The 57,671-nt window shown below is 59.3% G+C and carries 48 protein-coding genes (1 of these 48 only partly in view); 32 read left to right on the top strand and 16 right to left on the bottom strand.

The window, feature by feature from the left end; all coding sequences use genetic code 11:
- The first annotated feature begins 87 nt into the window (after positions 1–87).
- The 11 genes from bamA (at position 88) to AC1RL4_RS02565 (ending at position 14,601) form a co-directional block, all read left to right on the top strand.
- Positions 88–2,454, top strand: coding sequence for an outer membrane protein assembly factor BamA (gene bamA / locus AC1RL4_RS02615; protein ID WP_230172294.1), 2,367 nt, complete (start codon positions 88–90; stop codon positions 2,452–2,454).
- A 220-nt stretch (positions 2,455–2,674) separates the two neighbouring features.
- Positions 2,675–3,667, top strand: coding sequence for a SphA family protein (locus AC1RL4_RS02610; protein WP_204125399.1), 993 nt, complete (start codon positions 2,675–2,677; stop codon positions 3,665–3,667).
- 54 nt (positions 3,668–3,721) lie between these two features.
- Positions 3,722–4,903: an MFS transporter gene (locus AC1RL4_RS02605; protein WP_230172292.1), complete on the top strand. Its 1,182-nt coding sequence runs from the start codon at positions 3,722–3,724 to the stop codon at positions 4,901–4,903.
- 62 nt (positions 4,904–4,965) lie between these two features.
- A complete protein-coding gene (locus tag AC1RL4_RS02600; protein WP_230172375.1) occupies positions 4,966–6,417 on the top strand; it encodes a carotenoid oxygenase family protein in 1,452 nt (483 codons plus the stop codon).
- A 316-nt stretch (positions 6,418–6,733) separates the two neighbouring features.
- Positions 6,734–7,585, top strand: a complete 852-nt coding sequence (locus tag AC1RL4_RS02595; protein WP_086945614.1) for a fumarylacetoacetate hydrolase family protein — start codon at positions 6,734–6,736, stop codon at positions 7,583–7,585.
- 3 nt (positions 7,586–7,588) lie between these two features.
- Positions 7,589–8,410, top strand: a complete 822-nt coding sequence (locus AC1RL4_RS02590) for an IclR family transcriptional regulator (protein ID WP_018928948.1) — start codon at positions 7,589–7,591, stop codon at positions 8,408–8,410.
- A 24-nt stretch (positions 8,411–8,434) separates the two neighbouring features.
- On the top strand, positions 8,435–10,081 hold the full coding sequence (locus tag AC1RL4_RS02585; protein WP_230172291.1) for a bifunctional 3-(3-hydroxy-phenyl)propionate/3-hydroxycinnamic acid hydroxylase: 1,647 nt from the start codon (positions 8,435–8,437) through the stop codon (positions 10,079–10,081).
- A 24-nt stretch (positions 10,082–10,105) separates the two neighbouring features.
- Complete coding sequence (locus AC1RL4_RS02580) at positions 10,106–10,954, top strand: VOC family protein (protein WP_230172288.1); 849 nt, start codon at positions 10,106–10,108, stop codon at positions 10,952–10,954.
- 75 nt (positions 10,955–11,029) lie between these two features.
- Positions 11,030–12,508, top strand: coding sequence for an aldehyde dehydrogenase family protein (locus AC1RL4_RS02575; protein ID WP_230172284.1), 1,479 nt, complete (start codon positions 11,030–11,032; stop codon positions 12,506–12,508).
- Between the two features lie 88 nt (positions 12,509–12,596).
- Positions 12,597–13,574 (top strand): helix-turn-helix domain-containing protein, encoded by a 978-nt coding sequence (locus AC1RL4_RS02570; RefSeq protein ID WP_028940732.1) that lies wholly within the window; start codon positions 12,597–12,599, stop codon positions 13,572–13,574.
- Positions 13,575–13,836: 262 nt separating this feature from the next.
- The gene (locus tag AC1RL4_RS02565) at positions 13,837–14,601 is read left to right on the top strand and encodes a substrate-binding periplasmic protein (protein ID WP_172901187.1); all 765 of its coding nucleotides are present in this window, start codon (positions 13,837–13,839) and stop codon (positions 14,599–14,601) included.
- 29 nt (positions 14,602–14,630) lie between these two features.
- Here the strand turns inward: AC1RL4_RS02565 and AC1RL4_RS02560 are convergent, their stop codons facing one another.
- From AC1RL4_RS02560 to AC1RL4_RS02545, 4 genes are read right to left on the bottom strand one after another with little or no spacing between them, the layout of a single operon-like run.
- Positions 14,631–16,166, bottom strand: a complete 1,536-nt coding sequence (locus AC1RL4_RS02560; RefSeq protein ID WP_230172282.1) for an amino acid ABC transporter permease/ATP-binding protein — start codon at positions 16,164–16,166, stop codon at positions 14,631–14,633.
- 49 nt (positions 16,167–16,215) lie between these two features.
- Positions 16,216–17,013 (bottom strand): transporter substrate-binding domain-containing protein, encoded by a 798-nt coding sequence (locus AC1RL4_RS02555; protein WP_096480308.1) that lies wholly within the window; start codon positions 17,011–17,013, stop codon positions 16,216–16,218.
- A 26-nt stretch (positions 17,014–17,039) separates the two neighbouring features.
- Positions 17,040–18,089, bottom strand: coding sequence for an isopenicillin N synthase family dioxygenase (locus tag AC1RL4_RS02550; RefSeq protein ID WP_019578699.1), 1,050 nt, complete (start codon positions 18,087–18,089; stop codon positions 17,040–17,042).
- Positions 18,082–18,939, bottom strand: a complete 858-nt coding sequence (locus AC1RL4_RS02545) for a sugar phosphate isomerase/epimerase family protein (protein WP_019578698.1) — start codon at positions 18,937–18,939, stop codon at positions 18,082–18,084. The genes AC1RL4_RS02550 and AC1RL4_RS02545 overlap by 8 nt, the downstream gene beginning before the upstream one ends.
- A 479-nt stretch (positions 18,940–19,418) precedes the next feature.
- Here AC1RL4_RS02545 and AC1RL4_RS02540 point away from each other — a divergent pair, with 479 nt between their 5' ends.
- From AC1RL4_RS02540 to AC1RL4_RS02530, 3 genes are all read left to right on the top strand, one after another.
- Positions 19,419–20,717 carry a methyl-accepting chemotaxis protein gene (locus AC1RL4_RS02540; protein ID WP_429571016.1) on the top strand — a complete coding sequence of 433 codons (1,299 nt, stop codon included), beginning with the start codon at positions 19,419–19,421 and terminating at the stop codon, positions 20,715–20,717.
- Between the two features lie 86 nt (positions 20,718–20,803).
- Positions 20,804–21,361, top strand: coding sequence for a hypothetical protein (locus AC1RL4_RS02535; protein ID WP_019578696.1), 558 nt, complete (start codon positions 20,804–20,806; stop codon positions 21,359–21,361).
- A 111-nt stretch (positions 21,362–21,472) separates the two neighbouring features.
- Positions 21,473–22,291 (top strand): DeoR/GlpR family DNA-binding transcription regulator, encoded by an 819-nt coding sequence (locus AC1RL4_RS02530; RefSeq protein WP_019578695.1) that lies wholly within the window; start codon positions 21,473–21,475, stop codon positions 22,289–22,291.
- Positions 22,292–22,295: 4 nt separating this feature from the next.
- Here AC1RL4_RS02530 and otnI read toward each other — a convergent pair whose 3' ends face one another.
- The 10 genes from otnI to AC1RL4_RS02480 all read right to left on the bottom strand — a co-directional run bounded on the left by otnI (position 22,296) and on the right by AC1RL4_RS02480 (position 33,448).
- Positions 22,296–23,078: a 2-oxo-tetronate isomerase gene (gene otnI / locus AC1RL4_RS02525; protein ID WP_019578694.1), complete on the bottom strand. Its 783-nt coding sequence runs from the start codon at positions 23,076–23,078 to the stop codon at positions 22,296–22,298.
- 21 nt (positions 23,079–23,099) lie between these two features.
- On the bottom strand, positions 23,100–24,560 hold the full coding sequence (locus AC1RL4_RS02520) for a GntP family transporter (protein WP_018928934.1): 1,461 nt from the start codon (positions 24,558–24,560) through the stop codon (positions 23,100–23,102).
- 194 nt (positions 24,561–24,754) lie between these two features.
- Entirely contained in the window at positions 24,755–25,393 is a 639-nt protein-coding gene (otnC, locus tag AC1RL4_RS02515; RefSeq protein ID WP_230172276.1) for a 3-oxo-tetronate 4-phosphate decarboxylase, read from the bottom strand.
- On the bottom strand, positions 25,390–26,688 hold the full coding sequence (gene otnK / locus AC1RL4_RS02510; RefSeq protein ID WP_230172274.1) for a 3-oxo-tetronate kinase: 1,299 nt from the start codon (positions 26,686–26,688) through the stop codon (positions 25,390–25,392). Before otnK ends, otnC begins: the two co-directional genes overlap by 4 nt.
- Positions 26,689–26,698: 10 nt before the next feature.
- Entirely contained in the window at positions 26,699–27,604 is a 906-nt protein-coding gene (gene ltnD / locus AC1RL4_RS02505) for an L-threonate dehydrogenase (protein ID WP_230172272.1), read from the bottom strand.
- Between the two features lie 454 nt (positions 27,605–28,058).
- Positions 28,059–29,123, bottom strand: a complete 1,065-nt coding sequence (locus AC1RL4_RS02500) for a 2,3-butanediol dehydrogenase (RefSeq protein WP_230172374.1) — start codon at positions 29,121–29,123, stop codon at positions 28,059–28,061.
- 94 nt (positions 29,124–29,217) lie between these two features.
- Positions 29,218–30,330 (bottom strand): acetoin dehydrogenase dihydrolipoyllysine-residue acetyltransferase subunit, encoded by a 1,113-nt coding sequence (locus AC1RL4_RS02495; protein ID WP_096480313.1) that lies wholly within the window; start codon positions 30,328–30,330, stop codon positions 29,218–29,220.
- On the bottom strand, positions 30,327–31,346 hold the full coding sequence (locus AC1RL4_RS02490) for an alpha-ketoacid dehydrogenase subunit beta (protein WP_018928915.1): 1,020 nt from the start codon (positions 31,344–31,346) through the stop codon (positions 30,327–30,329). Before AC1RL4_RS02490 ends, AC1RL4_RS02495 begins: the two co-directional genes overlap by 4 nt.
- Positions 31,347–31,378: 32 nt before the next feature.
- Positions 31,379–32,356 (bottom strand): thiamine pyrophosphate-dependent dehydrogenase E1 component subunit alpha, encoded by a 978-nt coding sequence (locus tag AC1RL4_RS02485; protein ID WP_018928914.1) that lies wholly within the window; start codon positions 32,354–32,356, stop codon positions 31,379–31,381.
- Positions 32,357–32,389: 33 nt separating this feature from the next.
- Positions 32,390–33,448: an ATP-NAD kinase family protein gene (locus tag AC1RL4_RS02480; RefSeq protein ID WP_230172271.1), complete on the bottom strand. Its 1,059-nt coding sequence runs from the start codon at positions 33,446–33,448 to the stop codon at positions 32,390–32,392.
- Between the two features lie 346 nt (positions 33,449–33,794).
- Between AC1RL4_RS02480 and AC1RL4_RS02475 the strand changes: the two genes are divergently transcribed.
- Positions 33,795–35,681, top strand: a complete 1,887-nt coding sequence (locus AC1RL4_RS02475) for a sigma-54-dependent Fis family transcriptional regulator (protein WP_028940757.1) — start codon at positions 33,795–33,797, stop codon at positions 35,679–35,681.
- Positions 35,682–35,801: 120 nt separating this feature from the next.
- Here the strand turns inward: AC1RL4_RS02475 and AC1RL4_RS02470 are convergent, their stop codons facing one another.
- The gene (locus AC1RL4_RS02470; protein ID WP_028940758.1) at positions 35,802–37,367 is read right to left on the bottom strand and encodes a carbohydrate porin; all 1,566 of its coding nucleotides are present in this window, start codon (positions 37,365–37,367) and stop codon (positions 35,802–35,804) included.
- Positions 37,368–37,534: 167 nt separating this feature from the next.
- On the opposite strand from AC1RL4_RS02470, the gene AC1RL4_RS02465 reads away from it, so the two are divergent.
- The 6 genes from AC1RL4_RS02465 to AC1RL4_RS02440 all read left to right on the top strand — a co-directional run bounded on the left by AC1RL4_RS02465 (position 37,535) and on the right by AC1RL4_RS02440 (position 44,360).
- Entirely contained in the window at positions 37,535–38,809 is a 1,275-nt protein-coding gene (locus AC1RL4_RS02465; RefSeq protein WP_028940759.1) for an ABC transporter substrate-binding protein, read from the top strand.
- A 21-nt stretch (positions 38,810–38,830) separates the two neighbouring features.
- Entirely contained in the window at positions 38,831–39,793 is a 963-nt protein-coding gene (locus AC1RL4_RS02460) for a carbohydrate ABC transporter permease (protein WP_019578674.1), read from the top strand.
- Positions 39,790–40,632, top strand: a complete 843-nt coding sequence (locus tag AC1RL4_RS02455; RefSeq protein WP_018928908.1) for a carbohydrate ABC transporter permease — start codon at positions 39,790–39,792, stop codon at positions 40,630–40,632. Before AC1RL4_RS02460 ends, AC1RL4_RS02455 begins: the two co-directional genes overlap by 4 nt.
- A 27-nt stretch (positions 40,633–40,659) precedes the next feature.
- On the top strand, positions 40,660–41,793 hold the full coding sequence (locus AC1RL4_RS02450; protein WP_230172268.1) for an ABC transporter ATP-binding protein: 1,134 nt from the start codon (positions 40,660–40,662) through the stop codon (positions 41,791–41,793).
- Entirely contained in the window at positions 41,790–43,292 is a 1,503-nt protein-coding gene (locus AC1RL4_RS02445; protein WP_028940762.1) for a glycoside hydrolase family 32 protein, read from the top strand. The genes AC1RL4_RS02450 and AC1RL4_RS02445 overlap by 4 nt, the downstream gene beginning before the upstream one ends.
- A 75-nt stretch (positions 43,293–43,367) precedes the next feature.
- The gene (locus AC1RL4_RS02440; RefSeq protein WP_493119027.1) at positions 43,368–44,360 is read left to right on the top strand and encodes a LacI family DNA-binding transcriptional regulator; all 993 of its coding nucleotides are present in this window, start codon (positions 43,368–43,370) and stop codon (positions 44,358–44,360) included.
- A 37-nt stretch (positions 44,361–44,397) separates the two neighbouring features.
- On the opposite strand, the gene AC1RL4_RS02435 is transcribed toward AC1RL4_RS02440, so the two are convergent.
- Positions 44,398–45,033 carry an FMN-binding negative transcriptional regulator gene (locus tag AC1RL4_RS02435; protein WP_204125426.1) on the bottom strand — a complete coding sequence of 212 codons (636 nt, stop codon included), beginning with the start codon at positions 45,031–45,033 and terminating at the stop codon, positions 44,398–44,400.
- 109 nt (positions 45,034–45,142) lie between these two features.
- Between AC1RL4_RS02435 and pdxR the strand changes: the two genes are divergently transcribed.
- The 11 genes from pdxR to AC1RL4_RS02380 form a co-directional block, all read left to right on the top strand.
- Positions 45,143–46,663 (top strand): MocR-like pyridoxine biosynthesis transcription factor PdxR, encoded by a 1,521-nt coding sequence (gene pdxR / locus AC1RL4_RS02430; RefSeq protein ID WP_230172263.1) that lies wholly within the window; start codon positions 45,143–45,145, stop codon positions 46,661–46,663.
- A 499-nt stretch (positions 46,664–47,162) separates the two neighbouring features.
- The gene (rfaH, locus tag AC1RL4_RS02425) at positions 47,163–47,684 is read left to right on the top strand and encodes a transcription/translation regulatory transformer protein RfaH (protein ID WP_028940766.1); all 522 of its coding nucleotides are present in this window, start codon (positions 47,163–47,165) and stop codon (positions 47,682–47,684) included.
- Positions 47,685–47,917: 233 nt separating this feature from the next.
- Positions 47,918–49,078 (top strand): outer membrane beta-barrel protein, encoded by a 1,161-nt coding sequence (locus AC1RL4_RS02420; protein ID WP_230172260.1) that lies wholly within the window; start codon positions 47,918–47,920, stop codon positions 49,076–49,078.
- A gap of 11 nt (positions 49,079–49,089) precedes the next feature.
- Positions 49,090–49,623 (top strand): polysaccharide biosynthesis/export family protein, encoded by a 534-nt coding sequence (locus tag AC1RL4_RS02415; RefSeq protein WP_028940768.1) that lies wholly within the window; start codon positions 49,090–49,092, stop codon positions 49,621–49,623.
- A gap of 3 nt (positions 49,624–49,626) precedes the next feature.
- Positions 49,627–51,873, top strand: a complete 2,247-nt coding sequence (locus tag AC1RL4_RS02410) for a GumC family protein (protein WP_230172258.1) — start codon at positions 49,627–49,629, stop codon at positions 51,871–51,873.
- Between the two features lie 144 nt (positions 51,874–52,017).
- The gene (locus AC1RL4_RS02405) at positions 52,018–53,409 is read left to right on the top strand and encodes an undecaprenyl-phosphate glucose phosphotransferase (RefSeq protein WP_230172256.1); all 1,392 of its coding nucleotides are present in this window, start codon (positions 52,018–52,020) and stop codon (positions 53,407–53,409) included.
- Positions 53,410–53,419: 10 nt separating this feature from the next.
- Entirely contained in the window at positions 53,420–54,127 is a 708-nt protein-coding gene (locus AC1RL4_RS02400) for a WecB/TagA/CpsF family glycosyltransferase (RefSeq protein ID WP_028940771.1), read from the top strand.
- Between the two features lie 9 nt (positions 54,128–54,136).
- Positions 54,137–55,216 (top strand): glycosyltransferase, encoded by a 1,080-nt coding sequence (locus tag AC1RL4_RS02395; protein ID WP_028940772.1) that lies wholly within the window; start codon positions 54,137–54,139, stop codon positions 55,214–55,216.
- Positions 55,213–56,325 (top strand): glycosyltransferase, encoded by a 1,113-nt coding sequence (locus AC1RL4_RS02390; RefSeq protein ID WP_230172251.1) that lies wholly within the window; start codon positions 55,213–55,215, stop codon positions 56,323–56,325. The genes AC1RL4_RS02395 and AC1RL4_RS02390 overlap by 4 nt, the downstream gene beginning before the upstream one ends.
- Entirely contained in the window at positions 56,322–57,635 is a 1,314-nt protein-coding gene (locus tag AC1RL4_RS02385) for an O-antigen ligase family protein (RefSeq protein WP_230172250.1), read from the top strand. The genes AC1RL4_RS02390 and AC1RL4_RS02385 overlap by 4 nt, the downstream gene beginning before the upstream one ends.
- A 17-nt stretch (positions 57,636–57,652) precedes the next feature.
- Positions 57,653–57,671, top strand: partial view of a glycosyltransferase family 2 protein gene (locus AC1RL4_RS02380; RefSeq protein WP_230172245.1) — the 5' end (the start) only. It continues 935 nt past the right edge of the window; the window shows 19 of its 954 coding nt (coding positions 1–19); its start codon is at positions 57,653–57,655; the stop codon falls past the right edge of the window.

The following is a 57,671-nucleotide window of genomic DNA, read 5'->3' as shown; positions in this document are numbered from 1 at the left end:
GCCTGCTCGCTTCGCGGTAACTCGTCTTGCTGTGAGATATCCGCGCCCGCCTACGCTGCTTGTCGATGTGTTCTGGATAAGATCTTGATGAATTTTTCGCGCCTGCTCTGCTCGGCTGCACTATTGCTCAACGCCACATTTGCGCACGCCCAAGGCTTCAAAATTTCCGATATTCGCATTAATGGCCTGCAACGGGTTTCCGCCGGCAGCGTGTTCGGTGCATTGCCGTTGAACGTCGGTGATGAAGCGGATGATCGTCGTTTGGTGGAGTCCACCCGTGCGTTGTTCAAGACCGGTTTCTTTCAGGATATCCAGCTGGGGCACGACGGTGACGTGCTGATCATCACGGTGGTCGAGCGCCCCTCGGTCGCCAGTATCGAGATCGAAGGCAACAAGGCGATCTCCACTGAAGACCTGATGAAGGGCCTCAAGCAATCCGGTCTGGCCGAAGGCGAGATCTTCCAGCGCGCCACCCTCGAAGGCGTGCGCAACGAGCTGCAGCGCCAATACGTCGCTCAGGGCCGCTACTCGGCGTCGGTCGATGCCGAAGTGATCCCACAACCGCGTAACCGCGTGGGCCTGAAAATCAAGATCGACGAAGGCTCTGTCGCGGCGATCCAACACATCAACGTGGTGGGCAACACGGTCTTTGCTGATGAAGACCTGATCAACCTGTTCGAGCTCAAGACCAGTAACTGGCTGTCGTTCTTCAAGAACGATGACAAGTACGCCCGCGAAAAACTCTCCGGTGACCTGGAGCGCCTACGCTCCTATTACCTGGATCGCGGCTATATCAACATGAACATCACCTCGACCCAGGTGTCGATCACCCCGGACAAGAAACACGTCTATATCACCGTCAACATCAACGAAGGCGCGAAGTACACCGTTCGTGACGTCAAGCTCAGCGGTGACCTGAAAGTGCCTGAAGACCAGATCCGCTCCCTGTTGCTGGTTCAGCAAGGCCAGGTGTTTTCCCGCAAGCTGATGACCACCAGCTCGGACTTGATCACCCGTCGCCTGGGCAACGAGGGTTACACCTTTACCAACGTCAACGCGGTCCCCAACCCGAATAATGACGACCATACCGTCGATATCACCTTCGTGGTCGACCCGGGCAAGCGGGCCTACATCAACCGCATCAACTTCCGTGGCAACACCAAGACCGACGACAAAGTGCTGCGTCGCGAAATGCGTCAGATGGAAGGTGGCTGGGCATCGACCTACCTGATCGACCAATCCAAGACCCGCCTGGAACGACTGGGCTTCTTCAAGGAAGTCAACGTCGAGACGCCGGCTGTAGCGGGCGTCGACGACCAGGTTGACGTGAACTACAGCGTCGAAGAGCAGGCCTCCGGTTCGATTAGCGCCAGCGTCGGTTTCTCTCAGAGTTCCGGCCTGATCCTCGGAGGTTCGATCACTCAGAACAACTTCCTGGGCACGGGCAACTACGCCAGCCTGGGCCTGACCCGCTCGGACTACCAAAGCAAGTACAACTTCGGTTTTACCAACCCCTACTTCACGCCGGACGGGGTGAGCCTGGGCTACAACCTGTTCTACAACGCCACCGACTACAGCGATTATTACAGTGACGGCGTTTCGTACTACTCCATCAACAGTTATGGCGCCGGCACTTCACTTGGCTACCCGATCAATGAAACCTCACGGCTGAGTTTCGGCCTGACCGTGCAACACGACAACATCGAGCCAGGCACCTACAGTGCTGATGAGATCTACGATTTCATTGCACGCGAGGGCAAGGAGTTCAACAACTTCAAGGCCAACCTCGGCTGGTCGGAATCGACCCTGAACAAGGGCGTGCTGGCCACCCGTGGACATTCGCAGAACCTCAACCTGACGGTGACAGTGCCCGGCAGTGATCTGAGTTTCTACAAGATCGATTACACCGGGCAGACCTTCCTGCCACTGAGCAACGCCACTTCGCTGCGTTTCCACACCAAGCTCGGTTATGGCAACAGCTACGGCTCGACCGACGGCCTGCCCTTCTATGAAAACTACACGGCCGGTGGCGAAGGTTCGGTGCGCGGCTTTGAAAGCGGCACCCTCGGCCCGCGCAACACCCCGGCCACCGGCACCTATGCCAGTGCCGGCCAGGCGTATTATTCGGATCGGGACACCGACGCATTGGGCGGCAATATCCTCATTACCGGCGGGGTCGAATACCTGTTCCCGATGCCCTTCATCAAAGACAACAAGTCCCTGCGCACTTCGGTTTTCTGGGACGTCGGCAGCGTCTACTCCAACAAGTGCTACCTGAGCACCACCCAGGGTTGCGACGGTGTCGACCTCGGTCAACTGGCCAGTTCCGTGGGAGTCGGCGTCACGTGGTACAGCCCGATGGGACCGTTGAGTTTCAACCTGGCCTTCCCGGTCAAAAAGCCTGAGAACGCTGATACGCAAGTGTTCCAGTTCTCCATGGGGCAGACTTTTTGAACCGGTGAGTCCGCAAGCATTCCACTTCGTTGGCGCACTGACACGATGTGCAGAATGTGGGACAAGCCCGCCCCCACAGGTTTCGCGCTGCCCCCCTTGCATCATGGCGCTCTCAGTCAACTCTGGCCGCTGTGCTCAAGCATCACGAACGTCCGGGAATTAAAGTCGAAGTGCCAGGGGAGCTACCCCGGCTCACAATTCCAAGAATAGAGCCACTTCGATGAGCCTGAAAAAATCCCTGCCAGTATGCCTGGCACTCAGCTTCGCATCGCTTGCCGTACCAGCAGCAGAGGGCCCTCCACCACCGTCGGTGAGTGAACCCAGCGGTATCAATCTGGGCGGCACCAGTTTCTACGACGGTTTCGCGGGGCCGCCCGGTCTGTCCCACCTGACCTATCTGAAATTCAGCACCGCACGCAGCATCAGGGACAATGCAGGCAAGGATAATGGCGCCTTCGATAATCCGAAGATCAACGTCATCTCGCTGATCAACCAACTGAGCTATTACTCACCCGAGACCATCGGCGGCGGTGCACACCTGGGCTGGAGCTTATTGGTGCCCATCATCTCCCTGGACGGTGACTTTGGCGACAACGGTGCCAAGCTCCAGGATAACGGCACAGGGCTTGGTGATGTCACGGTAGGGCCGCAGATCCAGTTCGACCCGATCGTCGACGCCCACGGCAGGCCCGTGTTTGTGCAGCGTCTGGCTTTCGACACCATCCTTCCAACCGGCAAATACGATAAACATAAAGACCTGAACCCAGGCTCCAACTACTTCTCTCTGAACCCTTACTGGGCCGCGACCTGGATGCCGGCGCCTCGTTGGGAAGTGAGCTGGAGGCTGCACTACCTGTACAACTTCAAGAACAACGATCCGGCGAGCAGTTCGACGCAACTTTTCGAGGGCCAGCCTGTGCGCGACACCCGGGCAGGACAATCGGCGTGGGCCAACTTCACGGCCTCGTATGAAGTGGTCCCCAACGTATCCGTCGGGATCAACGGGTACTACTTCAGGCAAATATCAGATGACGAGGTTAACGGAGGTCGGCTGAGCAACTCTCGGGAAAAGGTGCTGGGCATTGGCCCGGGCCTGTTCTGGAAAATCAGCGATGGCCAGGGCTTCTGGCTGAATACCTATAAAGAGACCGGCGTCGAGAACCGCGCGCAAACGGATTACGCCGTCCAGATCCGATACGCCCACACATTCTGACCGATGTGCGCCCACTCGTGCATGAGCGGGCCCTTTTACCCGAGGTGATGTTTCATGAACGCGCTCGACTCCATTGACAGTAAAAAATCATTGGCCGCTATCTGCCTGATGATGGTCATTTCCTTAGGGACGTTGCAAATCCAGCCTATTCTGGGCGGAGCCTTTATCGACCAACTCGGTTTGCCACTGAATGCCATCGGCGCCATTTTTGCGGCAGAACTGATTGCAATGGCCGTCGCCTGCGGCGTTTGCGCCATGTTGATGGCCAGCGTCGACCGGCGCCGCTTTGCCCTGATTGCCTTGCTGATGCTAGTACTCGGCAATCTGGCCAGTGCTCAACTGCATAGCCAGGGGTTGTTACTGATCTGCCGAATGATATGCGGCGCAAGCGGTGGCGCGGTCATGGCCGTTGTCTATGCCACCGCAGCCCTGCGCACATCCAAGGATTCGACGTTCGCGGTGATAAACATCGGCAACCTGCTCTGGGGGATGCTGCTCGTGAGTTCCATGCCGGTGATTCTGAAATCATTCGGCGTGGCCGGGGCGTTTTATCTCTTGGCCATCGCCAGTGCCCTGGCGATGGTTGGTAGCTGGAGAGTGCCGAGGAGCTATCCCGAGGCACATCGGGCAGCGAGCGGCTCGATCCCGCCTTTCGGGCTCACATCGATCTTACTGCTGATGCTTTTTACGCTGCTGTTTTTTGGCCATTCCGCACTGTGGGTTTATCAAGAGCGCATTGGTAAAGGCATTGGCCTGGAGCCGCAACAGATCGGTGGAATACTGGGGGGCAGCATCCTTGCCGGTGCCCTTGGAGCGGCACTGGCCGGACTTATCGGCAGACGCCTTGGGTTGCTGTTTCCGCAGCTACTGAGCTTCGGCACGGCGCTGATTGCGACTCTGGTCATGGTCTATGGCAATACCCCTGTCGCGTTTGCAGTCACTGCCTGCCTGATCCATGCAGTATGGTTTTTCAGTCTGCCTTACTTACTGTCTATGGCGGCCGAGCTGGACCCTTCCGGCCGACTGGCCGGGCTGGGTAACGCCGCGATTTTCGTTGGTCAGGGGCTCGGCCCGTTTGGCGCGGCACTCGTGGTAGGCGAAGGACAGTTCCGCGCCGTCGGATGGCTGGCGGCCTCGGCCTACCTGACAGCCCTGGTTATCTCGTGTCTGCTCGTTGCACGTTTTCGTCGTGACGCGAAGCCTTGCGCAACAGCACTGTCGCCTCAGTCGACCTGACCTGATATCAAACAGGAACCCCGTCAATGAACAATCGATACCCATCTTCAGAGGTTATGCCGATGACCACCCCGTTTCCCCAAACCCCTGAATTTTCCGGCGCGCTCTATGCACCCAGTCGGATAGAAGCCGAGGTGTTCGACCTGGAGATTGAAGGCACCCTTCCCGCTTCGATCCGTGGCGCTTTTTATCAGGTTGCGCCAGACCCGCAATACCCGCCGATGCTGGGCTCGGATATTTTCTTCAATGGCGACGGAATGGTCAGCGCGTTCTACTTTGCCGATGGCAAGGTGTCGATGCGACGTCGCTACGTAATAACCGACCGGTTGATGGCTCAGCGCCGCGAAGGTCGCTCGCTCAATGGAATCTATCGCAACGTCTACACCAATGATCCACTGGCGGCGAAGAACAACACCACCGCCAATACCAGCGTTGTCGCTCATAACGGTGTGCTGCTTGCACTCAAAGAAGATGCCATGCCCTGGGCAATGGATCTTGAAACACTGGAAACCCTCGGCGAGTGGCATTTTGACGGGCAGATCGAATCAGCGACGTTCACCGCCCACCCCAAGCTCGACCCGGTAACAGGAAACCTCTTGGCCTTCAGCTACGAAGCCAAAGGTGACGGCACACCTGACCTGGCCTATTTCGAACTGTCGCCCGACGGAAAGCTGTTGCACCAAATCTGGTTCCAGGCGCCGTACGCGGCCATGGTTCATGATTTCGCGGTGACTGAACACTACGTGGTGTTCCCGCTGATTCCGTTGACGACCGACCTCGAGCGTATGAAGAAAGGTGGCCAGCATTTCCAATGGCAACCCGATCTGCCTCAGCTCTTCGCCGTCGTACCACGCAATGGGCGCGCGGAGGACGTTCGATGGTTCAAGGGCCCCAAGGACGGTTTCCAGGGCCATACGCTCAACGCGTTCGATGAGGGCGACAAGGTTTACGTAGACATGCCGGTCACCGGCGGGAATATCTTTTACTTCTTTCCCCAGGCCGACGGTCATGTCCCGCCACCCGAAACACTGGCTGCCAGCCTGATGCGCTGGACCTTCGACCTGACCAGCACGCAGGAGGACATTCAACCGCAGCCATTGACGGATTACCCCTGCGAATTCCCAAGGTGCGATGACCGCTACATCGGTCGAAAATATGAGCACGGCTTTGTGCTCGCGTTCGATCCAGAGCGCCCGTACAACCCCGCGAATGGGCCGATTCCGTTTCAATTCTTCAATCTGCTGGCCCATGTGAACCTGAAAACAGGCACCACCGATGCCTGGTTTCCCGGTGACAGCGGATGCTTCCAGGAGCCCATTTTCATTCCGCGCTCCCCTGATGCGCAGGAGGCGGATGGCTACGTCGTTTCCGTTCTCAATCACATCGCGGACGGTCGCAGCGAGCTTGTAGTTCTGGATTCTCGTGACATGGAGAATGGCCCCATTGCACGAATCAAAGTGCCGTTCCGGATGCGCATGTCGCTACATGGTTGCTGGGTGCCAAGCAAACAATGAACCCATGGGCGACCCACTGAAATGACAGGAAGCCTGTGATTCACCAGGCCGGGATACGGCGCCTGCCCTGACCTTCCAAACACGTCACTGTCTCGTATTGCCTGTTCCGGAGGGTCGGCAAAATGCTGCCAAAAATACATAAAAAAGCATAATTCCTGCATTTTGGGATTTTTAATAAATCCCGCTTTACAGGATTAATCTCCACAACTAGATTGAACCTCAACCGCCGCGGCTTACCTGCCGCCATAGCTGCATGAGCAGTGCCGAGCTTCTTTGCTCCCTGCGCATGCGCTGATCCTCTATCAAGGAGCACTCAATGAAACTCGCGAGCTTTATTGTTCAAGGCCGTAGCACCTACGGCGTCGTCGATGGCGAGCATGTCATCGATCTGGAGTCGGTCAAGCAAACCTTCGGTACCGATCTCAAGCAGGCTATCGCCAACAATCGCCTGGCCGAACTGAGTCACGAGGTCCTGGCGAGCCTGCCTCGTATCCCATTGGCTGAAGTAACTTTTCTACCCGTCATCCCGAACCCGGGCAAAGTGCTGTGCATTGGCATCAACTACGCCACACACGTACGTGAAACCGGTCGTGAGATGCCGACCTACCCGATGATTTTCACTCGTTTCGCTGACAGCCAGACTGCCCACCTGCAACCCATCGTTCGCCCGAAGGCCTCGCACAAGCTTGATTTTGAAGGCGAGCTGGCGGTGGTGATCGGCAAACCGGCGCGTCACGTCAAGCAAGCCGACGCGCTGGACTATGTCGCCGGTTACGCCTGCTACAACGACGGCAGTGTCCGCGACTGGCAGAAACACACCATTCAATTCGTGCCGGGCAAGAACTTCCCGAACACCGGCGGCTTTGGACCTTGGCTGGTCACCCGCGACGAGATCGGCGATCCGCAGGACCTGGAACTGACTACCCGTCTCAATGGCGAAGTCATGCAGCACACCAGCACCAGCGACATGATTTTCGATGTCCGCGCGCTGATCGAATATTGCTCCACCTTCACCGAACTGGCCCCCGGCGATGTGATTGTCAGCGGCACCACCGGCGGCGTCGGCGCGTTCCGTGAACCGCCGGTATGGATGAAACCGGGCGATGAAGTCGAGATCGAAATTTCGCGAATCGGCATCCTGCGCAACAGCATCGTCGACGAGCAGTAAGCCATGGCCACACTACGCGAATCAGAACAATTGCCGGCGCAGGATATCGACAGTAAAGGTTCTAGCCTGGAGCGCATGCTGCGGGTACTCGATCTGTTTACCGAAGAGAGTCCGATCTGGGCTGTCGATGACATGGGCGGTGCATTGGGGTTTACCCGTTCAACCATCTACCGCTATGTGCGCGAACTGGCCGAGGCCAACTTGTTGTTCCAGGTCGGGGCCGGACGTTACGCCCTGGGCGCGAGAATCATTACCTGGGACCGTCAGTTGCGACTGAGCGACCCTTTGGTGCGCGCCGCACAATCATTGGAACCAAGCCTCCCACGCTGGAGCGAGCAACAGATCTGGCTGATCTGCCGCCTGTTCAAGGACCAGGTGGTCTGCATTCATCAATACGGCGATTTGTTCAGCGAGGTCAGCTACTCACGCGGCTCACCGAGGCCGTTGTTCCTGGGCGCGACCTCCAAGGCCATCCTCGCCAACATGACCTCGCGTCAACACAGCCAACTCTTCCTGGAAAACCCCGATGAGGTGCGCGCCAGCAACCTTGGTCAGACCTGGGAACAGTTCCGCCGCTCGCTGCAGCGTCTTCGTCATCAGGGCTATGTGGCCAGCGCCGGCGAAGTCGACGCTGGCGTCTATGGCCTCGCCGCTCCGATCTTCGATGGCGATGGCAAAGTCGTCGGCAGCATCAGCTGCGTGCGCCCGATTCAGGAACGTGACAGCACTCAGGAAGAACAGCAAGGACAGCAGGTCCTCGCCCTGGCGCAAAACCTGTCGCAACTCATGGCTGCACTCGCCAACCGCCCCAAGCCATTGGACTGAGCCATCCGGAAGGGAACAACAACAATGACACCCCTCAAAAAAATCAGTACACACGTCTTGATCATCGGCGCCGGGCCCACCGGGCTGACCCTGGCCAACTTGCTTGGCCAAGCCGATGTGGACACCTTGATCATTGATCGCAAGCCGGACACCGTGACCGAGCCGCGGGCCGTTTCGATCGATGACGAATCCTTGCGCACCATGCAGGCCGTCGGACTGGATGAAGCCGTGTTGCGAGATGTAGTGCCGGGCTATGGCGTGCACTACTTCACTCGGTCCGGTGGCCGCTGCTTCGGCAAAGTCGAGCCCACCGGCAAGTTGTATGGGTTCCCCAAGCGCAATGCATTTCGCCAGCCACTGTTTGAACACACCCTGAAAATGGGCCTCGAGCGCTTTGCCAACCTGAAGGCACGGTTCAGCCATGAGCTGCTGGAATTCAGTCAGGATAAGCATGGCGTGCGCGCACTGATCCGTGACGCAGACGGCGAAACTGTCGAAGTCCATGCGGCCTATCTGGTCGCCTGCGACGGTGGTCGTAGCCCGGTGCGCAAGCAACTCGGAATCGAGATGGTTGGCTCGAGCTTCTCCTCGCGCTGGCTGGTGGTCGACACTGATCAGGATGACGATCCGTTCTGGCAAACACGTGTGTACTGCGATGCACGCCGTCCCGTCGTTGAAGTACCCGGCCCCCACCGCACACGCCGCTTCGAGTTTCTGCTCAAGCCGGACGAAACCGATGAACAGGTACTCGGCGATGCTCGCCTGCAAGCGTTGCTTCATCCCTTCAAGGGCAACACCCCGGCGTCCATCGTGCGCAAGACCGTTTATACCTTCCACGCCCGGGTTGCCGAACGGTGGCAAGTGAACCGCGTGTTTCTCGCCGGCGATGCCGCGCATCTGACCCCTCCCTATGCCGGACAGGGCATGAACAGCGGTGTTCGCGATGCCCATAACCTGGCCTGGAAACTGATCGGCGTGCTGAAGGGCAAAATGGCTGAAACGGCTCTACTGTCTTACGAAAGCGAGCGTCGCGATCACGCCTGGGCACTGATCAGACTGGCCTTGAACCTCGGCGTGGTCATGGCGCCGGCAACTGTCTTGCGCGCTCATTTGATCAGCGGTGCATTTGCTTTGATCGGCCTGCTGCCGCCGTTGCGGGACTATTTCCTGCAAATGCGCTTCAAACCTAAACCCCGATTCACCAAAGGGCTGGTACTGACCGAAGGTAAAGCCGGGAAACTGTCCTGCGGACACATGTTCCCTCAACCGATGCTCACCGATGCTCAAGGCCAGGAAATTCTGCTCGATGACTCGATCGGTGCCGGCTTCGCCTTGATTCAGTACGGCGACCACAACCGCCAACGCATCGACGAACTCCAGCATGGCTTGTGGTTCCACCTCGAAGCCAAGCGCATTCTGATCCTTCCCGAGCCTGTCAAAAACATCCCTTCGATGCCTGGCTGCGCGGTGCTTCATGACCGCCAGGGTTTGCTCAAAGAAATACTGGGCGATTCAAACACATTCTTACTGCTGCGCCCGGATCGCTATATCGCCGCCATTTTCGATAAGACCGGCGAAACAAAGGCTGCCGAATCTTTGCAGTTGCTGTTCGGCATCGCACAGGCGCGAAACCAAAAAGCCGAATCAAGCATCGCGCCAGTCTTTCCCTGAATTCTTAAAGCCACGGAGGTGTTTATGCAAACCCTACAGACCTGCACCCCTGCACGCCTGTGCTACCTGCATCTGGCAAGCAAAGAGCCGCAACGACAAATCGATTTCTACCGGCGCATGCTGGACATGGAAGGCCTGGCACAGCCCGATGGCAGCTGGATACTCAGTGGCCCGCAACGCGCCATGCTCGTGTCGCCCGCCGATCACAGCGGCCTGCTCGCGGCGGCCTATGACCTGGGCGATCAGGCTCGGCTGGGAGAACTGCGCGCCCGCCTGAACGAGAACGGCTGTGCTGTCGAAGACATCGACTCGCCGTTGCTCGAACCGGATGCCTTTGTGCTTCGTGACCCTCAAGGCCGACAAACGATATTTGGCGTGTCCCGCATTGATCCCGGTGTCGACCGTCAAGGCATGCCGGGCCGCTTGCAGCACGTGGTATTCCAGACCACTGAACTGGAAGCCATGATCGATTTCTACGTCAATAAGGTCGGGTTTACGGTATCGGACAATGTCGTCGACGAGCAGACCGACCAGCTCATGGTGTGCTTCCTGCGCTCGGACGATGAACATCATTCGCTGGCATTTTTCCGCGGTTCGAAAAACGAATGGGATCACCACTGCTACGAAACCAATGAATGGAATGACATCCGCGACTGGGGTGATCGCTTCGCCAAGGAACGCATCACCATTTTCTTCGGCCCCGGCCGGCATGGGCCGGGCAACAATCTGTTCTTTATGGTCGTCGATGCCGATCGCAACCGACTGGAGTTTTCCGCCGAACTCGAAATGACCGATGCCGCCCGCCAACCCGGTGTCTGGCCGCAGGAGGAGTACACACTCAATTCCTGGGGGCGCGCCTGGATCAGAAGCTGAGCAGTTTCTACAGACAAGGTTTTGCATCATCCATGTCCTTAATCGACGCGGCCACCTGCCTCCAAAGGTAAGACTATGACGACTCAACATTTGCCCCTCTACGCCATCAACGGCGACCAATACATCAATGGCACCTGGCGTACAGGTCGTTCCTCGCGGCGCCTGGATGACCGTAACCCCTTCAATGGGGAGCAACTGCTGGAAATGCCACTGGCCTCGATTGCCGATCTCGACGATGCCTATCAGGCTGCACATCGTGCGCAAACAGCGTGGGCACAGCTGCATCCGACACAGCGCAGCGCGCAACTGGAGAAACTCGCTCACGTCATCCTGAACCGCCGCGATGAAATCATCGACTGGCTGATTCGTGAGTCCGGCAGCACGCGCATCAAGGCGAGCATGGAATGGCAGTTCACCCTGAACCTGGTGCGTGAGTGCGCAAAGTTGCCGATGCAGGTTGAAGGACGAATCCTGACAAGCTACAAGCCCGGTGAACAGAGCTTTGTCTTCCGTGAACCGCTGGGTGTTGTCGGGGTGATCAGCCCATGGAATTTTCCGTTGTACCTGAGCATGCGTTCGGTGGTCCCGGCACTCGCGCTTGGCAACACAGTGGTGCTTAAACCCGCCAGCGACACGGCCGTAACAGGCGGCCTGCTGATTGCTCATTTGTTCGAAGACGCAGGCTTCCCGGAGGGTTCGCTCAATGTCGTGGTCGGTGCAGGTTCGGAGATCGGCGATGCCTTCGTCGAACACCCGGTGCCAAGCCTGATTTCCTTCACCGGCTCAACCGATGTCGGTCGCAATGTCGGCCGGATTGCGACTGGCGGCAAACACATCAAGCGCGTTGCGCTGGAGTTGGGCGGCAATGCTCCACTGGTGGTCCTGGATGATGCGGATATTGATATAGCCGCGCACGCAGCAGTGGTCGGGCGTTTCCTGCATCAGGGCCAGATCTGCATGAGCGTCAACCGGGTGATCGTCGACCGCTCGCTGTATGCGGACTTCACCGCGCTGGTGGTGGAGCGAGTGCGCAAACTCAAGACCGGCGACCCGGCCCACGCAGACACCGTGATTGGGCCGGTGGTCAATCAGAACCAGCTCGATGGCCTGTTGCGTAAAATCGATGCCGCCGAGAATGCGGGCCTCAAGCGGTTGTGTGGCGGCCCAGCGTCCGGGTTGGTGTTGCCTGCGCATGTCTTCGGTGAAGTCGGGATCGATCAGGAACTGGCACGTGATGAAACCTTCGGGCCGTTGCTGCCGCTGCTGATCGCAGAAAACGAAGCGCATGCGTTGGAGTTGGCCAACGCCAGCGAATATGGCCTGTCCAGCGCGGTATTCACCCGGGACATGGCCCGAGGCTTGAACTTCGCCCGTGGCATCGTGGCCGGGATGACCCATATCAACGACATCACCGTCGACGACCAGCCCAATGCGCCCTTCGGCGGCGAAAAGAACTCCGGCCTCGGGCGTTTCAATGGTCACTACGCCCTGGATGAATTCACCCGCGCCCATTGGGTCACCTGGCAACCGGGGAGCCACCACTACCCTTTCTGACTCTTGATCGATACTGACCGGACTAAAATTGGGCAAGTGTTGACCCATTTGCCCAATCTACAAAAACAATAAGAAAAGAGGCGAAAAAATGAGTCATTTAGCCTGTGTGTCCACCGATCAGGTTGTTCGCTCCGACCGGCTGATGAAGTGGAAAGAGTTCATGAGCGATCACTTGGGTCGCACGCCAGACTACATCAAGCGTCTGGAATCGACATTCATCGACCCGTTGCATAACAGCAACTTTCAAGGTCGGCTGGAATATGGCGATCTGGGTCAGCTCGGCTTCTGCCGCATGACCGCCAGTGCCCATCGCTACTCACGCCATCTGAGCAAAGCGGTCGACTCACCCGACACACCGCGCATGTTGATCCTGCAGATTGCCGGCGTCAGTCATTTCGAACAAGGTCGGCACAGCAGCGCGTTAGCCCCTGACGAGATGCTGTTGGTCGACAGCGGCCAGCCCTTCAGCGTCACCAGCACTCAAGGTTGCGAACATTTCATCCTGCTCTTCAAGGGGCTGGCCGGACAGCCACCGCAAGCGGGCGATGTTCACCTGAACGGGCGCAATGGATTGGGCCGCATGTTGATGCATCTGATCAGTGATGCCTACAGCCAGTACCCACTGCTCAACAACCATTCGGCCGAATTGATCGGCAACAGTATCGTGGGGCTTCTGGATAACGCCCTGAAGAACAAACAGGAAGAAAAGCAACTCGAACACGACTTCCGTTTCTTCAAGCAAAACCGCCTCAAAGCCTATATCGAACGTCACCTGGCCGACCGCGACCTGACCATCGAGCGCATCGCCAGCGTCGAGCAATGCTCGGTGCGCAGTTTGCACCGCGCCTTTCAGGAGGAGCTCGGCTGCAGCATCAGCGAATATATCTGGCAACGGCGCCTGTCGCGCTGCGCCGAAGATCTGCGCAGCCGGGAACATGCCCATCGCTCACTCACCGACATCGCCTTTGCCTGGGGCTATGGCAGCAGCGCTCATTTCAGCAGACAGTTCAAATCGGCATTCGGCATATCGCCCAAGCTGTTCCGCGATACCCAGGCCCGATCCTGACGCCGGCAAGTCAAGCCATTCATGAGCCATCCGGCCCTTGACCTTGTGCCACCTGCTGCTCGCCCATTGTGATGCGGGTGCACAACAGGTACTGGCCCCGCAAAACACATTCACTTGGGAGGTAGATGTGTCCCGCCACAAAGTCTGCGTAAAATACGGTGTCGATACCGAATCCAATACAAAAACAGACTCATCCTCCCTGTGATCAATACCACCGGTGAATTGTGGCTCCCTCCTACTTTCAATGCCTGAATGATCAACCATGAGCGGGAGTTCACGGATCTCAACTGCCCGTACAAAGACGCTTTGCAGGTTGTGCCTGTCGATCTCGCTGCTGATTGCCTGTCACGCGAGTGGCGCGCCCTTGCCGCTCGAACTGTATATCCCGGACGCTCCACCCCTGACGTTCGTCGATGGCTCCAAAGGCCACGGCATGGTCGGCGAGGCCGTGATGACCGCCATTGCCAACGCCGGCTATGTCGCGCATGTCCATGTGCTTCCCTGGGCCAGATCGCAGAAACATGTCAGCGAGAATCAGGACATCCTGATCGCCCCTTTGTCACGCACGCAGGAACGTGAAGATCGCTTCACCTGGATCGCGCCAATCATGTCCATGGAGCGTGCTTTTTTCAGCCTTGACCGGCCGGTGAGCAGCTTCGAGCAGGCGAAGCAAACCTACCGGGGGATCGGCGTCGGCCTGGGCAGTGCGCAGGAGGAAATCCTCCGTGAACAAGGCTTCAGCGACGAGCAGATCCACCCCCTGACCATTGGCGACAACCCCGCGCAGATGCTCTTGAAAGGTCGCATCGATGCCTGGTTCAACGGTGTCCCGGAGAGTCGATACATCTGGCCGAAAGTGTCTGAGCGTACACTGCACATGAGCCCCGTCATGAGCAGTGCGCAGCTCTATCTCGCTTGCTCAAAGCAGTGCTCCGCGCAACTGGTGCAAGACTTGCGCGCGGCAGTTGAAACGCTTCGCGATGACGGCACCCTGGCGCGCATACAAAAGCGCTATTTGTCGCCATAGGAATTCTGAGGGCACGCGGCTAAGCCCATTCAAGGCAGGCATCCCTCCTCCACTGGCGCCTGCAACCCCATGAACCGCCGCACTCGATGAGCCTCGGGTTGCTCGCGGATCGCCTGTGGTGATGCATCCAGCTGAATGTGGCCGTTTTCCATGAAGATCACCCGATCGGAAATCGACAGGGCAAAGTCCATCTCGTGGGTGACGATCAGCAGGGTCATGCCTTCGCGGGCCAGGTGGCTGATGACCGTGAGTACTTCGCCGACCAGCTCCGGATCCAGCGCCGAGGTGGGTTCGTCGAACAGCAGGATATCCGGGTCCATGGCCATGGCCCGGGCAATCGCCACGCGTTGTTGCTGGCCGCCGGACAGTTGATGCGGATATTTGTGGACATGTGCCAACAGGCCGACCTTGTCGAGTAACTGGCAGGCACGTTGTTCGCTCAACACACGACCGACACCGTGATAACGGGGAGCGAGGCTGATGTTGTCCAGCAGTGTGCGGTGCGGGAACAGGTTGAAGCTCTGGAACACCATGCCGATATGCCGTACACCCTGACGAAGCCGACGGCCATCCGGTTTGTCCCAGGCATTGATGAAGCCCTCGCCGAACAACAGGATTTCACCCTGATCGATGCGCTCCAGGCCATTGACCGTACGAATCAGCGATGTCTTGCCGGAGCCGGACGGGCCGATGATCGAAATCACCTGGCCACTTTGTACCTTCAGGTCGATGCCCTTGAGCACATGATGATCGCCGTAGCGTTTGTGCACGCCCTGCAGTTGCAGGGCCGGGGCGGCGCCTTTGGATGGCGGCTTGAGCTTGCTCGATAGAACAGGCGCCAGACTGTCACGCAGCGCTTGTGTCGAGGCGCTGTCGAGGGTTTGCGGTGTCCGCAGGTTGAGGTCCAGGTAGCGTTCCAGACGCTGCAGGGCAAAGCCGAACAGCGTAACGATCAGCACGTAGTACACACCCACCGCCGCCAGGGTTTCCATTACCAGGAAGTTCTGCGCATACAGGCGCTGGCCGACGGTCAACAGTTCGGTCAATGAAATCACCGAGATCAACGACGTCAGTTTGACCACCGTGATGTATTCGTTGATCAAGGTCGGCAGTGAGATACGAAAGGCCTGGGGAATCACAATCAGCCGTTGCAGACCGAACAGGCCGATTCCCAGGGCGCGGCCGGCTTCCTTCTGGCCCTTGGCGACCGAGATCAGCCCGCCACGATGAATTTCAGCCATGTAGGCGGCCTCAGTGACCACCAGCGCCAACAGGCCGGAATAGAACGGTACCGACAGCACCGGCCCGGCACCGGGCAGCAACTGCGGCAGGTTGTAGATGAAGACCACCAGCACCAGCAGCGGAATGCTGCGAAAGAACCAGATGTAGAGTGACGCCGGCAAGCGCAGCCAGGGCGAGCCGGACAGCTTGGCTGACGCCAGGATGAAGCCCAGCAACATCCCCAGGAACCAGGCCAGGGCGCTCAGTTCGATGACGGTCAGGCTCGCCGCCCAGAAGTCAGTCTTGGAGAACAGCGAAATAAAGTAAGACCAGTCGAATTGCATAGACACCTCGTGCTCGCCGCGCCCTCGACCGAGGGCGCGGTTTCAGCCATTACTCGGAGACCGGTTCCAGGTCGTATTTTTTGAGAATGGCGGCGTACTCACCGTTGGCCTTGCTGTCGGCCAGCGCCTTGACCAGCGCCTGATAAGTAGCGTCGGCGTCTTTCTTCACGTAGATGCCCAAGGTCTGCGGGTAAACCAGCTTCTGCGAACTGACTACGACCCGCCCGTTGGTGCGCTGGGCGATCATGTGCGCGGCGCCGGCGATTTCCACCTGGGCCTGAATGTTTTTCGACAGTAGCGCCTGCGTCACTTCGGGAGCCGAGGGGTATTCGTTGACGGTGATCGCGCCTTTGTTGTTCGGCACGCAGTAGTCGCTGGACAACTGGTTGAACTTGGCGACCCAGGTAGTGCCCTGCTCCAGGCCGATCTTCAGGCCGCACAAGTCCTCGGGAACCTGCGGGCTCAACTCGCTGCCCTTGGGCACCATGATCGCCGCGCCGGTATTGGCGTAGGCGATGGTGCGGGCCTGGAGCTGGCGCTCGGGGGTGATGTACATGCCGGAAATGATCGCGTCGTAATGCCCGGCGTTGAGGCCGTTGATCAGATTGGGGAACTTGGTGTCGACGAAGTTGGCCTTGACGCTCATCGCCTTGGCCAGGGAGTGGGCCAACTCAGGATCGGAACCGACCACATTCTTGTCAGCGTCGTAGGACTCGAACGGTGGGTAGGTGATTTCCATACCGACCTTCAACACACCGGGGGTCGCGGTGCTGGCGAAGGCGGCGTTGGCGCAGAACAGGCCAGCGGCTAGCAGGCTCAGTTTGGTCAGGGCGAAGTGGCTTTGCATGGTGGGAAGCTCCGTGGGTTGTTTTTTTAGGAATGAGAGGTGGTGTTCTTCAGATGGCCGAAACTCGATGGCTTTCGGGCCCGGGACGGCAGCTCAAGCTCGCCGTTCTCCACGCGTTTGCGCAGATACTGGTAGGTCTGCAAGGCCTGGCTCCACATGTGTTCGCCAATCGCCAGCGCCTCGTACTCCCGGTCATCCCTGGCGAATGCCGGCAGCGGCTTGATCAGCGTGTGATAGTCGCAGGCGTAGAACAGCGGGAAGCTGTAGCGCTCCTGAGCAACCTTGCGCACCCGGTGGGCAGTGGCGACAAAGGCACCTGCGGTCATGACTTCCAGCATGTCGCCGATGTTCACCACGAACGCGTCGGGTAGTGGCGGCGCGTCGATCCACTGCCCCTGATCATTGAGCACCTCCAGCCCCGGTTGATCGGCGTGCAGGATGGTGAAGCACTCGTAGTCGGTATGCGCGCCGATGCCCGGAGCGTCGACGACATCGGCGTCGAAGGGGTAATGGATCAGCCGCAACTTGGAGGGCGGACGAGTCACCAGCGCATCGAAGTAGCCCTCTTCCAGCCCCAGGGCCAAGGCAAAGCCATCGAACAGTCGGCGTCCCAGCGCGAACACCGCCTGATAGTAGTTTTGTACCGCGCTCTGGAAGCCCGGCACGTCGGGCCAGTGGTTTGGCCCCAGCAGCGGTGTACGGTTGAGGAACAGCGGGTCATCCGCTGGCACTTCGAAGCCGATATCGAACGCTTCTTTGTGATCCGGCTTGCCCTTGGAATACACCTCCTCGCCTTCGGGCACGAAGCCCTTGTGGCTTTCCGAGGCGCCGATGTAGTGGCGCATCTTGGCGTCCAGCGGTTGCGCAAAATAATCCTTGGCCGCCAGGCGTAAACCCTCGATCAGCGCCGGATCGATGCCGTGCCCGGTGATGTACAGAAAGCCCACATCGCTGGCGGCGCGGCCCAGTTGCTCGGCCACGGCCAGGCGATGCTCCAGTTCGATGCTGAAGAGTCCGGCGATGTTCACCACCGGAATGCTGTTGAAGTTGGCCTGGGATGGCGAGGCATTACTCATGGCGGGCTCCTTCACGGGTGAAACGGTCGAAGTGTTCGCGCTCGGTGCGGGCCATCCACTGGTTCAAGGTCCAGAGGTCGGCCACCGGCATGTTGGTGAAGGGCAAGTGATGCAGATAACCGTCGGCACCGAACTCCGGGGTCAAGGTGCTTACCGGGTAGCCACGTTCGCGCTGAGCGGACCAGACGGCCTGCCAGTGGCGCTGGTGAAACGCCAGTTCACGGGCATATTCCGGGGCGGCGGGATGGGGGACTTGCGGGCCTTGGTCGTAGCCGACCCGAGCCTGGATGTGATGCACGCGCTCGACGAAGGCCGAAAGATCGTCGGCCGGATCGTCCAGCAGTCGCTCACAGCACACCACCCAGTGGCTGATGTCACTGGTGAAACGCAGGTCCGGCAGTTGGCGGATCAGCTCCAGGGTCACCCAAGGGCTGTAAAGGGAACGGGCGCGATGGGTCTCGAAACTGCAGAACACGCCATGCCTGGCGGCCAGTTCCATGGCCTGGCCGAAAAATTCGACCTGCAATGGCTGCGGCCAGCGGTCGTTGCCTGCCAGCAGATTGACGAAACGTGGGGTCAGCTCCGAAGCCCAGCCCAGTTTGCGATCTATGTCGGCCAAGTGTTGAGTGGGCGTGGCGCTCTGGTCGGGCAATACATCGTAGGCACTGAACAGTGTGCAGATGTAGGGAACTTGATTACTGCGCAGGAAAGCGCCGAACTCGCCACGCTCATCGGCCTGCAGTGGCAGGCGCGCTTCGAGGCCATCGAAGCCGGCGGCGAGCAGTTCATCCAGGGCCTGTGCCTTGCTGGCGGTATAGCCCCATAACGTGCGGAAAATTTCTAGCTTCATGCATTCCTCTCGGCTGCGTCAGGCCACCCGCTGTCTGGGCTGGCGTTACTGGGCAGTCGAAAGAAGTTGCTGCAGGCCGCGGCTCTGATGGCTGCGGTCCCGTGTGACGAATCCTAAGGCTAGGGCGACAAGCGATTGAATAGGCTGCAGCAAATAGTTAGTTCAGAAATTCATGAACTAACGATGCCGGATTTTCTCGCGTTGTGTAAGCCGCAACGCGATCCGTAGCAGCTGTCGAGCCTGCGAGGCTGCTGCTACCAAGCGCGCGCCCGGTGCGGATGGGCACGAACCAGAACAGAGCACGGCGGCTCTGCCATTCCCGCGACTGGTGCGTTGCTCGCCTGTGCGGCCTTCACAGCCCTGTAGCCATCAGATGCAATTCTCCTTCCACCGCGGCGTGACAGGCTGATCCGTTGTCGAGCACAAAGGCTGGCAAACAACTTGCTTAGGCTCTGCTCAAGCTTGAGCCATCAACACCGATGGTTTGGCAAACATCTCGGACAACGGCGTCCGCTCCCCTGCACATTGCGGCAGGAGAGCGTGCGCCGTTTTTGCTTTCATCCCGGCATCAGAAGGAAATCCTCATGTCCGCTCAAGGAATGCACCCACCGGGTCATGCCATCGTTCATCTGCGCAGCGATGGCGGCAAGTCGCACCCGGCCGGCACATCATTCGCCAAAGCCTTGTTCGAACCTGGCAGGGCCCTGCTCGAACGCAGCAGGATCGGCTTCTGGCTACCGCTCGGATTAGCCCTCGGCGCCTGTGGTCTCGCGCTGGCCGAACAGCCCGCAGGCGCATTGGCCCTGATACCTGGCGTGCTGTACCTGGGATGCGCCTGGCAGCTGCGCGAGCGTCATCAACGCCAGCTGCAGACATTCTGGGACACGGAACTCGCACAACTGCTGCGCAGTTCCCGGGATGCCGACCCCGCGACGCTGCTGGTGACCGCCAGCTTGCAACTGCGCAACAACGAACGCTTGCGCAGCGAAGTGCAGTTCGCCAGCCGTGCCCTGGAGCAGATGGCCCAACAGGCCCGCGACCAAGGTCAAGAACAGAGCCAACGCATCGCGATGATCGCCGCCGCCAGCGAGCAGATCGACCAGACCCTGCACAGCATCGATGCCTTGGCCAAGGGCGCGCTGGCAGCCTTCGCCAACGCTCACACCCAGAGCGAAACCGGTTGCCTGGAGGCGCGCTCAGTGGGTGACAGCATGCGCGCCATTCAACAACGCCTGGGCAATACCGCACACGCCGTAGAAGCGTTGCTGCAGCGCACGACCGCCGTGGAAAGCACGGTCAACAGCATTCAGGCATTGGCCAAACAGACCCAGTTGCTGGCGCTCAATGCCTCCATCGAGGCGGCCCGTGCCGGCGAGCACGGGCGTGGTTTCGCCGTGGTCGCCGATGAGGTCCGCAGCCTGGCCCAGGCCACCGACCGGGCGACCCATGAAATCACCAGCGCCGCGACGGCGATCGCCATGGCCGTGCGCCAGGTGGATGGCGAGGTCAAGGAACACCGCGATCTGCTGGCAGCCGGAAGTGAACAGAGCGAGCAGCTCGCCGCCAACCTCGACGACCTGGCTCAACATAGCCAGACCAATCTGCAACAGCTCGGCGCCATGCAACAGGCGCTCAGCGAGCATCAGCTAGCCAATCATGCCCTCAGCGAACAGTTGCAACAGGTCAATGGCGCGGTGCAGGAACAGAGCACGCAAACCAATGCGCTGCACGACCTGACCCGTTATCTCAACCAGCTCACCGTCGGAAGCCGCCCATGAATCCAGCATTCGCCACAGCATTCGACGATGGGCCATCCCGCCAAGTCCGTCTGCCACAGGGTGATACGGGACTAAGGCAGGCGCTGTTGCTCGGTCTCGACCTGCTGCAAGGACTACAGCAGCATCGCGGTCTCGGCGGACAAGTCACCCGCGAGGCGCAACAACGTTGCCAGGCATTGGGGCACGCGCTCGACCAACGCTGGAGGGAGTGGCCGTATTCCGCACAGTGCCAGGCCTGGAGTGCGTTACGCCGCGACCCGGCGGATTTCGATGGCCATTGCCGATTGCTGCAGGACCTGCTCGGCGCCATCCAGCACCTCGAACTGCAACGCTGTGCGCTCAGTCTGGCGCGCCCGAGCATCGCCGCGCGCTGCTGGGAACTTGAAGAGCTGGGACGACTGCGCGGGCTGTCGGTACGCGCCGCCGCCCATCGAAGTTGCCCATTGGAAATGCTGATTCAATTGCAGTACCTGCACGAACGCTTGCTCAAGCACGCTCCCCATTCGTTGCACACTGCGCTCGAACAACTGCAACGCTGCCTGATAGGTACAACCACCGTGTCGATCACTCCGGCGCAGTGCTACGCCCTCCTCACCCCATTGCTCGACGAACGCCTGGACGCTATCCGCCGGGATCTGGATTGAGGCTGCCGTCACCAGAACAGAGATCCGCAACAGCTCGTTCCTTTACCGTAGATTCGCTACTATGTTTGCACCGCTTTCCTTGTCGGCGGATTTCTTCACTCTGGAGCCCGAATGCCTAGTCAAAAGGACATCGCCGCCGAAAGCGGCGCACCGATGATTCCTGAACAGCGCCGTGAATTGATGCTGCGCCAGTTGCGCAAGCATCAGGTGCTGAGCGTTCATCAACTGATGGAAATGTTCGACTGCTCGCACATGACCATTCGCCGCGATATCGCGCTGCTTGAACAGGAAGGCCGTGCTTACTCGGTCACCGGTGGCGTGCGAATCGCCAGTCAGCTCCACAGCGAGCCCAGTCATCAGTTCAAGGCGGTGGTCGAGTTGCCGCAGAAGCAGGCGATGGCCAAGATGGCCGCGCGGCTGTTACATGCCGACATGACGATTTATCTCGATGCGGGGACCAGCACGCTGGAGATCGTCCCGTACATCAAGGCGCTGTCGGGGATGACGGTGGTGACCAACGACTTCGGGATTGTCCAGGCGCTGATCGATGCGCCCCATGTCACGGTGATTCACACCGGCGGACAACTGGATCATTCGAATCAATCGTGCGTGGGTGGGCTGGCGGTGGCCACCTTGCGTCAGATCGTCACCGATATCGCTTTCATTTCCACCAGCTCCTGGGATTTGCGTCGCGGCCTCACCACGCCGTCGGCGCTGAAGGTGGAGGTCAAGCAAGTCGCGATGCAATCGGCCTCGCAAGTGGTGCTGGTGGCCAGCAGTTCGAAGTACGGCACGTTCAGCATGTACCGGATCGCCGGGCTCGAGCAGTTCGACATCATCCTCAGCGACGACGCACTGACCCCTGCCGCGGCCGATAGCATCCGCAAGCAGGGCGTGGAACTGCTGTTGCCTTCCGATAACAACCTGTAAGGCGTTAGCGCGCCTTCCAGTCCCGCAGCCACTGCAAACCGGCCGACGTGTTTCCACGAGGCCGGTATTCGCACCCTACCCAGCCGTCATAACCCAACTGGTCGATCAACTCGAACAGATAGGGATAGTTGACTTCGCCTTGGTCTGGCTCGTGTCGATCCGGCACGCCGGCGATCTGGATATGACCAATGCCGGCGAAGTCTCGACGCAGTTTAGTCGCCAGGTCACCTTCGACGATCTGGCAGTGGTAGCAGTCGAACTGAACCTTCAGGTTACTGGCGCCCACTTCTTTGCAGATGGCCTGGGCCTGATCCTGGCGGTTGAGGAAAAAGCCCGGCATGTCGCGCGTGTTGATCGGTTCCAGCAGCACGGTGACACCGACCTTGGCGGCCTGCGCGGTGGCGTAGGCCAGGTTCTCCAGGTACACGCCGTGATGCCGCGGGCGATCGTTTTCCGACGGCAGCAGCCCGGCCATCACATGGATGCGTGAGTTGCCCAGGACGGCGGCGTATTCCAGTGCGCGATCAAAACCGCTGCGAAATTCACTCTCCCGGCCCGGCAACGATACCGTGCCCCGCTCGCCTGCCGCCCAATCGCCGGGCGGTGCGTTGAACAGCGCCTGTACCAGGCCGTTGTCGCTCAGGCGTTGTTTGAGTTCCTGGGCGCTGTAGTCGTAGGGGAACAGGTACTCCACCGCTTCGAAACCATCGGCGGCAGCGGCGGCGAAGCGATCCAGAAACTCATGTTCCGGGTAGAGCATGCTGAGGTTGGCAGCAAAACGAGGCATGGTAGCTCCTTGGATAGAGGGTTAGACAAACGGCCAGATCAGCAAGGTAATACCGAAACCCAGCGTGCCGAGCAAGGTGGTCAGCACGGTCCAGGTACGCAGGCCATCGGCCACGTTCAGCCCGGACAGTTTGGTGAAGATCCAGTAACCAGCGTCATTGATGTGGGACATGGCCAACCCGCCACCGCCCATGGCCAGGCACAGCAGCGCCATGTGATTCGCGGTGAGGTTGAGGGTCGCGATCAGCGGGCTGATGATGCCGGCGGTGGTCACCAGCGCCACCGTGGTCGAGCCCTGGACCGCACGCAACAGCATGGTCAGCAGAAAGCCCAGCGCGAGCACCGGCAGACCGGTGGTACGCAACAAATCGGAGACCACCGCGCCGATGCCGGTATCCACCAGCACCTTGCCGAACACACCGCCGGCACCGGCAATCAGAATCACCATGGCCACACCTGGCAAGGCCGAACCGATCACGTCAGACACCTGGGTACGACTCCAGCCCCGACGCGAACCCAACAACCAGGCACACAGCAAGGTGTCGATCAGCAGCGCCACCAATGGCGCACCGAGCACGGTCATGATGCCGCGCAGGACCGAGTCGGCAGGCAGCAACGAGTTGGACAGTGTTCCCAGCAGAATCAGAATGATCGGTAGCGCGATCAGGCTGACGATCATGCCAAAACCCGGCGCGGGTGCCGGCGGCAACTTGGAAACGATCGCGCTGGTGGACTCTTCCAGGCCCATGTGCGACGCGGCCACGGCAGCTCGTTCAGCGCTCTTGCCGTTGCCATTGGCCCAGGCGACCAGGTCTTCGTTGGTGACATGCGGGCCATAGACTTCGGCGCGGATATCGTCGGTCATCGGGTACACCCGACGGGTCATGCGCCCGGCCACGCGGTAACCGACATAGCAGAGGAACGCGGTGATCGGCAGACCGAACATCAGCACGCGGCCAAGGTCGGCTCCCAACTGACTGGCAGCGGCCACCGCGCCCGGGTGTGGCGGCAGGAAGGCGTGTACGGTCAGCAACGCCGCACACATCGGCAGCGCGAACACCAACAGCGGCTTGCGTGCACTGCGGGCAACGCCATAGGCCAGCGGCATCAGGATGATCACGCCGACCTCGAAGAACACCGGCACCCCGACCATGAACCCGGCAATCGTCAGCGCCAGCGGCGTGCGTCGATTGCCGAAACGGCTGATCAGCGTCTTGGCCAGCGCCTCGGCACCGCCGGAGAGCTCGATGATCCGCCCGATCATCGCGCCCAGGGCAATGATGATCGCGATGTGGCCCAACGTCTTGCCCATGCCGCCTTCGATGGTGGCGACCAGGTCGGCCGGTTTTACCCCGGCCACCAGCGCCACCAGAATGCTCACCAGCATCAACGCCACGAACGGCTGGAACTTGTACTTGAGCACCAAAAACAACAACAGAGCGATCCCTAGCCCCGCGGTAACCATCAGGATTAACGGGCTCATTTCACAAGCCCTCCGCGCCGGGTGAACACAAGGGTGCTGCAACCGGGTCTGAAAATGCCGCAGTGAAGGTGAGTCATGCCTGGATGTCCTCTTGTTATTGTATTTTTCAGGCAAGCCGGGGTCGTGGGAGTCGCTGCACGTCTCCCGAACAGGGCCTGCTTTATCGGTCTATCGTGTTAAAAAACTTCAGCGCACTACCAGTGCACACCGAAGGCCGCTCGCAGCTCGTCCAGTGCTGCCTGATCGAGCGGTTCGGGCTTGGGATTGCTCATCAGCCACAGCCGCGCGGTTTCCTCGAGTTCTTCCAGGGCGTAACTGGCCCTGGACACCGAACTCTCCCAGACCACCGGCCCCAGCCGTTCGAGCATCACGCCACGAACGCTATTGGCCAGTTGTGCGACCTGTTCGGCAACCTTTGGCGAGCCAGGACGCTGGTAGCTGATCAACGGGATATGCCCGACTTTCATCACCTGATACGGCGTCAATGGCGGCAGGATATCGTTCGGCTGCCAGACACCCGCCAGGGTCAACGCCACCAGATGAGTGGAATGGGTGTGCACCACGCCACCGACACTCGGGTTGCGGTCGTAGACCTGGCGATGCAGCGTCAATGTCTTCGAAGGTTTGTCACCGGAGACCCATTCACCGGCCAGATTGACCTTGGCGATGGTCGCCGGATCGAGGCGACCGAGGCAGACATCGGTCGGCGTGATCAACCAACCGTCATCCAGCCGTGCGCTGATATTGCCGGCGCTGCCGACGGTGTAACCGCGCTCGTAAAGGCTGCGGCCAACGTCGCAGATTTCTTCGCGCAGGGCGTTTTCATTACTCATTGCGCACCTCCGGTCTGGGCCAGTTGCTTCAGCGCTTTGCTGAAGAAATCCCGACCACCGAAGTTGCCCGATTTGAGCGCCAGGGCCAGAGGTTCATCGGTGCTGCTGACGGTTGCCGGCACACCCGGATCAATCTGCGCGCCGATCTGCAGCAGTTGCACTCCCAGCGCCTGAACCACCGCGCCCGAGGTTTCACCGCCGGCGATCACGAAGCGCCGTACGCCGCTCTGACGCAAGCCTTGGGCAATTTCGCCAAAGGCGTTTTCCACCAGACTGCCGGCCTGTTCGACGCCGAGCTGCTGTTGCACTGCCTTGACCTCGTCCGGTGCGCTGGTGGCGTAGATCAATACGGTTTGTTCATTGTTCTTGGCGAAGGCCAGAGCCTGGGCCACCACGGGTTCGCCAGCCGCCAGGGCCAACGGATCGATCCGCAGTGCGGGTCGACCAGCTTCGAGCCAGGCTGCGACTTGGCCATTGGTGGCGATCGAAGCGCTACCGGCCAACACCACTTCACCACCGGCCACCGCCGGGAGTTTCGAGGCATCGAGGTCGCGCAATTTACCGGCGCGACGGAAGTTTTCCGGCAAGCCCAAGGCCAGCCCCGAGCCGCCAGTCAGCAACGGCAAGTCGGCACAGGCGGTGCCGAGGGTGTACAGATCCTGGTCCGACAAGGCATCGGCAATCGCCATGCCGATACCTTGAGCCCGCAGTTCGGCGATGCGCCCGCGCACCTTTTCGGCCCCTTGGGCAATGGTGTCGTAGCGCAACAAGCCGACGTTCAGATGGGTCTGCGACTGCAGTACCCGCACCAGGTTGGCATCGGTCATCGGCGTCAGCGGGTGATGCTGCATGCCCGACTCGCTGAGCAGTTGATCCTGCACGAACAAGTGGCCGCGAAAGATCGTCCGGCCATTTTCCGGGAACGCCGGGCACGCCAGAGTGAAGTCGCCGCCCAGCGCCGCCAGCAGTGCTTCGCTGACCTGGCCGATATTGCCGGCGTCGGTGGAATCGAACGTCGAGCAGTACTTGAAGAAAATCTGCTCGCAGCCTTGCTCACGCAACCAGGCCAGCGCGGCGAGGGACTGCTCGACCGCTTCGGCGACTGGAATGGTGCGCGATTTCAGGGCGATGACGATCGCATCGGCATCGAGCCCGGCCGCCACTTCGCTGCTCGGAATGCCGATGCTTTGCACGGTGCGCATACCGCCGCGCACCAGCATGTTGGCAAGGTCCGTGGCACCGGTGAAATCGTCGGCGATGCAGCCCAGCAATGGGCGTGCAGGGGTAGTGTTCATTGGGTGTTCCTCAAACCGGCTCGGTCTTGGCAGTCGGCAACTCGATGCCGGGGAAAATCTTGATCACTGCCGAGTCGTCTTCACGCCCGAAGCCGGCACTGGAAGCCTGCATGAACATCTGGTGAGCGGTGGCCGACAGCGGCAGCGGGAATTTGCTGGCCCGTGCGGTATCCAGCACCAGGCCCAGGTCCTTGACGAAAATATCCACCGCGGACAACGGCGTGTAGTCAGCCTTGAGAATGTGCGGCACGCGGTTTTCGAACATCCAGGAGTTGCCGGCGCTGTGGGTGATCACTTCGTAAAGCGCGTCGGCATCGACCCCTTCACGCAGGCCCAACGCCATGGCTTCGGCGGAAGCGGCGATGTGCACCCCGGCGAGCAGCTGGTTGATGATCTTGACCTTCGAACCCAGGCCATGGCTGTCGCCCAGGCGATAAACCTTGCCGGCCATGCCTGCCAGGACGGCTTCGGCCTTGGCGTAAGCATCGGCCGGGCCGGACGTCATCATGGTCATTTCACCGGCAGCCGCCTTGGCCGCGCCACCGGAGATCGGGGCATCCAGATACAGCAAGCCTTGAGCGCTCAGACGCTGGCCCAAGTCGACGGCGTAGGTCGGGGCCACGGTGGCGCAACCGATCACCAGGCTGCCAGGGCGCAACGCAGTAACAGCGCCACCCTCGCCAAACAATACGGTTTCGGTCTGCTCGGCGTTCACCACCACGGTAATGATCACGTCGCACGCCGCGGCCATCTGCGCGGGCGAAGAGCACGCCACGCCACCCTCCCCGGCAAACTGTTCAGTCACCTGCGCACGCACATCACAGGCATGCACATTGAAACCACTGCGCAACAGTGAGCGGGCAATGCCCAGCCCCATCGCGCCCAGACCGACAACACCGACATTCTTGTTATTCATGGGGTACTCCTGAGGGAAGCAACGGCCTGTTCCACGCCGACAAAGCGCAGGCGGCGGGCCGCGATGTAGAGGTGGGCACCGGAGGCATGGCCGGCGGATCGCCCAACACAATGGCAGCTACGAGCTGCTTGACACGGGTTGAGCAGATAATCCACCAATGAACAGATTATGTGAAGTATTTTTTTAAAATAACATTTTTTAACATAGACCCAAGAACATCCATCGTCGCGACGCATGCTCTGTCGAATTTACGCAGGTGAAAAAAGTCAGATTGCAATCCAGATAGCCGACGCAGCTGCTCGCAAGCAGCCGCGTTGGCCGGGATGTTTACCTTGAATGTTTCTTATTTCATGAAGCGATCCTTGCGATGAAATCCACGGAAATCAAAGCAAGGGGTTCACTTAAGTGGTTTTATGCAGGCTGGGCCATCATCAATCGCTCTCTTGCAGACGCCTCAGATTCGAGCGGGTGACACGATGATTTTCACGTTGTGCTCCTTGTTGTTAACCAATTGCTCAAAGCCCTGCCCGACGATCTGTTCCAGCTGAATGCGCCCGGTTATCAGCGGCGTGATGTCCAGCCGGCCGTCGGCGATAAAGGCGATTACATCTGCGAACTCACCGTTGTAGGCGAGTGCCCCCAGCACCTGTTTTTCGGTGGAGACCAGCTCGAAGAAATTGAACTCGCTGGGCTCCTCGAAGATGCCCACCAATACACATGTGCCGGCCTTGCGGATGAGGTCGATGGCGAGCTTGGCCGTGTGTTTGTTGCCGATGCATTCGAAACTGACATCCGCCCCCAGCCCGCCGGTCAGCCGCCGTACCTCGGCCAACGCGTCACACTCATTAGGGTCCAGCACCTGGCTCGCCCCCACCTCCAGGGCCTTGGCCTTGCGCGCCCCCGACATTTCCAGAGCAATGACCTGGGCCGCGCCAGCCGCCTTGGCGCACATGATGGTGCACAGGCCGATGGTTCCCGCGCCAACCACCACCACATTTTTCCCCAGCAAACTCCCGGCCTTTTTCACCGCGTGCATGCCCACTGCCAGCGGTTCGATCAACGCCCCGGCTTCGGCGGGAAAGTTGGCCGGCAACTTGTAAAGCAGGTTGGCCGGTACGTTGACCAACTCGGCGAACGCGCCATTGTTCATCAGCCCGGTGAACGCCAGGTTCTCGCAAATGTTGTACAGCCCATGGGTGCAGTAATAACAAGTGCCACAGTGCTGACAGGCATCGGCTGCCACCGGTTCGCCCACACTGAACCCCTGGACCCCGGCGCCGATTTCGACGATCTCGCCACAGAACTCATGACCGAGAATGCACTGCCCCTTGATGCCGGTCAGCGGGTGCGGCGCATCCACCGGAATGAACACTGGCCCGGCCACGTATTCATGCAAGTCGGAGCCGCAAATACCGCACCACTGCACGCGAATCTGCACCCAGCCCGCCGGTGGCGAGACGGGCAACGGCACATCTTCGACGCGGATATCGTGACGACCATGCCAGACAGCGGCACGCATGCTGCGGGTCGGATCAATTGGAAGGCTCATGTTGGAATCTCCTTGAAATCGTTGGCCTTGGCGCCGGGCAAATGGCCGGCCGCCAAGGGAGGCATCAGTGTTGTTGGACAAAGTCCAGAATCAGCCGATTGACCTGCTCGGCCGCTTCCATCTGCACCATGTGCGCCTGACCCGGCAGGATTTCGACCTGAGCAGCCAGGCCAGCGCTGTGGGTCGCAGGAATGATCGCGTCGTCACTGCCCCAGATCAGCAACACCGGTTGCCGGTTTTCTTGCACCACGCCACGCAGATCGAGTTGTTGCCGGCCTTCTTTGAACAGCCCCGCAACCAGCAGGCGCAGGGCCGCATCCACCCCTTCCAGACGCTTGTACTTGAGCATGTCTTCGAGCATCTGCCGATTGACCAGTTCGGGGTCGGAGAACAGTTTCACCAATTGTGGTTTGAGGGCATTGCGGCTGGCTGCCTCGACAAAACCTTGCAGGTAATCACCGTTGATTTCCGCGCCCAGGCCGGCGCTGCCGATCAAGCTCAGGGAACGCACCCGCTGCGGTGCCAGGCGCGCGGTGTTCAGCGACACCGCCCCGCCCATGGAATGCCCCACCAGATGCGCCACGGGAACATCCAGATGATCGAGCAGAGCCAGCAGCACCCCGCTCAACTCATCCAGATCTCCGTGTTCCAACTGTTTGCTCGACTCGCCATGGCCCGGGAGATCCAGAGCTATCACCCGGCGCCCGGCGGCCAATGCTTCATGATTGAACATCCAGTTATTCAGGTCACCGCCGAACCCGTGCACCAGCACCAACGGAACCCCGCCTTCGCCGCGCTCGAAGTAACGGATCAGTCGCCCGTCCAGTTCGACCTTCTGCGGCTTCGGCCCACTGTCTTCCTCGGCACCGTCACCTGGCACGAACGCGGCCTGGAACTGCTCGATCACCGCATCGATCTCGGCCTCGCTGGCTTCGCCGTCGACCACGATGCCGAGCAATGCACCGACCACGAGGGTTTCATCCTGGCGCGCGATCTGCCGGCGCAGCACACCGGAAAACGGCGCTTCGACACTGCTGGAAATTTTGTCGGTTTCTACGTCGAGCACTTCATCGCCCTTGGCGATCGCCTGGCCCTCCTCCTTGAGCCAGACATCGACCCGGCCTTCGGTCATGGACAAGCCCCACTTGGGCATGGTCAGGGTATGGATCTGGCTCATGAACGCTTGCTCCACTCGATCAGCTTGAGCACGGCGTTTTCGATCTTCGCCGCGTCGGGGATATAGAGGTCTTCCAGAGAGTCGGAGAACGGCACCGGCGTGTGCGGCGCGGTGACCATCTCGATGGGCGCCTTGAGCGAGGCGAACGCTTTTTGCGCCACCAGGGCCGAGATGTCGGTGGCCATGGAACAGCGCGGGTTGGCCTCGTCGATCACCACCAGGCGCCCGGTCTTTTCCACGCTTTCCAGAATGCTGTCTTCGTCCAGCGGGCTGGTGGTGCGCAGGTCGATGACCTCGCAGTCAATGCCTCGCCCTGCCAGGCTACGGGCTGCATCCATCGCCGTATTGACCGTGCGCCCATAGGACACCAGAGTCACGTCCTTGCCGTCGCGCAGGAAGTTGGCCTCGCCGAACGGGATGGTATAGAGCTCTTCCGGCACCTCGCCCTGCATGCTGTAGAGCAGTTTGTGTTCGCAGAAGATGACCGGATCGTTGTCGCGGATGGCCTGGATCAACAGGCCCTTGGCGTCATAAGGGGATGACGGGCAGACAACTTTCAGGCCGGGGATGTGGGTCCACAGCGACGTGAGCATTTGCGAGTGTTGGGCGGCGGCCCGCAGGCCCGCGCCGACCATGGTGCGAATCACCAACGGGGTGGAAGCCTTGCCCCCGAACATGTAGCGAAACTTGGCCGCCTGATTGAGGATCTGGTCCAGGCAGCAACCGGCGAAGTCGACGAACATCAACTCACACACCGGGCGCACGCCGCAGGTTGCTGCGCCTACCGCGGCACCGACATAACCCAACTCCGACAGCGGCGTGTCCAGCACGCGGCCGGGGAATTGGTGGTAGAGGCCCTTGGTCACGCCCAATACCCCGCCCCAGGCGTCATTTTCACCAGGAGCACCGGCACCGCCGGCGACGTCTTCCCCCATGATGAACACGCTGGGGTCGCGGCGCATTTCCTGAGCCAGGGCTTCGTTGATTGCCTGCTGATAACTGATTTTTCTCGCCATGATAAAAGTCTCGATTCTTGTTATAGGGGCGTTCAGGGATAGGAAACGTAGACGTCGGTGAGCAGGTCGGCGGCGCTTGGCTTGGGGTCTGACTTGGCCTTGCGCACGGCATTTTCGATCAGCAGGTCCACTTCGCCATCGATCTGGTCCAACTGGCTGGCATCGATCAATCCGGTCCGGGTGGTGCGCTCGCGAAACTGCATCAAGCAGTCGTTGTGTTCGCGGAAATACTTGACCTCGTCCGGTGCCCGATAGGTCTGGGCGTCGCCTTCAAAGTGGCCGTAGTAGCGGGTCAATTTGACCTCGATCAACGACGGTCCTTCACCGGCTCGGGCGCGCGCCACCGCGGCACCGGCGGCTTCGTGAACGGCGAAAAAATCGAAGCCGTCGACGGTGACCCCAGGCATGCCGAAACCGGCTGCGCGGTCGGCGATGTGATCGCAGGCCACTGACCAGTTGGACGCCGTGGCCTCGGCGTAACCGTTGTTCTCGGCAATGAACAGGCACGGCAGGTTCCACACCGAGGCCATGTTCATCGCTTCGAACACGGCCCCTTCGTTGGAACCGCCGTCGCCGAAAAACGCTACGGCGACGCCGTCAGTCCCCTTGAGTCTGGCGGCCAAGGCCGCTCCTACCACCAGCGGTGCACCGGCACCGACGATGCCATTGGCGCCGAGCATGCCCTTCTCGAAATCTGCGATGTGCATGGAGCCGCCCTTGCCCTGACAGACTCCGGTTTTCTTACCGTAGATTTCGGCCATCATCCCGTGCACATCAACGCCCTTGGCGATGCAATGACCGTGGCCACGGTGGTTGGAGGCGATGCAGTCGTCATCCCTCAGGTGAGCCATGACACCGGCGGCCGAGGCCTCTTCACCGGCATAAAGATGGACGAAACCGGGTATCTCGCCGGTGGCGAACTCCACGTGCAGGCGCTCTTCAAAGACGCGGATGGTGCGCATCACCCGATAGGCATGCAGCAATTGATCAGCAGTCAGCTGTGTCGACATTTTTATTCTCCAGGGTGTCTTGAGGCTCAAGTTTCAAAGTGCAAGGTTCAAAGGGTGTTGCGGGTGTTCACGACCGATGGCCAGCAGCCGCTCTTGCGCGGCATAGGCCAGCGCCGCATTGACATCGATGCTCAGCGGACCGCCGGAGTCGAGGGTCACGGAGGGCAAGTCATGGGCGTTGAATTCGATTTCCCGTTCGCCATCCAGGGCCAGGGTGCCGCTGCTCAGGCACAGACGATGGGCAACACCGGGTTCAAGGCTGGCGGCCGCGAGCACGCCGCAGCCTTGCAACAGGCCAGGCGCCAGGGGCACCAGCAAGGCTTCGGACGATTGCGGATCAAGGCGCATCCAGGCACCGTTGGGGGCTTGGCGCGAGACCGGAAACCACAAGCCGCAGAGGGCCGATATGCCAACGGACTGAGGTTCGGCGAAGGTGACAAACACCTCCGCCAGATCGATCCCACGGCTGATTGCACGGGCGCCGATGAAAGGCAGCGGGGACACCGCCACGTCCACCAGCGCCACTTCGCACAGGTCGCGGCGCGGAATCCGCACCAGCAGGCGTTTATTGCGACGCAAGGCAATTTCGGGTGGGATCCGGCCGCTGGCGAATAGCCCGCCGGCCAGCCCCGCGCTGGTGGCCTCACGCAGTTCCGGGAAGGCATTGTTGGTTCCCGTCGACAGGGTCAGCAGCGGAATGTCGCCGATTTCGGCAGCCACCGCTTTGTGGGTGCCGTCACCGCCGAGCACGGCAATCAGCGAGACGCCGCGTTCAGCCATCCAGCGCGCGGCCTGGCGAGTGTCCGCCACGCTCTGGCGCAAGGTCAGTTCCAGGAACTCCAGGGTTGGCCAGTGGCTGTCACGCGCCTGACGGCCATGACTGTTCTTCTTCACCGCCGCCGCGATGCCGGTCATGTCGGTGGGCATCAGTACGCGCTCGACACCGGTGGCGCCAAAAGCCGCCAGCAGCCGTTGGATCACCGAGACCTTGTCAGTGCTGGAAAACAGCCCGGCATTCGCCGTCAGGCGCCTTACGTCCCGGCCGGACGCCGGATTGGCAATGATGCCGACGGTCAGGGGCAAGCGACTCATGTCGCCACCACGGGTACGGCAGAGTAAAAGCCTCGGCAGGAGGACATAGGGCACCTCTTGTTATTATCGGGTTGCCAGTCGTGCTGGTTGCCGGGGTTAGAGCAAGGCCGGTGCCAGAATCGCAAAAGATCGCCGAAAAGCCCGTTCCAGAGCGGTTTTGACTACATTTCCAAGTGATGGGATCCCGCTCGATTGAGACGTCCCATGTCAGCCTGCACGGGTTAGAGGTCAGACCTTGAGACGTCGCGTCTCAGCTTCGCAGTGGGGTGAACCGATGCTTGTCGACCGTCCGTGAACGGCGCTTAATAGCCCGCACAACTAAAAGAAGATCGAACCGGAGGCCCTAATGCTTTCCGCACACTCGAAGGCGCATGTGGATTGCGTCAGCCGTGTTTTGAAGAACGCAGCACACCTGCCGCAACTGCCGGTGCCGGACTTGATCCTGGATTCCTGGCGCCGCTCCATGGAGCAACACCACTTGGACCCTGGCTCATTACAAGGGCCGCGGATCCTGTCCCAGAACGTGCTGCAAGAGTGTCGAGAACGCTCCGAACTGTTCCTGCGCATCGCCAGCGAAGAAGTCGCCCGACTCCATGGTCGTGTGCGCGATGCCGACTACTGCGTGTTGCTCACCGACGCCCAGGGCCAGACCATCGACTATCGCGTGGAAACCTCCATCCGTAATGATTGCCGCAAAGCAGGCCTGTACCTGGGCACCTGCTGGTCAGAAGGTGAGGAAGGCACCTGCGGGGTGGCTGCGGTGCTGACCGCACGAACACCGGTTACGGTGCACAAGCGGGATCACTTCCGCGCGGCTTTTATCGGACTCACCTGCTCCGCCGCTCCGGTCTTCGACCCTCGGGGGGAACTGCTCGGGGTGCTCGATGTGTCTGCGGTGCGTTCGCCGGACGACCGTCGTTCGCAGCATCTGATCCGGCAGATGGTGGTGCAGAGCGCACGGGAAATAGAACAGGCGTTTTTCATGAACAGTGCCCAGGGTTACTGGGTGCTGCGGGCCCACAACAGCCCAGGCTACGTCGACAGCCAGCCCGATTACCTGCTCGCCTGGGACGACGACGGCCAACTGCAGGCACTCAACCCCGCGGCGCGGCAGTGGCTGTCGCAAAGTTTTGGTCACCTGCCGGACCACATCGGCCAAGTGTTCGATCAGCAGTTATTGCATCGCGCCAAAGACGAATCACTCTGCCTGTTTCACTGCCGGGGTGGCCGCCATGTCTTGCATGGGCGACTCAGCGCGCCACGGCAAGTGAAACGCAGCCCGGCTCGTCGGGTATTGTCACCCGCCGAACTCGACCCGCGACTGGAAGAAAGTTTGCGCCTTGCGGTTCGGGTCAAAGACCGTAATCTGCCGGTGCTGATTCACGGTGAAACCGGTTCCGGCAAAGAAGTCTTCGCCCGCCAGCTGCACCAGGCCAGTCTGCGCCGTGATCGACCTTTTATTGCGGTGAACTGTGCAGCGATTCCCGAAAACCTGATCGAAAGCGAGCTGTTTGGTTATGCAGCCGGCGCCTTCACCGGGGCTTCGAATAAAGGCATGCAAGGTCTGCTGGAACAGGCCGATGGCGGCACCCTGTTTCTCGATGAAATCGGCGATATGCCCCTGCCCCTGCAAACCCGGCTACTGCGGGTTTTAGCCGAGGGCGAAGTGGCGCCCCTAGGAGCGTCAAGAAGCAAGGCGATAGACATTCAGGTGGTCTGCGCGAGCCACCGCGATCTGGAAGCCCTGGTGACCAGCGGCGAGTTTCGCGAGGACTTGTACTTCCGTCTCAGTGGTGCGCGATTCCAATTGCCGCCGTTGCGCGAACGCAGTGATCGACTGGCATTGATCAACCGGATACTCGAAGAAGAATCGTCGGCCTGCGCGATGGCGATGCAACTGGGAAGCGCCGCACTGGAATGCCTGCTCGGCTATCGCTGGCCGGGAAATGTGCGCGAACTGCGGCACGTATTGCGTTACGCCTGCGCCGTGTGCGAGACCGACTTGATTCTATTAAGTGACTTGCCTGAGCATCTGCCCGGCCGTCGACTCAACGATCCGGCTTCAGCTGACACCATGGAACGCTGCGCCAGTCCGGAACGCGAGGCACTCATCGATGCCCTCGTGCGTCATCGCTGGAAACCCACCCCCGCGGCCAAGGCTTTGGGCATCTCCCGGGCAACGCTGTATCGACGGGTGCATCAACATGGCATCGACATGCCTGGCAGGGGCTGACCACAATTTCATCCGGCGGCCCCGCTCAATGAGCGTTGGCCACCGGACAGCACAATGGACTTGCATCGATCACAGTATTGGTGAACGGCATCGAATAAATGTGGGAGCAAGCCCCGGCTATTAAAACCAGGTCTCCATCTGTATCCCGTATTGCCACACACCCCCAGCGTTGAAGTCTGTCTTGCCAAAGTTGTCTGTGGAGCTGTATCGGTCCAGGTCCGAAGACCAGTTCATGAAGCTGGCGAACACTCGCAACTCGGGGCGTGTGAGCAGGTCTCCAACGTCGGGTTTGAAGGTCGGGGCGATGGTGAATTTCCAGAAGTTGCCGTCCACCGCATTACGTTGCAGGTAACCCTTGGGGTCGAGGTTCATGGTTTGCCAGCTCATTTCGTAGGCCATCTCGAAATTGCTGTTGATTTCATTGGCCAACCGCATGTTCAGGGTCATCCAGCGGTAGTCGTCACCCTTGACGTAGCGATCCTTGCTTTGTTCGGCCAGCAGACTTGGACCGATGCGCCAGTGGGGTGCAATCGGTGTCTCGCCGTACAGCGCCAGGCGCAGCGCACGGGCGTCGTCGATCAGTTCGCCGTCCGAGCCAATGTTCTTGACCTCGGCCCCCAACCCTTGCCCGTAGAGCAGCGCCGTCTTGAAGAAGCCTTCCCTGCCGAAAAAGTTTTTCTGATGATTCGCGATCATGCTGTGCAAGCCGGAGTCCGCAGGCTTCAGGCCCGCTTCATTGGTGCGAGTGCTAAAGTCGTTTTTCTTTGAGCCAATGCCATTGAACATCCACTGCCACTGACCATTATCGAAGAACTGGTTGGAGGTGAGGATGTAGCTTTCCACATCGGCATTGACACCGCCCTCACTGAAATCCCCGTAGTTACGCCCGATCAACGAGTAATTCGAGCGCCAGTTCTTGTTCATCTGCACGTCGTAGATACCACCCCCGGTGCCGGCCAGAAAGACGACGTCCGAGTCCAGCCAATGGATATCGAAGTTGTCCCTGTCGAATCGCTTGCCTGCCCACAGGGTGGCGTTCTCGAACGTCGAATTGCCCTTGAATGCGGCGAGATGATCGAGTTCCGTAAATACCTGGCGCACATTCAGGTTACTTTCGGCGGCCGTCCAGTCATTGGAGCTTTCCACTCCATCGGCGATGGAAACCGTGAATTTGGAATGGGTGCCGTTCTGCGCATAGGCTTCTTTCGACAGGTCTATACGCATGTAAGTATCGTCTTCATTACCCAGTCGCCCGACTGCACCACCGACTGAACCGGCAGGCGTTGTATAAGGACCGCCCCGCCCGCCCCCCAGGCCATCGTTGATCAGCAATCCGGAGCGGGCGTAGCCCTTGAAGCTGAACCCGTCGGTGAGGTGTCCGGTACTGCCCTCCTTCTCCAGGCTTTGCTGACGGGCTTCGAGTTTTGCCAACCGCGTATCCAAAGTGGGCGCCGCAGTGGCGGTCGCAGTGGACGCAACAGGCTGCAAGGCGGGAGTGGACTGTTTGAGCTGCTGCAATTCCCTGGCGAGCGCCTGGGTTTGTTGTTCGGCGGCGGCTGCACGTTTTTCCGCAGCGCTGGCGCGGGCTTCAAACGCGGCCATGCGTTCTTCCAGAGTCGCGGCCTGAGCAGTGGCCGCCGAGGTGCCGAGTACGCCTGCGAGTAGCCAGCTTGATGCTTTCTGCATGGGGGATTTCCTGTTTTGTTTTTATTTTTTGTCCTGCGACCGGCCTTTTTTTTGTGAATTGTTAATTGTCAAAATCCACGAAAAAAAGGATGCCTCATCGCAAATACGCTGCTACATTTGGCGATGTTAACGTTAACTTTTCTAAAAACAAAAATAAAGAGGGCTTTATGAAACAGCTCAAATCACTCTTTCCAGCAGCACTGCTTGCCCTTTGCGCCGGGCTTCCATCCCTCTCCAGCGCAGCCAATCTGACGATTTCCTGCGGTGCGGTGGGCGCGGAATTACAACTGTGCAAAGAGGCCGTCGAGGCGTGGTCTCAACAGACCGGCAATCACGTCGAGGTGGTGTCCACGCCTAACTCGGCAACCGAGCGGTTGTCGTTCTATCAACAGATCCTCAGTGCGCAGTCCAGCGACATCGACATCATTCAGATCGACATGGTGTGGCCGGGGATGCTGGCCAAACATTTGCTGGATCTGCGCGAGGTGCTGCCCGCCGACGCAACCCAAGGCTACTTCCAGGCACAGGTGGACAACGCCACGGTGAACGGACGGCTGGTGACGATGCCGTGGTTCACCGACTCGGGCCTGCTGTATTACCGCAAGGACTTGCTCGAGAAATACAACAAACAAGTCCCCCAGACTTGGGAGGAAATGACCGCTACCGCCAAGGATGTACAACAAGCCGAGCGCAATGCCGGCAACGCCAACGCATGGGGGTACATCTTTCAAGGGCGCGCCTACGAAGGCCTGACGTGTAATGCGCTGGAATGGATCAGCAGCCAACCGGACGGCGGGCTGGTCAATCCACGAGGCGACATCGTGGTCAACAGCCAGGCCTCAAGAACGGCGTTGACCCTGGCCAAAAGCTGGGTAGGCGACATCTCCCCGCGTGGCGTGCTCAATTACACCGAGGAAGAAGGACGCGGCGTATTCCAGTCGGGCAATGCGTTGTTCATGCGTAATTGGCCTTATGTCTGGGCCCTGGTGCAAAGCCAGGACAGTGCGGTAAAAGACAAGGTCGGGGTCGCTCCCCTACCCCGCGGCGGCAGCACCGGCACCCATGCCTCCACCCTCGGCGGGTGGGGTTTGGCGGTGTCGCGTTACAGCGCCAACCCGAAGCTTGCCGCCGAACTGGTGAGCTACCTGAGCAGTGCCCAACAGCAAAAACATCGTGCGCTGATTGGCGCCTATAACCCGGTAATCGAGTCGCTTTACCAGGATCCCGAGCTACTCGCGGCCATGCCTTATTACAGTCAGCTGCACAGCATTCTCAACGATGGCGTCATGCGCCCCGCTTCAATCACCGCCGCGCGTTATCCGCGGGTTTCCAATGCGTTCTTCGATCAAGTGCATGGCGTGCTGGCCGGCGAGTTGCCGGTCGATCAGGCGCTGACCGAACTGGAAGGCGAACTCACGCGCATCAAACACCGGAACTGGTAAGCCACAAGGAAGAAAATCACCATGTCTGTCTCTATTGCCCATGCTCCCTGTGACGAGCTCCTGCTCACCAGGGAAACGCCGGTACAGCGTCGCCGAGTGCGCGCTGCCTGGCTATTTCTGACGCCGATGTTGCTGTGTCTGGCCCTGGTGGCGGCCTGGCCGTTGCTGCGGACATTCTGGTTCAGCCTGACCGACGCCAATCTGGCGGACACCGCTGGCGGCACCTTCGTTGGCCTGAGCAATTATCTGTTCCACAACGGTTCCAGCTGGTCGGGCATCCTGGTCGATCCGCAATGGTGGAATGCAGTGCGCAACACCTTGCATTTCACCGTGGTGTCGGTGGGGCTGGAAGTCGTGCTGGGGCTGCTGGTGGCGTTGCTGCTGAACATCCAGTTCGCCGGCCGTTCTCTGGTGCGAGCGTTGATTCTGATTCCGTGGGCGATTCCGACCATTGTCTCGGCGAAGATCTGGTCGTGGATGCTCAATGACCAGTTCGGCATCATCAATCACCTGATGCTCAGCCTCGGCCTGATTACCGCGCCTCTGGCCTGGACTGCAGATGCGGATCTGTCGATGTGGGCGGTGATTATCGTCGACGTCTGGAAGACCGTGCCGTTTGTCACCCTGCTGATGCTCGCCGCCTTGCAGATGTTGCCGAGCGACTGCTACGAAGCCGCCAGGGTCGATGGCATTCATCCACTGAAGGTGTTCTGGCGGGTGACGCTGCCACTGCTGATGCCCGCATTGCTGGTGGCGGCGATCTTCCGCATCCTCGACTCCCTGCGGGTGTTCGACGTGATTTATGTGCTGACCTCGAACTCGTCGAGCACCATGAGCATGTCGGTCTATGCCCGCCAACACCTGGTGGAGTTCCAGGACGTCGGTTACGGCAGCGCCGCCTCGACCCTGCTGTTTCTGGTGGTTGCAGTGATCGCCATGCTTTATCTCTACCTCGGACGCCGCCAACTGGAGGTCCGGTCATGAGCCCTCGCCTACTGAAAAAAGCACTGTTGCGCTTCGGTTTCTGGTGCCTGATCGGGGTGTTGCTGCTGTATGCGGTTTTCCCTTTCTACTACGCCATCGTCACGTCGCTGAAGCCGTCCAGCGCCTTGTTCGAGGTGAGTTACTGGATCAAAAAACCCGACTTCTCCAATTACGCGGCGGTGCTCAACCAAGCCTCATTCTTGCGGGCTATCGGTAATTCGCTGGTGGTTGCGCTTAGCGTGGTGACACTCGCGCTGTTTCTCAGCCTGACCGCCGCTTATGCCTTGGGCCGGGTGAAATTCCGTGGGCGTGGCACGGTGTTGATGATGGTCCTTGGGGTGTCGATGTTTCCCCAGGTTGCGGTGCTGTCGGGGCTGTTCGAGGTGATCCGTGCCTTGGGCCTGTACAACACGTCCTGGGCGTTGATTCTCAGCTACACGATTTTCACCCTGCCCTTCACCGTTTGGGTGCTGACCACGTTCATGGGTCAACTGCCCCATGAACTGGAAGAAGCGGCAATCATGGATGGCGCCTCGCCCTGGGTCACGCTGACCCGGGTGCTGTTGCCGCTGCTCTGGCCCGCCCTGGTCACCACTGGCTTGCTGGCTTTCATCGCGGCGTGGAACGAGTTCCTGTTTGCCCTGACCTTCACCCTCACCGACACCCAACGCACGGTGCCGGTGGCCATCGCCCTGATTTCCGGCGGCAGCCCCCATGAGTTGCCTTGGGGGTTGTTGATGGCAGCATCGGTGCTGGTCACCGTCCCACTGGTGATTCTGGTGCTGATCTTCCAGCGCCGAATCGTTTCCGGCCTCACTACCGGCGCGTTAAAGGGTTGATGCCCGACAACTACAAGGAACAGCATCGTGATCAAGTTGAAACTGGATAACGTGAACAAACAATTGGGCGGTGCGCGGATTCTGCGCGACGTCAATCTGGAGATCGCGGCGGGTGAGTTCGTGGTGTTCGTCGGCCCTTCGGGCTGCGGAAAGTCGACCCTGCTGCGCCTTATCGCCGGACTGGATTCGATCTGCGCCGGCGACCTGCTGATCGACGGGCGTCGGGTCAACGACCTGGAGCCGCGCGAGCGTGGCGTCGGCATGGTGTTTCAGTCTTATGCGCTCTACCCGCACATGAGCGTCTACGACAACATCAGTTTTGGTCTCAAATTGGCCAAGACCGAAAAGACCAGCCTGCGCGAGCGCGTGCTGAAAACCGCGCAAATCCTGCAATTGGACAAGCTGCTGCAACGCAAGCCAAAGGAATTGTCTGGCGGGCAGCGTCAGCGTGTCGCCATGGGCAGAGCCATGGCACGGGAACCGGACATTTTGCTGTTCGATGAGCCGCTCTCCAACCTGGATGCGTCCTTGCGGGTGCAGATGCGCAACGAAATCGCCCGGCTGCATGCCCGGCTGGGCTCGACCATGATCTACGTCACCCACGATCAGGTTGAAGCGATGACCCTGGCCGACAAAATTGTCGTGCTCAATGGCGGTCGCGTCGAACAGGTCGGCTCACCACGCGAACTCTATGAGCGCCCGGCCAGTCGCTTTGTCGCCGGCTTTCTCGGTTCACCCAGAATGAACTTTCTGCCGGCGCGCTTGCAGGCGTCGGGCGAAACCAGCCTGGTCGACAGCCCCGTGTTGGGGGTGACGTCCCTGCCCTTCGACAGCTCGAACCTGGCGACGGACGCTCCGCTGAGCCTGGGCATTCGCCCGGAACACGTGTCGCTCAAGGCAGCGGAAGGAGCCGCCGGCATCGTGGTGACCGCGGTCGAATACCTCGGCAGTGAAACTTATGTGCACCTCGAGACAGGTCAGGACGAGCCACTGATCTGTCGTTGTGAGGTCCACGCCGGATGGCAGGCGGGCGACCGGGTCGGGCTGCTGCTGGACATCGACAACCTGCACCTGTTCGACGCTGACGGCACGGCCTTGAAGCGTCATCCACATGCCATTGAAACCGTCCCTCTGCGCCCGGCACGAGCAGGCGCCCTATGACTTTGTCTTTGAATACCATGAGCGATCCAATGCCTGACTCCCTTGACCTTGCGCAGCGAGCGCTGAGTGACGGCCTGTCTCGGGTCATCCACGATTACCGCCCCGGTTATCACCTTGCCCCCCCGACAGGCTGGATGAACGACCCTAACGGGGTGGTGTACTTCCGTGGCGAGTATCACGTTTTCTATCAACACCACCCCTTTGACGCGAAGTGGGGCCCGATGTATTGGGGGCATGCCAAGAGTGCCGACCTGGTCCATTGGCAGCATCTGCCGATTGCCCTGGCGCCCGGCGATGAATTCGACCGCGACGGTTGTTTTTCCGGTAGCGCGGTGGTGTGTGGAGACACCCTGGCGCTGATCTACACCGGGCACACCTGGCTGAAGGATGTGGGTGATGAAAGCTCGATTCGTCAAGTCCAGTGCCTGGCCACCAGTGTCGACGGCATTCGCTTCGTCAAGCATGGCGCTGTCATCGAGACCGCGCCACAAGACTCGATCATGCACTTTCGTGACCCCAAGGTCTGGCGGGAAGATGACTATTGGTTCCTGATTGCCGGCGCACGGCTGGGCGATAAGCCGCTGCTGCCACTGTACCGTTCCACGGATCTGCACACCTGGGAGTTCCTCGATTATGTAGCCAGCGGCAGCGAGGGCGATGGCTATATGTGGGAGTGCCCGGATCTGTTTCGCCTGAACGGGCGCGACGTGCTGCTGTACTCCCCTCAGGGCATGCAACCCCACGGTTACGAACGGCTCAACAAGTACCAGACCGGTTATCGAGTGGGCCAACTCGACAGCCAATGGCACTTCACCGGCGGGCCTTTTATCGAGCTGGATAACGGCCACGATTTCTATGCCGCGCAAACGCTGGTGGCCGCCGATGGTCGGCGCCTGGTGTGGGCGTGGCTCGACATGTGGGAAAGCCCAATGCCGAGCCAGGCCCATCACTGGTGCGGCATGCTCGGTTTGCCGCGCGAACTTGAGCTGCATGACGATCGCCTTTGCGTGTATCCGGCACGGGAGCTCACCGCGCTGCGCGAGGCGCCATTGCCGGGTACGTCCTGGTGGGATGGTTCGGGGGCCCGGCGGGTACCGGAAGTGAATGGCGACCTGCTGGAAATCCATGTGCATCTGGATCTGCTCGGTTGCACCGACGGGCACTTGGGAATCGCCTTGCGCTGCAGTGACGATGATGATGAAGAAACCTTGCTCTACTACGATGCGGCGCTGCAGCGCCTGGTGCTGGACCGCAGCCGCTCGGGTGCGCAAGTCAGCGGCCAGCGCAGCGTGTCGATAGACCCGACACAAGAGCGACTGGAACTGCGCGTGTTTCTCGATCGCTCGTCCATCGAGGTGTTCGACGAAAACGGGCGTTTCAGCCTCAGTAGTCGCCTCTATCCGCGGCCCGACAGTCTGGGCGTGAAGCTTCTGGCAAGCGGCAGTGGCGGACGTGTCTGCATTCCCAGGGCATGGCCCCTGGCCTCGGGATGGCTGTGAGCGGCGTCATTCGAGTCGCGAGAAACCCGGGCCCTGTGTCATGATTCTGCGTCAACCTGACCGGCCTCGCCTCGCATGACTTCAGTGAAAGACGTTGCACAACTGGCCGGCGTGTCCCTGATGACGGTTTCTCGAGCGCTCAACAACCCGGAAAAACTGAGCCCCGAAACCCTTCAGCGGGTGCGTCGCGCCATTGATGAACTGCAATTCGTACCGAGCCTGTCGGCGCGCAAGATGCGCGGCGACAACCTCCAGTCGCGCACCATCGGTGTGTTCGCGCTGGACACCGCGACCACACCGTTCGCGGTGGAGCTGCTGCTGTCCATCGAACAGACCGCGCAGCAGGCCGGCTGGAATGTCTTCATCCTTAACCTGTTGAGCAACCCGCCCACCGACCAGAACATCGACCTGATGTTGTCGCACCGCCCTGACGGGCTGATCTTCAGCGCCATGGGCTTTCGCCACGTCAGCATTCCCGAGCGCTTGAAGAGCAAACCGCTGGTACTCGCCAATTGCCTGGCCGATGACAGTCGCCTGGTCAGTTACGTACCGGACGACGAAACGGGGCAGTATCGCGCCGTGCATCACGCGTTGAGCCAAGGCTATCGGCGCCCACTGTGCATCAATCTGCCAAAACAGAGCCTGGCCTGGGGGCTGCGGCAAGAAGGCCTGCTGCGCGCCTGTCAGGCATTCGGGCTGGCGCCTGACGCGCTTCTGCAATACGACCTTTCCGAGCATGACGCCTACGGTGAAACCGCCGCCATCCTCGACCGGCACATTGTTGAGGGTCGTCCGCAATTCGACATTCTGATCTGTGGCAACGACCGCATCGCGTTTTGTGCCTATCAGCTGTTGTTGAGCCGAGGCCTGAAAATTCCCGGCGATGTCGCCGTGCTCGGCTACGACAACATGATCGGTATCGCGGAACTGTTCATCCCGCCGCTGACCACGGTGCAACTGCCGTACTATGAGATCGGTTGCCGGGCTGCCCGGCATCTGATCGAAGCCCTTGAGGTAGAGGGAGCCCAGCCGGTTGATTGTCCATTGGTGGTCAGGGCGTCGCTATGAGTGCGAGCGCCGCAGACCAGCCGGTGCACGAGGCGTCTCAGGATTTGGCATCGACACCCGCGAGCATTGCCTCTCCCAATACGATTTTTCCGCTGTCCTTGAGTGCCTGAGCGGCACCACGGATGTCTCTCGCTTCCTTGTTCTGACCCAGCTTGAACTTACCAACCAGGCGGGTGATCTCGATCTCTATCCCTACGATCGCCTTAAGCATTGAGGCAATGTAGTCCTTCGGGGCGTCCGTCATTTTCCATGGCTCGGGCTGGGAGGACTCATGGGTTCGGGTCAGGAGCGCCACCAACCCACGGACATAGCGTTCATCATCGTGAATGGTGATCCTCCCATGGGCGTGCACCACCTTGTAGTTCCAGGTCGGAACCTGTTTATGGGTCTCGTGCTTGCTCGGATACCAGGTGGGCGAGATGTAAGCCTCGGCACCGCGAAAAACCACCAGCACTTCGTCCCCGTCTTTCACGTCTTGCCAGACTGGGTTGGCGCGCGCGACGTGCGCCTGGAGAACACCGAACTGCCCCTGCGCAGCCTTCAACTCGAAAGGAATGTGGTTGGCATCCAGCCCGCTTTCACCGTTGGTAAACAGAATGCCCAGCGGGTGCTGCACGATCAGTTCATGAAGGGCTTCGGCGCGAGGCTCATCAAAATGGGCAGGTACGTACATATCAACTCCTTCAATCGTTCAGGGGTGAGGTGGCCTTCATGTGAATTGTGTTGATGAACTGGCCCATGGTATAGAGCCAATATCCAACAGAATCACTAGGCCAGAATTGATGGCACGTAAAGCCAACGTTGTTGAAATTCCATCGCTGGGCACGCTGGATCGAACCGCCGGTCAATTGGGACGACAACTTGCTCAAGCGCTTAGGTCCGCGATCCGCAGGGGCGACCTCAAGCCTGGTGAGCTGCTGCCATCGACGCGCATTCTCGGCAAATCGCTGATGATTGCCCGAGGCACCGTCATCGAAGCCTTTGAGCAGTTGATCGCCGAGGGCTTCCTGGAATCCCAAGGCAGAGCAGGCACGCGGGTGGCCCGTTCTTTGGCAGATGCGTCGCCAGCCACCCGGCAGGAACAAGGTAGGCCAACTGAAACCAGGTCGTGGACGCCCTCTTCCCGAATCGAACGGTTCGCTCAGGTGGCCCAGCAATTTAGAGCGGCTGCGCAGATTCCGTTCTCGGTCTCGGTGCCGATTGGCAAAGCGGCGCCTGACGATATCTGGCGTCGCCTTGGCAATCGCATCAGGGCGCGAGGGGCTGGAGCGCCCTCGGGATACGGCGATCCACAAGGCGCGCTTGAGTTACGGGAAGCGGTAGCGGATTACGTACGCAAGTCACGCTCTGTGCGCTGTGAGGCGAGCCAGGTGATCATTACTTCCGGCACGCAACAGGGCCTGTATCTCGCCTGTCAGGTGCTGCTCGACGTGGGGGATTTCGCGTGGGTGGAGGATCCGGCCTACCGGGGTATCACCGGAATTCTGGAAAGCGCAGGCCATACAAATCAAATGATCCGCGTCCCGGTTGATGCCGAGGGGCTGAATGTTGAAAACGGCATAGCGCAATGCCCCCAGGCACGGGCAGCCTTCGTGACCTCGTCACATCAATATCCACTCGGCATGCCAATGAGCATGGCCAGGCGCGATGCCTTGCTGGCATGGGCCAGGGCGTCCGATGCCTGGATCGTCGAGGACGATTACGATAGTGAACTGCGTTACGCCGGCCACCCTTTTCCATCCTTGCAAGGGCTGGACCCCGACCGGGTTATCTACCTGGGGACGTTCAGCAAAATACTGTTCCCCTCGTTGCGACTCGGCTACGCAATCGTTCCGCCTTACCTGGTGCAAGCCTTCTGCGGTGCGCGGGTCCTGATGGATCGGCATCCCGCCAACGCCGATCAGCACGTGCTCGCAGCATTCATCGCAGAAGGACATCTGGATCGGCACATCCGGCGAATTCGCGGCGTATACGCAGACATCCACAGGCAAATCATCGAGGCGGTTGCCAGGCTGATTCCTCGCGAGCTTGCATGGCTGGAACCGAGCGATCAGGGCATGCATCTGGTGCTTTGGCTGGCGGAAGGTATCGACGATCAGTGGGTCGCCGCCAAAGCTTCCGAAGCTCAGGTATCGGTACGTGCCGTGTCGCCGATGTATGCCGGTGGCAATGGCCGTTCGGGATTGATTCTGGGCTTGGGTGGTTTCAGTGCCGAAGACATTGATTCCGCCACCCGGCGCCTTGCGCAGGTCATCACGTTGGCTGCGAAGCCGTCGGCCGCAGGATCATGCCAATTGCCATAAAACATTTCTAAAACAATTAGCTGGACAACCTTAATAACTTATTGGACAGAAGGTTATATTTTTGACTAGTGACATTTGACAGGTCACCTTGAGTGATCAATACCTAACAGGGTCGACACCTGACAAAGGCGACGATCTAGTGGATGAATATCCATTGTCGACTGCATTGTAAGTAAGGCTTACAAACGAAAGCACTTATTCTTATAGGGCCGAAGATTCGGACCGTGCGGTAGCTTTGGCCATCGCAAAGTACCGGCGTCATTTCGTGCCCGAAGGCGATATCATGCACAGCGTTAAGTAAGGTTTACACATTCCACTTTAAAGCCTTGTGCAACCCCCCTTACCGTTTCTTGTGCGTTACATGCTTCATCATTGATACACCGTTTTAAAAGCTTAACACTTTCGCGACTTCCACAACCTCATTGCGTTCACTGGAAGGATAACGGCATTGCTGATACGCAACAGGCATGCTTAAACCAACGTTACGGAGCTTGCCAGTATGCTGACGACTACCCAAGCCTCTAACTGGTATCTTTTGCAGTGCAAGCCACGTCAGGACGAACGGGCAAAAATCAATTTATTGCGGCAAAACTATGTCATATTTTGCCCGCAAATCGTTAGCCAGCGCTGGATACATGGTAGCCCCCATCAGTCCCTTGAGCCTCTCTTCCCGGGGTACCTTTTCATTCAGCTAGGCCGTGACGACAATTGGGCGCCTTTGCGCTCTACCCGTGGCGTCAGCCGAATCGTCGATTTTAATCACGGTCCGGCAATGGTCCCTGACGATGTCATCGAGCACTTGCAAGAGCGGTGCTATAAACCACCGGAAATTCTTGCACCTCACTCGTTCAAACCCGGCGAAAAACTGCAAATAACCCGAGGGCCGCTGTCGACACTCGAAGGTATTTTCCTGAGCATGTTAGGTGACGAGCGAGTTATGATCCTGCTTCACTTTCTAAATAGAGAGCAGCCGGTTCGTATTCCACTGACTGATATTGAGCGAGCACGCCTCCATCTTTAAGCCCTTATTCAACCTGTTTCAACAACGAACTTAAACACACTCACCAACTTTAAATTCAAACAAAGTTTTATGCCTTTTTTATTTCATGGATTATTTCCAGATGCGTGATCACTCACACTTACGGACTCCATTCGCATGAAGAAATCACTGACATCGGCCGATATTACATCGCGCACATTCGGCCCTGTTTTTCCGGTCTATAGTCATTGGATTCATCCCCAAGGAGCAATGAGATGACCCTTAAGACCCATGGCCCCTTCGCACTGATAGTGATCTCTCTATATCCCGGAGCGGCCTGGAGTCTCGACCCCCAGGCCATTAACATCTACGGATTCGACTTCACACCCACGTTGTTATTTTCAGAGAGCTACGATGACAACTTCCGGGAGCTGGATCGGGGACGTCAGTCTTCCATGGTGACCAAGGTGGCGCCCTCTTTCGAACTCAAGGCCGAAGATCGAAACAGTGCCACGCGACTTATCTGGCAGCCTACCCGCTACATTTATCATGATCATCCGGACGCCTCGAATACGGCACAACGTGTGCGGCTCGACAGCATCATGGAGTTCACCGACCGCCATCGCCTGAAACTTGAAGGGGAAGCGCGTAAATACGAGCGCACGACATCGACTGCTGTCGATGGCATCAATGACAAGATTCGCACTAATCGCGTCAATGGTCTCTATACCTACGGCGCCAAGAGCGCTGCCAATCAGATCGATCTGGGCGCAAGTTACGCTCAACTTCGTTACGACAACTCCGACGGCATCAATAAAGACAAAGAGCGCAATACCACCGGCCTGACCACCACCTGGTACCACCGTATAGGCAGCAACACCCGCGGCTTGCTGGAGTACGACCATACCGTCTTCGACTACCTGCTCTCCGACAGCCATCTCAACAGCACATCCAATGCGGTCCTGGCCGGTGCCGAGTGGGACTTCACCGCACGCACCACCGGCAAAGTACGCCTTGGTTATGAGCGTAAGAACTTTGATGACAGCAGTGTCAAAGACCTCAGTAACCCGACCTGGCAGGTGGACCTGCGATGGAAGCCACGAACCTACTCGACCTTTTCGTTCGTTGCTCGCCAGGCGCTGGCCGAGGGCGACGACGGTGCTGACGCCGTCAAGACCAGCTCTGCCCTGTTCGGCTGGCGTCATGGCTGGACCGAACGGATCACAACCGTAGCCGAAGCAGGGCTGGCCCGCTATGAGTACGAGGGGCAGAACCGCACCGACAACCTTCGCGACTACAACTTCGCCGTGGAATACCAGATGCGCCGCTGGCTGGATATCGAATTGGGCTATCGCCACCGCAACGACAATTCCGACGCCGACAACCATAGTTTTGAACGCAACATCTTCCTGCTCAGCTTCAACGTAAGTCTCTAAGAGGTCCCCCCATGAACTCGCGAATGCTTGGCTTGTTGTTCGTGCCGTGGCTGTTGCCCGTGACTTTTGCAGCGGACACCGGCGCCCAGTACAAACTGGCAGCCGGCGATGTATTGCGCATCACCGTATTCGGAGAACGGGATTTAAGCTTCGACAAAATCCGCCTCAATGACGCCGGTACATTTTCCTATCCGTTCCTGGGTGAGATCTCCGCCAAGGGGCTCACCCCCAATCAGGTGGAAAAGATCATCGTCGACGGGCTCAAGCAAGGTTACCTGGTCGACCCCAAGGTCAGCCTCAACCTGATCGTCTACCGCTCGTTCTACATCAATGGCGAAGTACAAAAGCCCGGCAGCTATCCATACGAGCCCGGGCTGACACTGGAAAAAGCCATTGCACTGGGCGGTGGCCTGACCGAACGGGCCTCGATCAAGCGAGTGACCATCGTGCGCGGCGATGGCTCACCACCATTGACCGATACGGTCACGCGCAGCACCGCCATCGCTCCCGGTGACACCATCTCCATTGCACAAGGCTTTTTCTAAATCATGGATAACAGCCCAAGCATCTACGTTGAACGTCCGCTCCAGGCGCATCTGCCTCAGCACCAGCAGCATGGCGAGGAGAAGGACACCATTGACCTGCTCAAATTCTGGAGGGTGATCTGGCGTGCTCATTGGAAAATCGCTTGGTTGGTGCTGCTTGCCTGTGCGCTTGCGATGGCCATTCTGTCATTCATTCCCGCGCAGTACATCGGCAGCGCCACCCTGCTGATCAAAGAAAAAACGCCACCACTGCTGACCTTCCAGCAAGTCACGGACTCAAGCTCCGGTACTGTCGATTACTTGCAGACGCAATTGGCGCTTCTGCAATCGCGGGACTTGGCCGAACGCGCCGTCAAAAAGCTCAACCTCACCACTAACCCGGTGACCGATCCCCGCCAGCAACCGCAGTCATGGTTTACGCCACGCGAATGGTTGGCAAACCTTGATCTTGGCCAGTGGTGGCCGGCACTGGGCTTTTTGATACCCCAACAGGTAACGCCCACTGAAACCGACATTTTCAATGAGGTCACGCAGAACCTCATGAAGCGCACCGACGTCAAATTCGTCGGCAAGAGCCAACTGCTCAACATAGAGGTGTTGCTGCCCGACCCTGACCTGGCGGCCGCAACCGCCAATGCGATTGCCCAAGGCTTCATTGATAGCCAGTTCGACAATAGCCTGAAGTCCTCGCAGACCAACGCCAGTTGGATGAATTCACGCCTGGTCGAATTGCGCAATAACCTGCGCATTGCCGAAGACAAGCTTCAGGCTTATCGGGAAGAACAAGGCCTGGTCGATGTCGGCGGTGTTGCCACCATCAGCGCCAACGAACTGGAAATGACCGGCAACCGCATGATCGATGCCCGCCGTAACCTGGCGGAAGCCGAGAGCCGGTACCGTCAGGTCCAGGCCCTGAGCAATGGCGATCTGAGCAGACTCTCCAGTGTGCCCGCCGTCTTGAGCAACGCTTTGGTGCAGAAATTCCAGGCACAACAGGCCAAGGCTCAAGCCAAGGTCGAAGAATTGTCCGGGCGTTACGGTCCAAAACATCCGACCCTGATCGCCGCCCTCGCCGAGTTGCGTACGGCCACCGACAGTTTGCGTCTACAGGTTCGACAGGTGGTTGCCAGCATCGAACAGGATTACCAGCTAGCCAAGGCCAGTGAAAGCTCACTGCATAAATCATTCAACAGCAACAAGACGCAGATACAGGATATCTCGCGCAAGGAGTTCCAGCTGCGTGAGTTACAGCGAGAAGTCGACAGCAGTCGCGCGTTGTATGAGACCTTCATCACTCGCTTGAAGGAAACTGCGGCCACCTCAGACATGGATTCCACCAAAGCGCGTATCGTCGACCCAGCGATTGTGCCTTTGGAACCGAGCAAACCCCGTAAAACACTGATCATGGTGATTGTCGCCATCGCGGCCGCGCTGATCGGCATGGCGCTGGCATTAATATCCGAAGCCCGGAACAAAACCTTCAAGACCGACGAAGCGGTCGAAAGCATGCTTAATATCCCCCTGCTCAGTGTGGTGCCGCTGGTCACGAAGAGAAGCCGCCGGCAACTGGCGCGATTGTTCGACGACAACGAGCATCCGCGTTTTTGCGAGACCATTCGCAACTTGCGCACCTGGCTGATGTTGCACAGTGGAGAAAAGCCGTCGCAGGTAGTGCTCGTTGCCTCGACCATGGCCGATGAAGGTAAAAGCACCATTGCCAACAACCTGGCTTACTCGCTTGCATTGCTGGAGCGGGTCCTGTTGATCGATGCCGACATGCGCCGATCCAGCCTTTCGCTCAATTTCGATTTTCCGGCAGACAGCCCGGGGCTGGCCAATGTCCTGGCGGGTACGGCCCGACTCGAAGATTGTATCCGGACTGTCGGCAATCTAGACATGTTGCCGGCCGGCAAGCTTGCGCCCCCGCCGCTTGATCTACTTAGCTCGCCGTGCCTGGCGCCCCTGCTCGAAGCGCTGAAGTCGCGTTACCAGCGCATCATCATCGACTCCCCGCCGGCGCAAATGGTCAGCGACGCGCTATTGCTGGCCAAGCATTCGGACGCGGTGATTTACGTGATCAAAGCCGAAAGCACACCGGTCAGCCAGGTGCAGAAATGCCTCGCCATTCTGCAACAGAGCCACGCGCCGGTGTTCGGAGTAGTGCTCAACCAGGTTGACCTGCGCAAGGCGCGCAAGCAGGGCTACAGCCATAGCGATACGTTCCAGAACTACGACTATCTGACCCGGTAAAACCTTGCGCCTGTCTCTTGAGTAGCTTCTTTCCAACAACCACCAAAAACTGCTTCATCCCAGTCGATCGATACCAGCGTGCGGGAACGAGGGCGTGCAGAATTTTCGACGCCGATGTCCAACCCATGCCTGGAGGTTGAGCCGATGACGTCGCTATATACCGCTCAAATGATGCACCGGCGAGGTCTGACTTTCTGGGGCCAATGGGTGTGTGCGCTCAGCCTGGTCAACCTGCTATTGATATTGCTGGTGCATTGGAGGGTCGGCAGCCTGACCAGTGAATACCGCATCCTGATGGTTCTCAATGTGCTCGGCTCGATTCCGATCTACAGCGTCATGCAGGTTTACCACAAGCGTCATGAGTGGTTGTCGGGGCTCGGTCGTTTGCTGGCGGCCTGGCTGATTCTACTGGCCGTTCTGATCAGCATCGCCTTTGTCACCCAGACCAGCGCGATTTTTTCGCGTCAAGTAATCATCGTCTGGACCGTGTTGGGTTACCTGATCCAGGCTGCAAGCTTCCTGCCCTTGCATTACCTGGCTCGATTGCACTCGCGCAAGCTCTGTAACGAACGCCGCGCGGTAATCATCGGTACTTGCCCGACCGCATGCCGGCTTGCAAGGAAACTGTCCAGACCGAACCGCGTACCCGTACTGGGGTTTATCGCGACCGCCGAACATACCGGCCCGGCACCGAGCATTTTGCCGCTGCTGGGCCGCATCGACGAAATTCGCGAAATCATCACCCACCTGCACGTACGCCGGGTCTACATCGTCCTGCCATTGGCGCAGGCAGCCATCATTGAAGCCCTGTACATCGACCTTCTGGACATGAATGTCGACGTGGTCTGGATTCCTGATTTCGGCAGCATGGTGTTGCTCAATCAATCGATCTCGGAAATAGAGCGAATGCCGGCCATCTACCTCAATGAAAGCCTCATCAGTTCGCACCCCGGCAGCCTGCTCTGCAAAGAGCTGTTCGAACGTAGCCTGGCCGCCGTGGCCATTATTGTGCTCAGCCCCTTGCTGCTGATCGTGGCGGCAGCGGTCAAGCTCTCTTCGCCCGGCCCGGTGTTGTTCAAACAAGATCGTTACGGCTGTAACGCCGAGGTGATCAAGGTCTGGAAGTTCCGCTCGATGCATGTGCATGACGACAGCGAAGTGCGCCAAGCCTCTCGCGAAGATGAACGCATCACCCCGCTCGGGCGCTTTTTGCGCCGTAGTTCGATCGATGAACTGCCGCAGCTGTTCAACGTGCTGTTCGGTGAAATGGCCCTTGTCGGCCCGCGACCGCACGCGGTCACTCACAATATTTACTACACCGGCAAAGTACGCGCCTACATGGCCCGTCATCGCCTCAAGCCAGGCATCACCGGGCTGGCCCAGATCACCGGGCATCGCGGTGAAACCCAGACGCTGGAAAAAATGCAGCAGCGCGTCGCCCAGGACCTCAACTACATCAACCAATGGTCGCTGTGGCTGGACATCAAGATTCTCGTCAAGACCCCTTTCACGTTGTTCTCAAAGGACATTTATTAAGGAGTCAGCCATGATAGATCTGGAACTGATCGGGCATTTCGCACCGAACCTGCTGGACGCCAACAAAGCATTTTCCTTCATTAACTTTGCGTCCATCGGCAGTCTGTTCGACCGGAATCCGACGTCCATCGCCTATTTTTGCGATGGAATGTTGATGTCTACCTTCATGTCGCGCTTCACCGGCCGGACGATCGGCCGGGTCAGCTTTGACTTCACGTCCATCGCCGACGCTGTCTTCAGTTGCGCCGAGAGACAAGGCAAGCGCATCTATTTTGTCGGTGCCAGGCAAACCGAACTGGACCTGTTCATCAACAAGATCAAGGGGCGCTACCCGGCGTTGCTTATCGCCGGTCATCACAACGGCTATTTCGATGCACCGCAGGCCGTGTGCATTCAAGCGGACATCTGCCGCAGTGAAGCCAACATCCTGATCGTCGGTCTGGGCGCCGGGCTTCAAGAGCAGTTCGAACAGGATGCCCTGCGTGCCGGTTTCAACGGTGTGGCATTCACCTGTGGCGGTTTCATACGCCAAGAGGCGACGGCCACACACCATTACTACCCTGAGCTGATCGACCGCCTGCATCTGCGCGCGTTCTATCGAATGTACCGCGAACCCCACACCATCAAGCGCTACCTGGTCGATTACCCGACCAATTTTGTTCATCTGCTGGCGATGATCGTCCGGCGCCAAGTGACGATCCATATCACTTATCCCTGAGCGCCAACCATGCATATCCTGTTCATCCTCAAGGACTTCAAGCCCGATGGCGGCCTGGAGCGTGTCCAGCTGCGCCTGGCCCGGCAGTTTCTCAAGGATGGCCAGCGGGTCAGTTACTTCGTCATGAACGGCGATACCGCGGACGACGAAGAAGCGGCCACCTTCAATGGTGGCGGCAATGGATTCTTCGGTCTGCTCAAGTCGATCGGAGTGCTGCGTCGCCTTATCCGTCGTGAGCGTGTAACCCACCTTATCGCCGCCAAGGAACAGGCCAACCTCTGCACCTGGTTTGCCACCCTGGGTCGCTCATGCAAGGTCATCTACGCCCGTCACGCGGCACTGGATTGCGGCGAGCAGAAAATAGGCCTCACTACCCTGCGCCTGCTCTATGGGTTGTACCTCTGTGGCAACGATCAAGTCGTGGCGGTATCCAAAGGCCTGCATCAGGCCCTCGCCGATCTGGTGCCCTGGGGGCGCCAGCGTATCCGTTATTGCCCCAATGCGGTGGTCACTGAACAACTGCTCAGCGCCGCGCAGACGCCCCTGCTCAGAGGGTTGCCGACCGAGTTCTGGTTGGCAGTGGGCCGGCTGGTGGAACCGAAGGGCTTCCATTTGCTGCTCGATGCCTATGCCATGGCCTTGAGCAGCGCCGCGCTGCCGGATCTGGTGATCATTGGCGATGGTCCGCAACTCGCCGCGCTGACATTGCAGGCAAACCACCTGGGCATCGAGGACCGTGTGCATTTCACTGGTTTCCTGAGCAATCCCTACCCATTGATCAGGCATGCACGACTGCTGATCCTGAGTTCCTTTCATGAAGGCTTGCCGACCGTCCTGATCGAGGCCCTGGCGCTGGGTACGCCCGTGCTGGCCTGCGACTGCGAGACCGGGCCCAGGGAGCTGCTTGATAACGGCCGACTCGGCCAACTGGTCAAGGTCAATGATGTACCGGCACTGGCCGAAGGGATGCTACGCAGCCTGGCCTCGCAAGACCAGGCTGCGCCAAACGCACAAGTAGCCGCTGATGCAGTCCGCCAGTACACCAGTCAATACGCCGCGCAGGCGTATTACCAGGTATGGAATCAATGAAGAAATTGCTGATTATCCTGCAGGACTTGGGCGGGGGTGGTGCCGAAAAAATGATGGCGCGCCTCGCTGGAGCACTGACTGACGCTGGCAATGACGTGACTTTACTGATGCTCACTGGCGCCGGCGTGAACTCGGCGCACCTCGACCCACGGGTAAAACAGGTCGAGTTGCACAGCGCGCGCAGCTCCAGGGCCGTGCCGGCGCTGGCACGCTTTCTTCGCCACAATCGCTTCGACGCGCTACTGGCCGCCCTCACCCACGTCAACGTCGTGGCCATCGCTGCCGCCGCGCTGTCAGGTACGCTGGCGCGCCTGCATGTCAGCGAGCGCAACGCGTTTTCCCATGACAAATATGTCAACCCCACGCTGACGGTGCGCACAGCGTATCTGTTGGCACCATTGCTGTATCGACTGATCCCCAATCCGGTGATCTGCGTCTCGCGCGGCGTCGCTCAGGATCTCGTCGACTCCACCATCACCCGCCCCCAGGATGTCACCATCGCCGACAATCCGGTGCTCGACAACGATTTTCGCGACAAGGCACCGGAGCGTCCAAACCACCCCTGGCTGCAGGAAAAGTCCACCCCGGTGATTGTCGCCGTGGGCCGCCTGGCGCGGCAAAAAGGCTTTGACGTATTGATCGATGCCTTCGCCCGACTGCCCGATCCTCGTGCCCGATTGATCATTTTCGGCGAAGGCGCGCTCAGGGCCCAATTGCTCGAACAAGCGGTTGCCGTGGGCGTGGCCGACCGGTTCGATTTACCAGGCTATACCAGTGATCCGATGGCAGAAGTGGCGGCGGCCGATTGCTTTGTCCTGTCGTCGCGTTTCGAGGGCAGCCCCAACGCACTGGTCGAGGCCATGGCCACTGGCACTCCGGTGGTATCGACTCACTGCCCCTATGGGCCGCAAGAGATTCTCGATAATGGCGCGATCGCTCCGCTGGTGGCCGTCGACGACCCTGACGCACTGGCGCAGGCCATCACGATGCAGCTGACATTGCCGCGTGATGTAAATCGCCAGGTCCGCATCGATGCCGCCGCCCGTTTCGTGAGCGCTTGCGCGGCGAAAACTTATCTCGATGCACTACTCGGGAACCAGTCGTCATGAACACGTTGGAAGTCAGGTACAGCACGCTGCGCAACGCCTTCACGCTGTTCGGTGTGCTGTTCTACATCCAGGTGATCGGATTTTTTTCCGGGCTGGCGGATACGTCGAATCTGGACGCAGCCGAAAAAGACCTCGAAGGCAACGCGGTCAATCAGATTTGCGGTCTGATCACCCTGCTGGTACCGCTGTTCTTCTTCATCCGCAACAAGGTCTTCCTCAGCAAAAGCTTTTACAGGAACAACGTCTTCCTGCTGGTGTTCATGCTCTGCCTGGCGGTATCGATCAGTTGGTCCCACGACCCGATGTTAAGTTTCAAACGTTTTGTGGCGCTGATCAGCGTGGTCTTCTTTGCGGGTTTCCTCGCCTACAACTACAGCCTCGAGAAAATCGCCTTCATGCTCGGCTGTCTCATCGGCGCCGCTGCGTTGTTCGGCTTGATACTGGCGCTTGTCAGGCCCGATGTCGCCTTCATTTACGGCGGTGTTCGCGAGGGTGCATTCAAAGGGATTTTCCCGGATAAAAATGCCGGCGCCCGGATCAACGCGATCGCCATTTTGCTACTGCTGCCGATGATCCGTCAGGGCAATCCCTGGGCCATCATCTGCTCGTTGTTCTCACTGATCGCGATTGCACTGGCCCAATCCGCCACCGCCACAGCACTGATTATTGCCGGCACCGTGAGTTACTGGTACTTCCTCACGCTGATCCGTTTGCACATCAACCGTTCATGGCCCGCATTCCTCGGCACGACGATCGTCTATTTGCTGATCTGTCTCTTTCTCTACGGCAACTACACGCTGCTGCTGGAGCTGACCGGTCGCGATCCATCACTCACCGACCGCACGTTGATCTGGGGCCTGCTCACACCGCTTATCGACGCCGAATTCCTCAAGGGTTACGGCTTCGGCGCCTTCTGGTCCAGCCCCGGCGCCGAGGTCTTTATCAGCCGCTGGGGTTACATCGGTAATGCCCACAACGGCTACATCGAAACCTTGCTGAACGGCGGTATCGTTCAGTTGATAGCGCTGCTCCTCATGCTGATCGAGGCACTGCTAAAACACTATCGGGCCGTGATGGCGGACCAATCGGCACGGTTTCATGTCAGCGCGATGGTCATCGTCGGATCATTCATGCTCACCAACTATGTAGCGTATGTCGTGCCCAACTACCGCTCGGCGGAGTTTCTGGTGTTCTGCGTCCTGGCCCTGTCCTTTCGGCATCACCACGCGAAATACCCCGTGTTGTCAGCAGCAACCCTGCGTCAGCGTCCGTCCGGCGAGGCATTACCGCGCGATTCAGCCAAGGCGTAACGAAAGGAGAAATAACCATGCCAGACCAAGCCCACC

Source organism: Pseudomonas sp. GW822-FHT07A10 (genome assembly GCF_058798795.1).
This window is presented reverse-complemented; position numbering and strand designations above follow the sequence as displayed.

What these genes read in the sequence shown, in the direction of transcription:
- AC1RL4_RS02580 (WP_230172288.1), top strand. Translation starts at nt 10,106, where the DNA reads ATGCAAACCCTACAGACCTGCACCCCTGCACGCCTGTGCTACCTGCAT.
- otnC (WP_230172276.1), bottom strand. Translation starts at nt 25,393, where the DNA reads ATGAGTAATGAAAACGCCCTGCGCGAAGAAATCTGCGACGTTGGCCGC.
- AC1RL4_RS02405 (WP_230172256.1), top strand. Translation starts at nt 52,018, where the DNA reads ATGACGTCGCTATATACCGCTCAAATGATGCACCGGCGAGGTCTGACT.
- AC1RL4_RS02420 (WP_230172260.1), top strand. Translation starts at nt 47,918, where the DNA reads ATGACCCTTAAGACCCATGGCCCCTTCGCACTGATAGTGATCTCTCTA.
- AC1RL4_RS02470 (WP_028940758.1), bottom strand. Translation starts at nt 37,367, where the DNA reads ATGCAGAAAGCATCAAGCTGGCTACTCGCAGGCGTACTCGGCACCTCG.
- AC1RL4_RS02455 (WP_018928908.1), top strand. Translation starts at nt 39,790, where the DNA reads ATGAGCCCTCGCCTACTGAAAAAAGCACTGTTGCGCTTCGGTTTCTGG.
- AC1RL4_RS02555 (WP_096480308.1), bottom strand. Translation starts at nt 17,013, where the DNA reads ATGCAAAGCCACTTCGCCCTGACCAAACTGAGCCTGCTAGCCGCTGGC.
- ltnD (WP_230172272.1), bottom strand. Translation starts at nt 27,604, where the DNA reads ATGAATAACAAGAATGTCGGTGTTGTCGGTCTGGGCGCGATGGGGCTG.
- AC1RL4_RS02540 (WP_429571016.1), top strand. Translation starts at nt 19,419, where the DNA reads ATGGTTTGGCAAACATCTCGGACAACGGCGTCCGCTCCCCTGCACATT.
- AC1RL4_RS02545 (WP_019578698.1), bottom strand. Translation starts at nt 18,939, where the DNA reads ATGAAGCTAGAAATTTTCCGCACGTTATGGGGCTATACCGCCAGCAAG.
- otnI (WP_019578694.1), bottom strand. Translation starts at nt 23,078, where the DNA reads ATGCCTCGTTTTGCTGCCAACCTCAGCATGCTCTACCCGGAACATGAG.
- AC1RL4_RS02500 (WP_230172374.1), bottom strand. Translation starts at nt 29,123, where the DNA reads ATGCGTGCCGCTGTCTGGCATGGTCGTCACGATATCCGCGTCGAAGAT.
- AC1RL4_RS02585 (WP_230172291.1), top strand. Translation starts at nt 8,435, where the DNA reads ATGACACCCCTCAAAAAAATCAGTACACACGTCTTGATCATCGGCGCC.
- AC1RL4_RS02590 (WP_018928948.1), top strand. Translation starts at nt 7,589, where the DNA reads ATGGCCACACTACGCGAATCAGAACAATTGCCGGCGCAGGATATCGAC.
- AC1RL4_RS02475 (WP_028940757.1), top strand. Translation starts at nt 33,795, where the DNA reads ATGCTTTCCGCACACTCGAAGGCGCATGTGGATTGCGTCAGCCGTGTT.
- AC1RL4_RS02390 (WP_230172251.1), top strand. Translation starts at nt 55,213, where the DNA reads ATGAAGAAATTGCTGATTATCCTGCAGGACTTGGGCGGGGGTGGTGCC.
- AC1RL4_RS02485 (WP_018928914.1), bottom strand. Translation starts at nt 32,356, where the DNA reads ATGTCGACACAGCTGACTGCTGATCAATTGCTGCATGCCTATCGGGTG.
- AC1RL4_RS02565 (WP_172901187.1), top strand. Translation starts at nt 13,837, where the DNA reads ATGAGCGGGAGTTCACGGATCTCAACTGCCCGTACAAAGACGCTTTGC.
- rfaH (WP_028940766.1), top strand. Translation starts at nt 47,163, where the DNA reads ATGCTGACGACTACCCAAGCCTCTAACTGGTATCTTTTGCAGTGCAAG.
- AC1RL4_RS02435 (WP_204125426.1), bottom strand. Translation starts at nt 45,033, where the DNA reads ATGTACGTACCTGCCCATTTTGATGAGCCTCGCGCCGAAGCCCTTCAT.
- AC1RL4_RS02575 (WP_230172284.1), top strand. Translation starts at nt 11,030, where the DNA reads ATGACGACTCAACATTTGCCCCTCTACGCCATCAACGGCGACCAATAC.
- AC1RL4_RS02395 (WP_028940772.1), top strand. Translation starts at nt 54,137, where the DNA reads ATGCATATCCTGTTCATCCTCAAGGACTTCAAGCCCGATGGCGGCCTG.
- AC1RL4_RS02480 (WP_230172271.1), bottom strand. Translation starts at nt 33,448, where the DNA reads ATGAGTCGCTTGCCCCTGACCGTCGGCATCATTGCCAATCCGGCGTCC.
- AC1RL4_RS02460 (WP_019578674.1), top strand. Translation starts at nt 38,831, where the DNA reads ATGTCTGTCTCTATTGCCCATGCTCCCTGTGACGAGCTCCTGCTCACC.
- AC1RL4_RS02490 (WP_018928915.1), bottom strand. Translation starts at nt 31,346, where the DNA reads ATGGCGAGAAAAATCAGTTATCAGCAGGCAATCAACGAAGCCCTGGCT.
- AC1RL4_RS02550 (WP_019578699.1), bottom strand. Translation starts at nt 18,089, where the DNA reads ATGAGTAATGCCTCGCCATCCCAGGCCAACTTCAACAGCATTCCGGTG.
- AC1RL4_RS02610 (WP_204125399.1), top strand. Translation starts at nt 2,675, where the DNA reads ATGAGCCTGAAAAAATCCCTGCCAGTATGCCTGGCACTCAGCTTCGCA.
- AC1RL4_RS02495 (WP_096480313.1), bottom strand. Translation starts at nt 30,330, where the DNA reads ATGAGCCAGATCCATACCCTGACCATGCCCAAGTGGGGCTTGTCCATG.
- AC1RL4_RS02445 (WP_028940762.1), top strand. Translation starts at nt 41,790, where the DNA reads ATGACTTTGTCTTTGAATACCATGAGCGATCCAATGCCTGACTCCCTT.
- AC1RL4_RS02560 (WP_230172282.1), bottom strand. Translation starts at nt 16,166, where the DNA reads ATGCAATTCGACTGGTCTTACTTTATTTCGCTGTTCTCCAAGACTGAC.
- AC1RL4_RS02465 (WP_028940759.1), top strand. Translation starts at nt 37,535, where the DNA reads ATGAAACAGCTCAAATCACTCTTTCCAGCAGCACTGCTTGCCCTTTGC.
- AC1RL4_RS02595 (WP_086945614.1), top strand. Translation starts at nt 6,734, where the DNA reads ATGAAACTCGCGAGCTTTATTGTTCAAGGCCGTAGCACCTACGGCGTC.
- pdxR (WP_230172263.1), top strand. Translation starts at nt 45,143, where the DNA reads ATGGCACGTAAAGCCAACGTTGTTGAAATTCCATCGCTGGGCACGCTG.
- bamA (WP_230172294.1), top strand. Translation starts at nt 88, where the DNA reads ATGAATTTTTCGCGCCTGCTCTGCTCGGCTGCACTATTGCTCAACGCC.
- AC1RL4_RS02530 (WP_019578695.1), top strand. Translation starts at nt 21,473, where the DNA reads ATGCCTAGTCAAAAGGACATCGCCGCCGAAAGCGGCGCACCGATGATT.
- AC1RL4_RS02440 (WP_493119027.1), top strand. Translation starts at nt 43,368, where the DNA reads ATGACTTCAGTGAAAGACGTTGCACAACTGGCCGGCGTGTCCCTGATG.
- AC1RL4_RS02520 (WP_018928934.1), bottom strand. Translation starts at nt 24,560, where the DNA reads ATGAGCCCGTTAATCCTGATGGTTACCGCGGGGCTAGGGATCGCTCTG.
- AC1RL4_RS02415 (WP_028940768.1), top strand. Translation starts at nt 49,090, where the DNA reads ATGAACTCGCGAATGCTTGGCTTGTTGTTCGTGCCGTGGCTGTTGCCC.
- AC1RL4_RS02570 (WP_028940732.1), top strand. Translation starts at nt 12,597, where the DNA reads ATGAGTCATTTAGCCTGTGTGTCCACCGATCAGGTTGTTCGCTCCGAC.
- AC1RL4_RS02600 (WP_230172375.1), top strand. Translation starts at nt 4,966, where the DNA reads ATGACCACCCCGTTTCCCCAAACCCCTGAATTTTCCGGCGCGCTCTAT.
- AC1RL4_RS02400 (WP_028940771.1), top strand. Translation starts at nt 53,420, where the DNA reads ATGATAGATCTGGAACTGATCGGGCATTTCGCACCGAACCTGCTGGAC.
- otnK (WP_230172274.1), bottom strand. Translation starts at nt 26,688, where the DNA reads ATGAACACTACCCCTGCACGCCCATTGCTGGGCTGCATCGCCGACGAT.
- AC1RL4_RS02385 (WP_230172250.1), top strand. Translation starts at nt 56,322, where the DNA reads ATGAACACGTTGGAAGTCAGGTACAGCACGCTGCGCAACGCCTTCACG.
- AC1RL4_RS02410 (WP_230172258.1), top strand. Translation starts at nt 49,627, where the DNA reads ATGGATAACAGCCCAAGCATCTACGTTGAACGTCCGCTCCAGGCGCAT.
- AC1RL4_RS02605 (WP_230172292.1), top strand. Translation starts at nt 3,722, where the DNA reads ATGAACGCGCTCGACTCCATTGACAGTAAAAAATCATTGGCCGCTATC.